Below are 56,225 nucleotides of genomic sequence, written 5' to 3'. Positions count from 1 at the left end.
CAGCACCACGCCGGACAGGCGCATGAACAGCCAGCCGTACATCTCGAAGTTGCCCCGGGTGGACTTCGGGGTCTTCTTGGTGCGCTGGCGCGGGGCCTCGATGAGAGGCGCGGGGTTGTCGACGTTGAAGAGGGACTCGCCCTCCACGGGGCCGACACCGGAGGCGGTGGATTCAGTGGTGGCCATCGGTGTCAGCTCCCGAACAGTTCACGAGCGGCGTGGCCCAGGACGGGGTAGATCGCCCCGAGCATCAGCACGACCCAGATGCCCACGACGGACCAGAGCATCTGCTTCTGGTAGCGCGGGCCCTTCGACCAGAAGTCGACGGCGATGACGCGCAGGCCGTTGAGCGCGTGGAAGAGGATGGCGGCGACGAGGCCGTACTCCAGGCACGCGACGAGCGGGGTCTTGTACGTGGACACGACCTTGTCGTAGTCCTCGGGGGAGACACGGACGAGAGCGGTGTCCAGCACGTGAACGAACAGGAAGAAGAAGATGAGGACGCCGGTGACTCGATGAGCCACCCAGGACCACATTCCTTCCCGGCCGCGGTACAGCGTTCCAGCCGGCACGGAAGTCCCTCCGGGAGCGGGGATTGGGGCCGCGCCGGCTTGTGCTGTCGGTCGGGCCCGGCCGGGTACGGTCCTCCGGCCCTCAGCATCGTATCCATGCGGTGGGGATCGCTTTACGGGGGGCCTACCGGTGTGATCAATGTGGCACGCGTATGGGTTAGCGTCGCGGCTTCTGAGGTGGGGTGTGCTGTTATGTGCCGGGTGCGGTTTGTTTGTGGCTGGTCGCGCAGTTCCCCGCGCCCCTGAGTAGGTCCACTAGCCGTCCCTTTGCCAGGCGGCGGATTTCCTCGGCCGCCACCACCCGTTCCTCTTCCGGATCGTTCGCCAAGCGTGACCGGATGCCTTCGAGAATGTGGTCGAGGCACTCGGTGGGCGAGGTTTCTCCCAGGTAGATGACAAACGCGTGGCCGAAGCGGGACTCGTACGCCGCGTGGGCCGCGCTCATCGCGGTGTGGGCGGCTGAGTAGGAGTCGTCCGGGAGGGTGGGGAGGGCTTCGTCGGCCAGGGCTTCGGATAGGTCCGCGTGGGTCAGGTCGTACGCGGCTTCATCGGACGCCGCCAGCAGGGAGTCGATGTTCGGGTACGGGCGGTGGGCTGCCACTCGTTCGGCCCAGCGGTGGCTGCGCAGGCAGGTCAGGAGGAGTTTGCGGGCGTCGGCGGCCGGGGCGCCGTTGAAGGCGTCCAGGACGGTGGGCAGTGCCGGTATGCCGACTCGGCCAGGAAGGTGTGTGGGCGTCACGTGAGTTTCGGCAGTTTCGGCAGAGGAAGCAGAGGAACCTGTGAGAACAGGAGAAGCATGGGAGAGATGTGTCGTCAACGTTATCGAGCGGGAGCGCGACGTGTCCGACGGATGCCCGAATTTCACCCGCACGGGAGAGTTTCGGAACGTGTGGTGGACACATCGTGCCCCCGAGGGGACTTAGGTTGGCGCTGTGAGCCAGCACAGGCGCCGGCCTCCGGCGCAGAAGGTCAAGCACAGGCGGGTCATCGTCGCGGGCGCGTTCGCCGGGACGGTGGCGCTCGGGGTGGGCCTCGGTTTCTGGGCCTCCGGTGACGAGAGCGGGCCCGTCGGGGCGGAGCGGACGCAGCAGCCCTCCGACGCCAGATCGGGCCTGACGCCCGGCGCGTCCCGGAAGCCGAGCCCCACTCCGACGCCGACCCGCTCGTACGCCCTCTCGCAGGCCCCGAAGACGATTCCCGCCGTCCGTTCGCACACCGCCGCCCGGGGTCCGGGCTGGCGTCCGGTGCGCGGTGAGCGCGTGGTCGTGGGCGATGCCGACCTGGCCGACGAGGGGCGCCTGATCGCCGGTGAGCTGGGGCTGACGTACGCCGGGGAAAAGGACGACGTGCGCGCCGGGGACGTACGGCTGGCGCTGAACGACGACGAGGGCGCCGATCCGGAGTCGTACGCCATGACCGTGCGCGGCGGTCGGGTGAACATCAGCGGGCCCGCGGACTCGGGCGTGTTCTACGGGACCCGGACGCTCAAGCAGGAGGTGCGCGGCGGCGGTACGGCGCCCGAGGGGGTCGTGCGGGACGAGCCGGCCAAGCAGGTGCGCGGGTTCATGCTCGACATCGCGCGCAAGCCCTTCACCGCGGCCTGGATCGAGGACCGGGTGCGGGAAATGGGGGACCTCAAGTTCAACGAGCTGGGGCTGCACTTCTCCGACGACCAGGGATTCCGGATCGCCTCCGACAGCCATCCCGAGATCGTGTCCAAGGACCATCTGACCAAGGCCGAGGTCACGAAGATCGTCGAGCTGGCCGAGAGTCGGCACATCACCGTCGTGCCCGAGATCGACTCGCCCGGACACCTCGGCGCGGTCATCAACGCGCACCCCGACCTCCAGCTGCGCAACACGCAGGGCGTCGCCTCGCGCGGGGCGGTCGACATCTCCAAGCCCGCCGCCGCCGAGATCGTCGACGACCTGCTGAACGAGTACGCCGACCTCTTCCCCGGCGGTCAGTGGAACCTCGGCGGCGACGAGTACCAGGCGCTCACGGTGTCCAGTCCCGCCGCCTCCTACCCGCAGCTCGCCACCGCCGCCAGGGAGGCCTACGGCTCCGGCGGGACCGTCGCCGACCTGACGACGGGCTGGCTCAACGACCGCGCCGACACGGTCCGCGCCCACGACCGCACGATGCGCGCGTGGAACGACGGCTTCTTCGCCGGTACGTCCGTGTCGGCCGCCAAGGACCTGCGGGTCGGGTACTGGACGGGCAAGGAGATCGGGGCGCGGCAGCCGGTGGAGTATCTGAGCGCCGGGCGGAAGGTCGTCAACTACAACGACGAGTTCCTCTACTACGTCCTCGGCGAGCCGAACACCTTCGTCTATCCGACCGGGCAGCGGATCTACGAGCAGTGGACCCCGCTCGTCGTGCGCGGCACGCAGGCGGTGTCCTCGAAGTACGACGGGCAGATCCTGGGCGGGTCCTTCGCCGTCTGGTGCGACCTCGCGAACTCCCAGACGCAGGCCCAGGTCGCGGCCGGTATCCGGCTGCCGCTGCGGGCCACGGTCCAGAAGCTGTGGGACCCGGGGCGGCCGGCCCAGTCCTGGACGCAGTTCAAGGCTCTTGCCGACAAGCTGGGGTGATCCCAGGATAGGGCTGTGAACTGACGTACGGCTGTGGTGTGTTCGGCGCGGGCCGAAGCCAAGGAACCGTGGGGGAGCGGGACATGGGCTACTGGGGGTACTACGTCGTGGGCCGCAGCGAGCGGCCGCTGGCGGAGCTGGACGCGCTGGCCGACGCCGAGGGCATGGTGCTGCGGGAGTCGGCGCCCGAGGGCTGGCAGGTGTGGGAGTACCCGAGCGGTGACGGCGAGGTCGGCAACATGAACGTCCTCGCCCGGGAGACCGGCGCCCCCGCCCTCTTCGGCTACGTCATGGACAGCACGGCCGTGGTCGTCGAGGCGGCGGGGCCCAAGAGCGGGTCGTGGACCACGTGTCTGGCGCGGGCCGCGATGGCCGGGTACCTCGGCGCCGGCAACGACGGGCTCACCGTGGAGGACTACTTCCTGGACCCCCGCGACGCCGCGGACCGGGCCGTCGCCTGGGCCGCCGAGGCCGGGCACGACGTGGCCGACGAGCCGCTCCTCGACGTACTCACCGCCGAGGCCGACCCGCTCGCCGAGAACCTCTTCTTCCGGCTGCTGGACCGGCTGGGCGTCGTGCCGCTGTGAGGCCGGCGGGACCGGCGAGGACGTCGGGCGCGGACGGCTCGGCAAAAACAGCGTAATAAGAGACGCGACCGTTCCCAAAGCTGGGGTGGCGGGAGCACGATGGCCGCATGGCCGACAACCGTCGTTGGTGGGCGCTGGTAGTCATCGCCCTAGCCCAGTTGATGGTCGTGCTCGACATGACCATCGTCAACATCGCCCTGCCGTCCGCCCAGGCCGACCTGAACATGTCGGACGGGAACCGGCAGTGGGTGATCACCGCGTACACCCTGGCCTTCGGGGGACTGCTGCTGCTCGGCGGCCGGGTCTCCGATCTCGCCGGGCGGCGCAACACGTTCATGATCGGACTGCTCGGCTTCGCCGCCGCGTCCGCGCTGGGCGGGGCCGCCGCCAACTCCGGGATGCTGTTCGGGGCGCGCGCCCTGCAGGGCGTCTTCGCCGCGCTGCTCGCGCCGTCGGCGCTGTCGCTGCTGGCGACGACGTTCACCGACCCCAAGGACCGCGGCAAGGCCTTCGGCATCTTCGGCGCCATCATCGGCGCGGGCGCCGCGGTCGGGCTGCTCGCCGGCGGTTTCCTCACCCAGTACCTGGACTGGCGCTGGTGCCTGTACGTCAACGTGCCCATCGCGCTGGTCGCGTTCGCGGGCGCCCTGAGGCTGCTCCAGCCCGGCGAACGCCACCCGGACGCCCATCTCGACGTGCCGGGCGCGCTGCTCGGCTCGACCGGGATGCTCTCGCTCGTCTACGGCTTCTCCGAGGCGGAGTCGAGGAGTTGGGGCGACGGACTGGTGATCGGGCTGCTGGCGGCCGGAGTTGCGCTGCTCGGCGCGTTCGGTTACTGGCAGACCCGGGCGCGGGTGCCGTTGCTGCCGATGTCGGTGGTCAAGGACCGGCAGCGGGTGGGCGCGTTCCTGACCGTGCTGCTGGTGACCATCGGCATGTTCGGCGTCTTCCTCTTCCTGACCTACTACATGCAGGGCGTCCTCGGATACTCGCCGGTGAAGACCGGTGTCGCCTATCTGCCCATCACCGTCGGCATGGTCGTCGGCTCGACCCAGATCGCCGCCCGGTTGCTGAACAGGGTGCCGCCGCGTGTGCTGATCGTGCCGGGCCTGCTGATCGCGGCCGGCGCGCTCGCGCTGATCGCCCAGGTGGGCGTGGAACCGGCGTACGCCTCGCACATCCTGCCCGGGATGCTGATGCTCGGCCTGGGCATGGGCACGGCGATGATGACGTCCGTGTCCCTGGCCACCGGCAGCGTCGCGCCACGGGACGCCGGTGCCGCCTCCGCCACCTTCAACACCGCCCAGCAGGTGGGCGGTTCGATCGGTACGGCGCTGCTGAACACGATCGCCGCGACCGTGACGGCGCGGTATCTGACGGCCCATGCCGGACCGGGCGTCGACCGCCGGGAGCTGGCGGCGAAGGCCTCCGTGCACGGCTTCAACGTCGCCACCTGGTGGGCGATGGGCGCGCTGCTGCTGGGTGCGCTGATCGCCGGAGTGGTCGTGAACGCGGATCGGGCGCCCACTCCCCCTGGTGCGGGGGAGCAGACGCCCAAGTCGCTGGAGGACGTGGCTACTTGATGTAGACCAGGCCGTCCGTCGTGATCGTCGGGCGGCCGCTGGTGCCCACCACGACGACCTTGACCGTGTGCTTGGCGCTGGTGGTCCAGCTCTTCGTCCAGATCGCCTGGCGGTAGCTGGTGGTGGCGGACTTCAGGTCCACCGTCGCCACCTTGGTGCCGTCGACGTAGACGTACGCCTGTCCCGAGGTCGACGCCCGCGAGACCACCCAGGACGCCGAGCGCCCGGTGAAGGTCCAGGTCAGGCTCGCGTTCTTCGCACTGCTGGAGTACGACTTCCCGCCGAGGTAGCTGGTGGACGAACGGCTGGTCCAGGTACCGGTCTTCTTCGCCGAGGTCTCCTGGAGGATCAGCGGCGTGAAGGACGGCGAGGACGTGCGGGTGTTGCCCGCGAAGTCGGTCGCCCGCATCGACCAGGTGGACGCGGAGCCGGACTTGGCGGTGCGGCTGGACGTCGTCGTGGTCGGGCCGAACGCGGCCGTCGTCGGCGTCAGCAGGTCCACCGCCTTCAGTGCCTGCGCGTCGGTGGCCTTCCAGCCGAGGGTGACCGGGACGGCGGTGGTGCTGACCGTGCCGGTGCGCAGGGTGAGCTTCGGGGCCGTGGTGAAGGTCGGCAGGGTCGTCTCCGCCACGAAGGCGAGCGCGGCCGTGGTCGTCGTCCTGCCCGACTGGTGCGTGGCCCGCACGGTCACCTTGTGGCTGCCCAGCGCGAGGGTGGTCTTGGCGGAGGCGGCCGTACCGGCGGTGGTGGCCACCACCTTGCCGTCGACCAGCAGCTCGAACTTCGATATCAGCGAAGTCGGCGTGCTCGTCGACCAGTTCACCGTGACGGCGCCCTTGGTGTAGTACGTCGAGCCCGACTTGCCCGCCCCGGTCACCGTGCCGGTCTTCAGGCCCTGCACCGGGCCGGCCGCCTGGGTGCGGATCGTCGGCAGCTGGGCGTAGAGGGCACCGCCCGGGCACTCGGTGAGGTAGCCGTCGCGGTGCGCGGAGATCCGGTCGAAGGTGTAGGCGGTGCCGGCCGTGAACTTCGTACCGGCGTAGTTGTCCTGTGTCGCGCCCGCCGTCAGCTGCACGGTGCCGGCCGGGTCGGCGCCGTACTGGCCGAGCTTCCAGGCCGCGATGCGGGCGACCGAGGTCAGGGCCGCGCTGCTCGCCCCGGCGGTGGTGTAGTTGCCGAGCACGGCGATGCCGGTGGACTCACGGTTCCAGCCGTAGGTGTGCGCGCCGAGGACCGGGAGGTCGACGCCGCCCTTGCGGCCCTCGAAGATCGTGCCGCACTTGTCGACCAGGAAGTTGTAGCCGATGTCGTTCCAGCCGTTGGTCTGCACGTGGTACGTGTAGATGCCCCGGACGATGGCCGCCGAGTCGGCGCACGAGTAGTCGTTGGAGCCGTCCGTGTGGTGCACGAACACGGCCTTCACGTCGGGGTTGTACTCCGACGGATCCTTGCTGATCGACTCGTCCGCGCCCCAGCCGGCCCGCGTGGTGATCGGCGGCTCGGGCACGGTGGACGGCGGCGCGGTGGGCGTCGACGTGGCGGTGGGCGTCGGAGACGCGGTGGCGGTCGCGGTGGCGGAGGGGCTCGCGTCCGCGACGAACGCCGCCGGCTCGGCCTTCTGCTCCGCGGACGTGACCACGCCCGGGTCGACCAGGTTGACCTCAAGTCCCTTGGGCAGTCCGGCACTCGTGGTGCCGTCCTCGTGGACGACCTGTACCTGCACGCCGTCCGAGGGGCCCACCCACAGCGGCTCCGAGGCGCCGCGCGCACCGGCCCGCTCCTCGGGGTCCTCCACCGGGTCGACGTTCGTCTCCAGGTCCTGCCAGGCGGTCCACGCGCCGGTGTCGGTGCTGCGGGTGCGGACCTGGGCCGCGCCGTCCAGCTCCTTGGTCGCCCCGGTCCAGGAGACGCCGAGCAGCGAGAACTGCTTGGTCTCCGTGCGCGCCAACTCGCGCTTGCCCGTCGCGGTGTTCTTCAGCGTCAGGTCGTAGACCTTGGCCGGCCGCTTGGGCTGTCCGTCCGCCGCACCGTCGGCCGACGGGCTGGCGATGGCGTACGACGCCAGGCCTCCGCCGCCCAGGACCACGGCGCCCAGCGTCAGCCAGGCCCGGCGTTTCATGCTCAGCGGTCTGTACGCATGGGACGTACGACGACTCACCACGTGTTCCCCACCCCGAAGAAGGCCCGAAGGCCACAGAAGTCAGAAGAAAGTCACAGAAAACGCACCCGTCACACGGGTGCTCCAGACCATTCAGCGAGCGCTTGCCGGTAAACGTCACGGGAGTTCGCCCGACAGTGACGCAGATCACCTGATGGCGGGGGCCGCTTGGGGCAGCCGACGGGCTGTGACACTTCTGTGAGACCTGGCGCTGATGACCGTGAAGGCGTGAACGACTCGACGGCGTATGCAACTTCTGCGAACGAGGGCAGTGTTGGGCCAGGGAGGGGAACCCCGCCGCGTGCAGGCGTACGACGGGGAACTGGGCGCGGCCGTCGCGGGCGCCCAGCGGGGCGACGAGGCCGCTTTCGCGGACGCCTACCGGCTGGTGCAGCCGGGGCTGCTCGGCTATCTCCGCGGCATCGTCGGCGACGAGGCCGAGGACGTGGCCTCCGACGCCTGGCTGGAGATCGCCCGGGACCTCGGCCGGTTCAAGGGCGACGGAGCGGGCTTCCGCGGCTGGACGGCGACCATCGCCCGGCACCGGGCCCTGGACCACCTGCGCCGACAGCGGGTACGGCCCCGGCCGGCGACGCTCGAACAGGACGTACTCGAACTGCCCGGGCCGCACTCCACCGACGACCAGGCACTGGAAGCGCTGTCCACCGAGCGCGCCCTGGCGCTGGTCCGCACGCTGCCGCCGGACCAGGCCGAGGCCGTACTGCTCCGGGTCGTCGTCGGACTCGACGGCCCCGCCGCCGCCCGTGTCCTCGGCAAGCGCCCCGGCGCGGTGCGCACGGCCGCGCACCGGGGACTGCGCGGGCTCGCGCGGGGGCTCGGCGCCGAAGGTGTGACGAATGACGACCCGCACACGCTGGGGGAGTCGACGTGAAGGGCGGCGGCGAGGGCCGGCCGTAGGACACGGATGGGGCGGGGACATGGGTGAACGGCACGAGGACGGCCACACCGACGGCCTGGTTCTGGAAGTGCTGTTCGCCGGTGCCATGCGGGACGGCGTGCTCGATCCCGAGGGGGAGCGGCGGGCGGTGGACGCGTTCCGGGCCGCCCGGGACGCGGGGACGCACCACGCCCGTACCCGGCGCCAGGACGACTGGCGGGCCGGGTGAACACGGCTGTACGCGGCGCTCGTCGAGAGCGAGGCGTCGGCTTCGGTGGCAGGCGGCGAACGTTTTCGGCCGTGGGCGGCGAGGCCGGGATTGGACCCCCGACGCGTCGGAGCGCTCCCACCGAAGCAACGGCCGGGGCCGCCACCCCCCACAGGAGAGGCCCCGGCCGTCGCGCGGCACGGGCCGCGCGGCGACCCGTACTTGCTACAGCGCCATGAGTGCGGTTTCTGTCACACCCCACGACATCACAAGCTGGTCCCAGCTTGTACGGACATGGACGAGCAGCGGTTTCAGGTCGTAACGTGCCTTTCGCGCCGGGCGCGGATGACGAACAATCGCCGCAACCATCGGCTGACCATCGATCGAGGATTACGGGTGCTGGGGGACGACGCGGAGCTGACCACCGCGGTGCTTGCGGCACAGGACGGGAACGAGACCGCGTTCCGGACTGTGTACCGAGCGGTGCACCCGCGGCTGCTCGGGTACGTCCGGACACTGGTCGGCGACCCGGACGCCGAGGACGTCGCGTCCGAGGCCTGGCTGCAGATCGCCCGTGACCTGGAGCGGTTCAGCGGCGACGCGGACCGCTTCCGCGGCTGGGCCGCCCGGATAGCGCGCAACCGCGCCCTGGACCACATACGCATGCGCGGTCGCCGCCCGGCCATAGGCGGCGACGAAACGGAACTGACCGGCAGGGCCGCCGAGTCCGACACCGCGGGCGAGGCCATCGAGGCGCTGGCCACCGACCGCACCCTCTCGCTGATCGCCCGCCTCCCGCAGGACCAGGCCGAGGCCGTCGTGCTGCGCGTGGTGGTGGGCCTCGACGCCAAGACCGCGGCCGAGACGCTCGGCAAGCGGCCGGGTGCCGTCCGCACGGCGGCGCACCGGGGTCTCAAACGCCTGGCAGAGTTGCTCGCCGACGATGCGGAATCCGCGGGCGCGCTCGACGCGGTGCCGCACCAGCGAGAACCCGAAGACCGTGCGGTGACGTCCGCGAGTGTGACGCATACGCGTCCGCGGACGCAGAAGGACATGTGATGGCCGACGAGCAGTACAGGTGGCTGGACCCCGAAACAGCGGAGACGCTGCTGCGCGGAGAGCCACTGGACGCTGTCGACACCGCCTCCCGGGATGAGGCCGAACGCCTCGCCAAAACGCTCGACGCGCTCTCCGCCGACGTCACCCGGCCCGGACCCGAGCTCCCGGGCGAGGCCGCCGCGTTGGCCGCCTTCCGCACCGCCCGCGCCGACCGGTCAGGACCGGCCGTGGTCGGCCCGCCCACCCGCGGCCGGTCCTCCGACGCCGGGCTCGTGCGCATCGGCGGCCCCGGCCCGGACGTCAGCAGGCCCCGCTGGGCGCGGCCCGTGCGCTTCGGGCTGACCGCCGTGCTGGCCGCCGGCATGGTCGGCGGGGTCGCGGTCGCGGCCACCTCCGGGATCCTGCCGTCGCCGTTCGGCGGCGACCCCGGCCCCGTCTCCTCCGTCTCGGCGGCCGCGTCGCCCGACCGCCCGCTCGTGTCGCCTTCGCCCAAGGGCCTGCTGCCCGGCCGGCCGACGCCCGACGGACCCACCGGCGGTCCCACCGCCTCGGACACCCAGGGCACCGGCTCGCGCGACGGCGCCACGGTCGCGCCCGGCGCCGACGACCGCGCCGACGGCAAGGACGACGGCGGGTGGAGCGGTGGCCCTGCGGCCTGCCGTGATCTGCGCGACGGCAAGAAGCTGAGCGCCGAGCGCAGACGGGCCCTGGTGCACGCGGCGGGCGGCGTCGGTGGCGGCCGGGTGTGGCGGTACTGCAAGAACGCGCTCGGCGACTCCGGGTCCACGGCCAAGGACAGCGACGGCAAGGGCGACGGCAAGGGCGACGGCAAGGGCGACGGCAAGGGCGACGGCAAGAACGACGTCGGTCCCGGCGGGCAGAACGGCCAGGGCGACGAGGGTGGCAAGGGCGAGGACCAGGGCGGTGCCGACGACGGCCATCACATAGCGCCCGGCGGTGGTGGACAGACCGGCGGGGCCGACGGTTCGGGCTCGGTCCGGCCCCTGGTGCCGACGCGGCTGACGACGCCCGCCGCACCCACTCCGGCGCCGAATCCGACGTACAGCGCGCTGTAAAGCTCTGACCTGCGATTTCTGATTATTCGGGCGCCGGGTGTGACGTTTTCGGCCGGGTTGGCGCAGTACTTAATGAGCCGACTGGTCATCGGCCGTCGCACAGAGCCGGGGTTCCCCCCGTACCTACGGCTCGTGCAACTCGGCGCGGGCGGGACACGTTCCCCCGGTCCCGTCCGCGCCCCGCACAGCTCATGCCCCGCGCCTCACCAGTACACGACGACCTTGTCGCCGTCGCGTACCTGCGCGTACAGGCTCGCGATCGCCGCCTCGTCCCGGACGTTGACGCACCCGTGCGAACCGCCCGCGTAGCCGCGGGCCGAGAAGTCGTACGAGTAGTGCACGGCCTGGCCGCCGCTGAAGAACATCGCGTACGGCATCGGGGAGTCGTACAGCGTCGAGTAGTGGTTGCGGGACTTCCAGTAGACGTGGAACACGCCGTCCCGGGTGGGCGTGCCCGTCGCGCCGAAGCGGACCGACATCGTCGACACCGTCCGGCCGTCGATCATCCAGCGCAGGGTCCGGCTGGTCTTGTCGATGCACAGGACCCGCCCGGTCAGACACCGCGGATCGGGCGCGCCGGCGGGCTGGCCGCCCATCAGGTACAGGTCCCACTTCCCCGGCTCGTGCGTCATCCTCACCAGCCGCTGCCAGGTGACGGTGTCCGTCTCGCCGGTCTTCGGCAGCCCGCGCTTGCCCTGGAAGCCCTTGACCGCCCGCTCCGTCAGATCGTCGTACGACCCCGTCGGGCCGTCGAACAGCCACTGCACCTGGTGCAACCGGGCCTGCAGCTCCCGCACATCACGCCCGCCGTCCCCACGGGACCACAGCACGGCGGGCGCGGGCCCGGTCTGCTCGGCGGACTTGGAGGGGGACGCGCTCGACTTGCCGTCACCCTCGCTGTCGCTGTCGTCCGACGTGCTCGTCGGTGCAGCGCTGCTGGGCAACTTGATGTGCACCGGCGAGTTGCCCTTGCCGTCCGCGCCCTGCACGGTGCAGCCGTACACGGCGGCCAGGGCCACGAGTGCCGCCGTAGTGACGATCGTTCTCCCCATGCCCCGTAGTCTGCCCCCGGGTGGGGGGTCGCGAACAGGGGGCTCTGACCTGCGGGATTCCTTCGTTCGGGATCGAAGGCGGAAGGTGCACGGTGGCGGCTACGCTCGTGGAGAGCGGCCCCCGAAATGGAGGACGCCGTGGCTGTGACCCCCCGCCTGACGGCTCGCATGCACTGTCGTTGTCGCCGAGATCACCTCGTCGAACTGGTCCGACTGCCTCGGCCCCAAGGGCGAGTGCTATGCCGAGGCCGGCATCCCCGTCCACATCGTGGCCGACCGCAAGCACGACGAGATTCTGCTCCACCGGGATCCGGTCAAGGGCAAGTACCCGGCCCCCGGGCGCTACAAGCGGGGCCAGAGCGTCCCGGTCCCCGAATCCGTCGGCGTCACCCTCGACCTCACCGTGGACACCCTCCTGGACGGCGACGACTGACTGTCGTACCCGCATGCCACACTCGTCGGCATGTTCGGTGTCATCGACCTTCCCACCTATCTGGCGGGCCTCGTCCTGATCGTCCTGCTGCCCGGTCCCAACTCGCTGTACGTCCTCTCGGTCGCCGCCCGCAAGGGTGTCCGGGCCGGGTACACCGCCGCTGCCGGCGTGTGGTGCGGGGACACCGTGCTGATGACGCTCTCGGCGGCCGGGGTCGCCTCGCTGTTGCAGGCGAACGCCATGCTGTTCGGGATCGTGAAGTACGCGGGGGCGGGCTATCTGACCTGGCTCGCCATCGGGATGCTGCGGACCGCGTGGGCGATGTGGCGGACCCGGCGGGAGCGGGCCGTCGAGGAGGCGCCCGTCGCCGCGGCCGACGAGCGGCCCTACCGGCGGGCCTTCGTCGTCAGCCTCTTCAACCCCAAGGCGATCCTGTTCTTCGTCGCCTTCTTCGTGCAGTTCGTCGACCCGGGGTACGCCTATCCGGCCGTCTCGTTCGTCGTCCTCGGCACCCTGGCCCAGATCGCGAGCTTCCTCTACCTCAGCGCGCTGATATTCAGCGGCACCAGGCTGGCCACCGCCTTCCGCCGCCGCAAGCGGCTCTCGGCGACGGCGACTTCGGCGGCGGGCGCGCTGTTCCTCGGGTTCGCGGTGAAGCTGTCGCTGGCCGGCGGCGTGTAGGCCTGCGGCGCGCAAGCCTGCGGCGCGTACGGGGTCATGGGCGCTCGCCGACGCCCGCGAGGTACTCCGGCAGTCCGGTGACCGACGTGCCCGCCCAGCCGACATAGCCGTCCGGCCGGACCAGGAACAGGCCCGTGCCGTACATCTCGTGGGCGGGCGCCCGGACCACCCGTACCGTCTGCGGGAGCGCCGGCGGCATCTCCGTACCGATGTCCGTGCCCAACGCCAGCAGCGTCCAGTGCGGGCCCTGGAAGGCGTCGAAGAGGCGTGCGCCCGCCGCCGTCACGTCCGGCGCCCGGTCGCCCGCGCGCACCCGCTCCGGGGCCGTCCGGGTCTCTTCGGCCGGTGTTCCCTCGCCCCGCGTCTCCCCACCCCGCGTATCCACCGTCAGCGACGACTCCCAGTACCCCAGCCCCAGTTGGCGCGTCGCCCTCCCGCGCTGCACCTCGCCCCGGTGGACGCTCGTCGACAGGCCCAGCACCTGGGCGGCGATGGGGCGCCGCTCCTCCTCGTAGGTGTCGAGGAGTTCCTCCGGGGCGCCCCCGCGCAGCACCGCGCCCAGCTTCCAGCCCAGGTTGTAGGCGTCCTGGACGCTGGTGTTGAGGCCCTGGCCGCCGGCCGGGGAGTGGACGTGCGCCGCGTCGCCGGCGAGGAAGACGCGTCCGGCGCGGAAGCGGTCGGCCAGGGCCGCGCGGGGCTGGAAGTTCGAGGACCAGCCCAGTTCCGTCACGTCCTCGGGGGCGAGGTGGGAGCGGGCGGCGACGACCTTGCGGACGCCGTCGAGCGAGGTGTCGACCGCCGTGCCCTCCGGGAACTGGGCGACGACCTGGAAGTCCTCCGTACCGGCGAGCGGGCAGATCGCGAGGAAGCCGTCGGTGTCGGCGCGCGGCGGGAAGACGTGCCAGTAGTCCCGGCCCAGGCCGGCGATCCGGACGTCCGCCACCAGCATCGGGTTCGGGTCCACCGTCTCCCCGGCCATGCCGATCCCGAGCGACCTGCGCACCGCCGAGCGGCCCCCGTCGGCCGCCACCACGTACCGCGCGCGGACCGGGTCGCCGGCGGCGAAGCGGACCGTCACGCCGTCGGCCCCCTGGTCGAAGGACTCGTCGAGCGAGACGACCTCCCGGCCGAAGTCCACCCGGCCGCCCAGCTCCGTCAGCCGCGCGAACAGGATCTCCTGCGTCCGCCACTGCGGGACCATCCACGGGCCGGTGAACCGTGTGTTCTCCTCGGCGTCCTCGGCCGGGTCCATCATCCGGTGCTCGCCGACCTGCTTCCCGTCCTGCCAGACCATCCCGACCGGGTACTCGCCCCCGGCCGCGAGGATCCCGTCCAGCACACCGAGGTCCTCGAAGACCTCCATCGTGCGCGGCTGGATGCCCTTGCCGCGCGAGCCGCGCGCCAGCCCCTCGCCGCGCTCCACGACCAGCGCGTCCACCCCGCGCCGGGCGAGGTCGATCCCGAGGGCCAGGCCGGTCGGGCCCGCGCCCACGATCAGTATGTCCACCGAGAGGCCGCTCACCGAGAGGCCGTTCACCGAGGGTCCGTCCACACTCATGATCCGTCTCCTTAACGCTGTTAAGTTCCGCTGTCCGCAAGGGTGCCCTTAACGCTGTTAAGCTGTCAAGCGTGAGTACGGAACGACGCGCGCCCCTCGACCGCAAGCGGGTCGCGGACACCGCCCTGAAGCTGCTGAACGAGGCCGGTCTGGAGGGCCTGACCCTCCGTGCCATCGCCAGGGAACTGGACGTCAAGGCGCCCGCCCTGTACTGGCACTTCAAGGACAAGCAGGCGCTGCTCGACGAGATGGCGACCGAGATGTACCGGCGGATGGTCGCGGGGACGGCTCTGGATCCCACCGACACCTGGCGGGAGCGGCTGCTCAAGGCCAACCGCGGACTGCGCGCGGCCCTGCTCGGCTACCGCGACGGCGCGAAGGTCTTCAGCGGCTCCCGCTTCACCGGCACCGACCACGGCCGCGAGATGGAGGACAACCTGCGCGTGTTCGAGGCCGCCGGCTTCACCCTCGCCGAGTCGGTCCGCGCGGCGGCCACCGCGTACGCGTTCACGATCGGCTTCGTCACCGAGGAACAGGGCGTCCAGCCGCTGCCCGACGAGCGGCGCGAGGGCTACGACGTCGAGGAACGGGCCCGGCTGCTGGCCGAGTTCCCGCTGTCGGCCGCGGCGGGCGCGGAGATCTTCGAGGACTACGACCGGCAGTTCGAGGAGGGCCTGGAACTGCTCCTCGCGGGGATCGAGGCGCGCTACCGCCCTTCGGGCTGAGCCGCGCCACCGGCCTTCACGCCGAGGCGCGCTGGGAGTGCCCGGGCTGGACCGCGCCACGGGCCTTCATGCCGAGGCGAGCCGTCGGCCAGCGGCCCTCACTCCCAGGCCGTCGGCCGTCGCGTAGAGGCCCGCTCCTGCCTCTCGGCCCGAGCCGGTCCACCGGCCGCCCTCAACCCCGCGTCACCGTCCCTCACGCTGACGTCAGCGTCCGCTTCAGCCGGGGTCCGAACGGCCGCTCCACGAACCGGTGGATGAGCCAGGCGAGGCCCAGCAGGCCCAGCACCGTGAAAGTGAGCGTCATTCGCGCGGGCAGGCCGAGGACGCCGTGCAGCATGCGGATGACCGGCCAGCCCAGGTGCTCGTGGACCAGGTAGAAGGGGTAGGTCAGAGCGCCCGCCGTGGTCAGCCAGGACCAGTTCACCCAGCTCAGCCGGCCGAGCGCGATCGCCGCGACGGCCGCGAAGCCCAGCGTCACCACCAGGACGATGCCGAACACGGTGCGATGGGCGAACGCGTCCGCGCTCGCCGGGCGCCACAGCGCCGCCACCGCCTCGTGCTGCCCGATCAGCCAGCCCACGGCCACCGCGGACCACGCGTAGACGTCCCTTCGGTCGCGGTGGACCAGGTAGAGGCCGACGCCGCCGACGAAGAACGGCGCGTACTCGGGCATCACGACGATGTCGAGCAGCGGCTCGTGCGCGCCCCGGGCGATCGCCGCCGCCACCATCCAGCCCGCGCAGAACAGCAGCACCCGGCGGCGGTTGGCCCCGGGCAGCACGACCAGCAGGGCGAACAGCGCGTAGAAGCGGACCTCCGCCCACAGCGTCCAGCACACCCCGAGCACCCGGTCCACGCCCAGCGGCTGCTGAAGCATCGTCAGGTTGACCAGCGCGTCGCTCGGCGAGACGGCCTCGTAGGCGACGACCGGGAGTGCGAACACAGCCGTCACGAGTACGATGGCCGCCCAATAGGCGGGCAGCAGTCGCGCGGCGCGGGACGCGAAGAACGATTTCAGCGGGCGTCCCCATCCGCTCATGCAGATCACGAACCCGCTGATCACGAAGAAGACCTGCACACCGAGACAGCCGTACGCGAAATACGAATGCAACGTGGGGAACTGGTCGCGTGGGGAACTTCCCCATGCCCGGGCGACCTCGCCGTCGCGGCCGCCGTAGTGATAGGCCGCCACCATCAGGGCGGCGAGTAGCCGCAGTCCGTCCAGCGACCGCAATCGGGGCTCCGGGGCTTTGACCACGGGTTCCTCGGGCGGCCGTTCCAACAAGGGCGCCCTATGGGAGAGTCGGCGCCAATAGTCCGAATCGTGGCGAAAGCTTGGTTGACGGCCCAACGATTCGTCCTCCGGCTTCCATCAGTTCACCTGAACGTCGCTTTTGCTTCCTAATTTTTCCAGCATCCCCCTACGCCGTGGTAAACCCGGCGAACGACTCAGTTGTCACAGCATTGGCTTGGCAAATACCCAGGAGCGCCATGACGAGGGTCCAGAACAGACGGGCACGTGTACGTGGAGGGGAGCTGGACGACTGCTTGCGCGCCTGTGCCGCGCACAGCGGGAAGCTCGTCGGCAGCATCGACCGCAAGCGCGTGGAACTCGCCGAGCAGCTGCGCAAGCTGCTCGTCGTGTGGGGCACCACCGCCACGGCGGCCCCCGCGCCCGCACCCGCCGGCGGCGCCACCGCGCTGCTCAAGCGCGCCGTGAAGGGCGCCGCGGCACCGACGGGCGGAATCCCCAACGAGGTGCTCGACGCCCTGCTCGCCGTCGCCAACAAGGCACTTGAGGCCGGCTACGACGACGAGCTCAACCTCGCCCTGGTCATCAGCGACACCGTCCTGGCCCAGCGCAAGAACTCCCGCGCCGGCTGGCGCCTGCGGGCCCGGCTCCTGGAGGCGATCGGCGACGAGGCCGAGGCCCTGGAGGCGTACGAGAAGTACCTCGCTCTCACCGACGACGACGGCTTCGGCGTCCGCAACCGGATCGCCGGTCTGCGCCTGGCCGGCCAGAAGGAGCGCGAACTGATCGCCCTCCTGAAGCGGCAGACCCCGCGCGCCGAGGAGTTCACCCGCCGCCCCGCCACCGACGTGTGGGCCGAGGGCCTGGCCGCACAGGCCGTCGGCGACTGGAGCGAGGCGGAGCCCCGTCTGGTGGGAGCGCTTCTGACGCTGACCGCCGAGGACGCCCCGGTCACCGACCGCCAGGAACTGCTCAGCCAGTACCTGGACCTGCGGCTGACCGCCCCCGGCGTCGACCTGCCCGCGCTCACCGAGGCCCTCGCCCTCTACGCCGAGCAGCGCCGCACCCGGATGCGCGGCCCGGTCGCCGACCCGACCATCGGCGGCGTCGAGTGGATCAGCCTCGGCGAGTTCCGCAACCGGATCGCCGGCAAGTCGATCGCCCTGATCGCCAACTCCGGCCGGGTGGGCGCCAGTTCGATGGGCGCCGAGATCGACGCGTACGACCTGGTGGTGCGCTTCAACTCGTACAGGATCGACCCGAAGAACACCGGCAGCAAGACGGACATCCACGCCACGATCCACAAGCACGGCTTCAACTGGGAGAAGCAGGTCACCACCCGGCTGGTCTTCGGCGGGATCTCCGGTGACTGGAAGTACTCGCTGCGCAACCGCCTGGTGCCCGGCGCGCAGACCTACCTCGGTGACGAGTCGCTGCGCTGGCCGGTGCGGAACATCGGCAGGCTGAGCACGGACGTGTGGTCGGGCATCCCGACCACCGGCTTCAACATGTTGTACCTGCTGGACTTCCTCGACGTCAGCCCGAAGCTCGACCTGATCGGCTTCGACTTCTACGAGAGCGGTGCCTACCGCGTCCAGGAAGCGATGAAGCTCGCCATCACCTCCGTGCACGAGTACACCAGCGAGAAGGCATGGGTCATGGAGCGGGCCCAGAGCGTGACCGACATGAGGATATCCCTGCGATGACCACGACCTCCCTGACCGGGACCTCCGCCGTCAAGGCCCCGTCGACCGACGCGGCCGCCCTGACCGGCAAGCGGCGCATCGCCTTCGCGAGCTTCGTCGACGAGAACTACCTGCCCGGCTTCCTCGTCCTGCTGCGCAGCCTGGCGCTGTCCAACCCGAGCGTGTGCGAGGACTTCGTCGTCCTCTACGACGATCTGAAGCCCGGCTCGATCGCCCAGATCCGCGCCCTGCACCCGCGCATCGTGATGCGGCGCGTCGACGCCGACCACTACGACTCGTACCAGAAGGGCGACCAGGACAACTACCTGGTCCGCAAGGCGTACTTCATCCTGGACGTCTTCAAGATCCGCGAGTACGACACGATCATCACGCTCGACACGGACATGGTCGTCCTCAGCAGCCTGAGCGAACTGCTGGAGCTGCGCGAGGGATTGGCGGCCGTGCCGCAGTTCTTCTACGGGCAGCACAAGCTCAACTCCGGTCTGCTGGTGATCCAGAAGGAGTACCTGAGCGACGAGTTCTGCGCGCGGCTCGACCGCTGCGGCCGCTCCGGCGACTACGAGCTCGACAAGCACGACCAGGGCATCCTCAACTCGGTCCTGAACGGCGACTTCGTCCGCCTCGACCCGCGCTACAACTTCGTCAAGCGGCGGCTGTCCGGCGACCTCCCGGTCCCCGAGGACACCGCGATCCTGCACTTCACCGGGCGCCACAAGCCCTGGCAGGGCGGCGAGGCCGGCTACAGCCAGGCGGAGGAGCGCTGGCGCGAGTTCGAGCTGAGCGACCCCGAGTTCCACGCCGCGTACATGGAGTCCTCCGGCGGCCTGCACCACGACCTGCTCGTGCACTACGGCACCCCGCACGTCGCCCGCACCGGCAATGTCGAGGTCGCCCGCAAGCTCGCCGCCGCGCACATAGGCAACGGCGACTACCAGGACGCCGTCGACGTCCTGTCCAGTGTCCACATCCCGCTGGACGAGGCCTGGCCGCACGAGGTCTTCGGCCACGCCCTGATGAGCGTCTCCCGGTACGAGGAGGCCAAGGCCCAGCTGCTGCTGGCCACCGCCGCTCCCAACCGGGCCGCGACCGCCTACGCGCGGCTCGCGCAGATGGCGTGGGTGCACGGCAACAACGCCGAGGCCCTGACGCACGCCACGGCCGGCATAGCCGTCGACCCGACCCACCGCTCCAGCCGCCTGTGGGCGCAGCGCGCGGCCTCAGTGCCGGCCCAGGAGCAGGGCGCGCCCGAGGACCAACTGGCGCACGTCGCCTTCTACATGGACCGCCAGGGCAACGCGGGCGACAAGTTGCTCCCGGAGAGCGTCCGTTCGGCCTTCGGCCCGGACACCACCTCCCGGCGCTGGCACTCCGTGCACGCCCACCGCCTGTTCGACAAGGCGGCCCTGGAGCGCGTCAACCGGCGCCGGGGTCTGGTCATCGGCGGCGGCGGCCTGTTCATCCCGGACACCATGCCCAACGGCAACAGCGCCTGGCAGTGGAACGTCCCGGACGAGCTGATGGCCGGCATCGACGTGCCGATCGCCGTCTTCGCCGTCGGCTTCAACGCCTTCGACGGGCAGTCCTACCGGGCCAACCGGTTCGGCGAGTCGCTGCGGCTGCTGGTCGAGAAGTCCAGCTTCTTCGGGTTGCGCAACCACGGCTCGATCGAGAAGGTCCGGGCGATGGTCCCGGCCCACCTGCACGACAAGATCCGCTTCCAGCCGTGTCCCACGACGGTCACCCGCCAGCTGGTGCCGGGCTGGCAGGATCCCGCCAAGCGCGACGACACCATCCTGATCAACGCGGCCTACGACCGCGCGGGCCTGCGCTTCGGCCACGACTACGCCTACTTCCTGGCCCAAATGGCCCAGGCCGTACGGGACTTGGGTGAGCTGGCCGAGGTCCAGTGCGTGGCCCACTCCCTCGACGACGAGAAGATCGTCTTCGACCTGCGCCGCGAGCACGGCATCTCGATGCCCGTCATCCCGATGTACGACTTCGAGAACAAGGAGATCCTCGATCTCTACGCCCGCACCAAGCTGGTGATCGGCATGCGCGGCCACGCGGGCATGATCCCGTTCGGCGTCGGCACGCCCATCATCAGCCTGATCTCGCACCCGAAGATGGCGTACTTCCTGCGGGACATCGAGCGCCCCGAGTGGGGCGTCTCGGTCCACGACCGCCACCTCGCCGCGCGTCTGGTGGAGTGCTCGAAGGACCTGCTGGCCGACCACAACAAGACGGTCGCCGACGTCCACGGCCGCCAGCAGGAACTGTGGAAGGCGACCGAGGCGAACGCCGCGGACCTGCGGGTCATTCTGGGCGGCTGAGCGTGGCGACCACCACCCTGCCGGACGACACCACCGTCGCCCGGCCGCGCACCGACGACCGCCGCTCACCCCTGTGGTGGGCGGCGGTCGCCCTGCCGTCCGCGGTGGCCGTGGTGGCCGTGGTGTACACCGTGGCCACCCGCCGGCTCACCGGCGACCTGCACTACGTCCTGGCCGCCCTGCGCACCGGGCGCGAGGCCGGCTACTCGCCGTCCGAGGTCTTCACCCACCGTCCGTACTTCTACCGGTGGTTCATCGCGATCCTCGACCGCCTCACCTCCTTCGGGGGCGGTACGCCGGTCCGCGAGGCACTGATGGGAGCGGTCGGCGTCCTGCTCGCCGCCGCTGCCGCCTACGCCCTTTACACAGCACTCCTGCGCCGGGTCACCGGCCGCGAGGCGGCCCTCACCGCGGGCGCCACCGGCCTCGCCCTGGCCCTCGCCCCGCGCAACGACTTCCTTCAGCCCGAGTGGGCCGCGGTCGTGCTGACCGTGCTGGGCGTCGCCGCCGCGATCGGCCCGGAGCGGCCCTGGCGGGCGGCCCTGCTCGCCGCCGTACCCCTCGGGCTCGCGGTGATGATGAAGTACTCCACCGCCGCCACCGCCGCGATCGGCATCCTCCTCGTCTACACCGTCGACCGGGGCCGCGCGGTACGGGTCGCCGTGGTCGCGATGGCCGCCGCCGCGGGCCTGTTCGGGCTGAGCGTGCTCGGCGGATCCCACGAGTGGCAGTGGACCGAGGACATGCCGCAGATCAACCAGTCGGCGATGAGCCGCACCGGAATCCACCCGCACTTCATCCTCGACCGCTCCGTCGACTTCCTGGCCGACCGGGCCGTGGCCACCCCGGTGCTGCTGCTCCTGCCGGGCGCGCTGCTCCTTGTCCTGACCCGGGTGCACGGCCGGTGGCGGCGGGCCGAACTGCTCCTGATCGCCGCGACGATCGGCGTCGCCGCCCAGGCCGTCGTGGTCGTGCAGGGCAACTGGTTCCTGTACCACGGGGCCCAGATGCCGGTGCTGGCCGCCGCGACCTGGGGCCTGGCCGTGGGCGGCGCCCGCCGCACGCCACCGTGGTGCTTCGCCGCCGTCTCCCTCGTGTACGGCGTGCTGCCCGTGCTCTACGCCGAGGCACCCAAGGGCCTGCAACGGCCGTGGGAGGTCTGGGCCGCCGGCCTGGTCGCCCTGCTCGCGGCGGGTGTGGACGCGGCCCGGAGCAGGACCACGACCGCCCGGCGCGGGGTCCCGTCGGCCGTGCTGGTCACGCTCTCCGGCGTCGTCTGCCTGACCGCGACCATCTGGCCCGGCTCCCCGCACCTGGTCTCCCACGGCAAGGTCACCGAGACCAGCGCCCAGTACCTGGACGAGATGCGGCTCGCGCAGTCGGACGCGGACCGGATCCGGGATCGACTGCCCGCGAACGCGCCGGTGTTGTACCTGGCCTTCGGCGACATCACGTACTACGTCGACCACCCGGCGCAGTGCCGCTACCCGGTCGCGACCTTCCTCCAGCGCAGCCGCTTCCTGCCGGACGTCGCCGACCTTCCGTCATTCAAGGAGAACGCCGACTGCGTCGACCACGACCCGGCCCCGTACGCGCTCCTGGAGCGGCCCTGGTTCCGGCCGGGCAGGGTGGACCCGGCGCTGTGGCAGCGCGTACAAGCCGTCTACGACTGCCCGCACGCCCGCGCCGGGACCCGGTTCGTGCTGTGCGTCAGGCGTTGAGCCCGAGGGACGCGGTGACCTTGCGGGCCAGGGCGATCGAGTAGCTCTGGCCCCGGTCCTGCGGGTAGATCTGCGCCATCGTGGCCAGCGTGACCCGGCTCATCGGCGTCTCGTGGGGCGGGATCAGCGCCCGGTACTCCGGCGTGACCACCGGCTGCGCGAACCCGGCCTTCGAGAAGTGCCAGTCCTTGATCCAGGAGGCGTCGAAGTCCGGGTTCACGCGCCGCAGATACGGCACGAACCGCTCAAGGAGTTCGGCCGGTTCGGTGGTGAAGCGCCAGTCCTCGCGCTCGACGTAGTTGCCGACGTAGAGGATGTGCCGGCCCCCGTAGACCGCTGGGTCGATCATCTTCGTGTGCTCGACGACCGCGAGGAAGGGGAAGCCGGGCTCGTTGATGTTGAGCCAGTAGTACGGGATCACGCTGCGGTCCAGCTCCAGCACGAAGCAGGTCGCGCCCAGGTACTGGTTCTTCCACACCGCGTTGTCGGCGGGCAGCCCGGCGGCCTTGGCGAAGGCGGGCTGCGGAGTGGTGACGATCAGCCGGTCGAACTCGTAGCGCGAACCGTCGGCGCAGCCCACCGCCACGGTGTCGCCGTCCTGCCGTATGGACTCGGCTGCCTTGCCGAACTCCACCTTGCCGCCGCGCTCCTCGATCCCGTCCCGCAGCGCCGCGTAGACCCGCTCGAACCCGCCGTCCACATAGCCGAGTTCGAAGGTACGGCAGTGGATACGGGCCCACAGCCAGGCCATCGACACCTGCTCGGCGCGGTCGCCGAACTTGCCGCGCAGCAGCGGCTCCCAGATCGCGGCGGTGGCCTTCCTGCCGGCCCAGCGGCGCAACCAGGCCAGCGCCGTCAGGTCGTTGAAGCGCTCGCCGTTGCGGACCGCCTTCAGCACGGCCGAGGAACCGGCGAAGCGCACGGCGTCGACCGGGTTGAACTCCGGGTAGCGCAGCATGTCGAAGGGCGTGGTGAAGTCGATCAGCCTGCCGCCGCGGTAGATGCCGGTGGTCGGCCGGTGGAAGCGCAGGGCGTCGCCGAGACCCAGCTCCTCCACGAGGGAGATCATCGCCTTGTCGCTGCGGAAGATGTGGTGGTAGTAGCGCTCCAGCGGAACGCCGCCCACCTCCAACGAGGCGGCCAGACCGCCGAGTTCGTCGGCCGCCTCCAGGACGGTGACCTGGTGGCCGGCGCGTACGGCGTCCCAGGCGGCGGTCAGGCCGGTGGCACCCGCGCCGATGATGCCGAGATTCATGCGAAGCTCCACTTTCGGTTGAGCACGAACTGAAGGGCCAGCACCAGCGGCAGCGAAGCGGCCTTGACGAGGTTGGCGTCGATGCCGAGGCCGTCGGTGAAGGCGAGGAAGAGCAGGTTCGTCAAGGCGATGCCGGTCAGTCCGACGGCGTAGAAACGCAGGAAGCGGACGACGAGCCGGTCCCGGCGCTCGAAGGTGAACAGGGCGTTCAGGACGAAGTTGTTGGCGATGCCGAGGGTGGTGCTCAGCGCGTTGGCGAGCTGCTCGTCCAGGCCGGCGAGGTTGTGCAGCAGCAGGAAGACGACGAAGTCGATGACGACGCCGCTGCCACCGATCAGGGCGTAGCGCACGAGTTGACGCACGGTCCGGGAGCGGGAGTTCTCGGCGCTGACCGCCGGAGTGGTGGCGGTGATCTCAGTCATCGGAGTCGGGTCCGCCGATCACTTCGCGCACCAGGTACAGCGGCCGGCCCTGGGCCTCGCTGTATATGCGGCCTATGTAGGTGCCTATGACCCCGAGCGAGAGCATCTGGGTGCCGCCGAGGAACAGCACCACGCACATCAGCATCGTCCAGCCGGAGACGGTGATCTCGGGCTTGAAGAACTTCATGGCGAGGGCGTAGAGGATGCCGACGAGGGACAGCGCGAGGACCGCGAAGCCGAGCCGGGTGATCATCTTCAGCGGGGCGGTGGAGAAGCTCGTCATGCCGTCGACCGCGAGGCGGGCCATCTTGCGCAGCGGGTACTTGGTCTCGCCGGCGAACCGCTCGTCCCGGTCGAAGGCCACCTCGGTCTGGGCATAGCCCATCGAGGCGACGATGCCGCGCACGAAGCGGCTGCGCTCGCGGTACTTGCGCAGCTCATCGGCGACCTTGCGGTCCAGGAGGCGGAAGTCGCCGGTGTCCAGCGGGATGTCGACCTCGGTGGAGGAGCGCAGCAGGCGGTAGTACAGGTGCGCGGTGGCCCGCTTGAACGCGGTGTCCTGCCGGGTGCGGCGGCGCGCGTGCACGATCTCGGCGCCCGCCTGCCAGGCGTCGACCAGCTCCAGGCTGACCTTCGGCGGATCCTGCAGGTCGGTGTCCATGACGATCACGGCGTCGCCCGCGGCCAGGTCGAGGCCCGCGGTGATGGCGATCTGGTGCCCGAAGTTACGGGCGAAGTCGACGACCTTGACCCGGGGGTCCTGCTCCGCGAGGCCCTTGAGCAGGGCGAGCGAGCCGTCGGCGGAGCCGTCGTTGACGTAGACCAGCTCGAAGTCGAGCTCCGGCCGGGAGCCGAGCGCGGCGATGAGCTCGGCGTGGAACGCGGTGATGCCGTCCTGCTCGTTGTAGACCGGCAGGACATACGAGATGAGCGACCGCCGGGCCGACTCCGGCTCCACCGCCGCGAGCGCGACGGGAGCCGGAGCGTGAGCGGGCGGCGAAGCTGTTTGCGCCATTGGTGGAAGCTATGGAGTGGTTGTTAACTCCCACCCAACACACGGCATCGGAACGCAATCTTCCGTGTATCTCTTCGTACCTATTTCTCTTACGTTCCTATTTACCTCTTACCGCCCCGGACCAGCAGCTGCTTGAACCGAGCCACCGGCGACCGCCGAGACTTCGCGGCCCGCTCCGTGTCGTAAGCCTTCTTCAACTGCTCGAAGTGATCCGCCCGCGTCCGGCTCAGGTACTCGTCCGAGGTGAGCGGCTTCGCGATCGACCACGCCCGCTTGTGCTGGCCGTCGTAGTGGGCGACGTACGCCTTGGCCAGTTCCAGGACGGACTTGAAGGGGATGCCGTCGGTGTGGTCGCGGTCGATTCGGTTCTGGACGGCGGTGATGAGGGCGAGTTTCTCGTCGACCGTGTAGTCGTCCTCCGAGATGCGCTTCAACACGTCCGCCGGGATCGGCTTCGTCACCTCGAAGGCGAGGGTGGAGCGGATCGGGGGGCCGGCGATCTCGATGTAGGGGAGGAGCGCGCCGGTGCTGTGGTGGAGCCACGGGAGGCGCGGGCCGGCGAAGTCCTGGTGGAGGACGATCGAGCCGGGCTCCAGGCGGGTCAGGAAGCGTTCCGAGACGCACCTGAAGACCCGGGCCGTCTTGGCGATGTCGATGTGCAGGAACTCGACCGGGGTCGGGTCGTCCGGGTCGGAGGTCTGCCAGAGGTCGCCGGCGTGGATCTCCAGGAAGGGGAGGAAGGGCTCCAGGCGGCCGCGGAAGTCGTTCAGGAACGAGTTGTCGTCCTCGGGCTTGTGGCCGGAGGTGAAGAACTTCTCCGAGGCGAACGTGCCCTTGCCGACCCGGAAGAAGTCGTACGCGTGCAGGCGTCCCGTCTTCTCGTCGAAGGCCGGGTTCTCCCGCAGGCCCATCGCGAGCGCGTACGTCGATCCGCCGCCGCCGGAGCCGAGTTCGACGATCCGGCCCCGGCCCGAGAGTTCATGGCGCCCCACGAGATACAGGAACTGCAGTTCCCAGGCGCTCACCTGGGTGTACGGGAGATCGTCCGGCAGTGTGACGCTGTCGAACTTCGAGTAGAGCCGGCCGAGCTTCGTCATTGAATGCCTCACGGAGGAGAATCGATGGGGGCGGCTCCCGAGATCCTATGGATCCGGGAGCCGCATCACCGTGAATTCACAGGAGTAAGGCAATCGCCGTCTTGCATTTCCTTGGGCTTGGCCTGAGGTTTACTCCTGGTTTGTCTAGCGCTTCACGACCTTCTTGAGCGCCCTCGCCCGCCGTACCACCCGGCGCGCGGTGGCGTTGCGCGGCAGGAACGCCAGCCGTTCCGGGATACCGCCCGGCAGGCCCAGCGAGGTGAGCCGCTTGCGCTTGAAGTAGCGCTGGGTGCGCGGGCCGAACTCCTTGGACAGGTACTTCTCCGCCGCCGGGCGCAGGGAGGGGTGGATCTGCGGCTGCATGGTGAAACCGACCGCGGTGACCAGGCCGTTGAGCGACTTCGCCGGGACGACCTCCTCGCCCTTGCGGCCCTCCAGGTCCGGGATCACCGCGTCCGCGAGGACGGCCGGGACCCGGTTGCTGTTCTGGTACGGCGTCAGGCGGTCGAGCAGCGGTTCGGTGCCTACGCGGGCAACCGGCAGACCGTAGAAAGCCGCCGCCGTGAACAGCGCCGTGGAGAAGCAGCCGACGACCAGCGCGGGCGGGGACTTCTCGAACAGCACCTCGGCGAGGACCGGCAGGTCCAGGACGGTGAGGTCGACGCCCAGCTTCTCGGCCTCCGCCTCCAGGATCCGGCTGTAGCGGGCCGGCGCGGTGGGATGCGGCTTGAAGACGATCGCCCGGTGACCGCGCTCGACCGCCCCGCGCATCATCCGCACGTGCAGGTCCTCCTCCTCCGTGGCGGAGAGGATGTTCAGCGCGGACAGGTACTGGCCAAGGAGCAGCGCCGAGTTGGCCGGCAGCACCGGCGCCTCGGGCACGGCGGCGGTGAGTTCGCCCATCACCTTGAGGAAGGCGGTGGTCGGTACGACCTGCGCCGGCACGTCGAACTCGGTCAGCAGCATCGGCGTGAGACCGGCCACCAGGTCGAGGTGGAGCAGCCGCCGCACCCGCGTGCCGACCAGCGGGTCGAGCTTGTTGCGGGTGGGGCCGTAGCTCATCAGGCCGTCGGCGTAGACCTCGACCGGGGCCTCGGTGAACAGCTGGGCCACGGTGAGGGCGGGGGCGACCTGGATGGACTCCAGGACCAGCTCCACCTTGTCGTCGCCCAGCTCCCACAGCAGCCGCAGATAGCGCTCGAAGAGCGGGATGTCGTCGGGCCGCGGCGCCCACGCGCCGGGGTGGAAGGGGCGGATGGCCTCGTTCCACGACAGCACGTCGTCGAAGTGGTCCCGCAGCGGCTCGAAGCCCGGCATCTGGTCGACGGCCGGAGTGGTCTCCGGCGTCGCGGAGTTGTTGAAGACCAGCAGCACCTGCCGGTCGCCGTCCGCCTCCGTGAACAGGTCGGACTCTATGGCGGCGGCGAGTGTGGCCGCGCCGTACAGCGTCGAGACGCAGAAGATCCGGGTGGTACGGGGCATCAGGCGGCCGCCTTCGCTGTGGTGATCCGGCGCCGCAGCCGCCGCAGCTTGGAGGAGCGGCGCAGGTCCATGGTGTCGAGCACGTCACCCAGCGCTTCCTGCGGCATGCGCTGTATGGCGGCCGCGCTCATCGACCGCAGCTGCTTGGCCACGGCCGGCTCCCACTTGGAGTCGTCCGCGAGGTGGTGGGCGATGATCGCGCAGTACGTCCGCACGGCCTTCGGCAGCAGCCGCTCGGCGTCCGGGTCAAGCGCGGTCTCCTCGACGACCTGATCGAAGGCGCGGATGAAGTCGAGTTGACGGACGTCACCGATCTGGGTGAGCGAGGAGGCGACCCCGCGCCGGTAGAAGACGCCGAGCAGGCTCACCACGGCGAACGACTCCGCCTCGCGGTGCAGCTTCCAGATCCACGGCCGGTCCTCTGCGGTGCGCAGCCCGTCCGTGAAGTGCAGCAGGCCCTTTTCGAGCAGGCGGCGGTGGTAGGCGCCGGCCCAGGCGTAGGCGTAGTCCACGGAGGTCGTACGGTCGGCGGGCAGGATCGCCTCGCGCGGGTTCATGACCTCCCAGCGGCGCCCGTGCGGCACCCGGTGCACCGAGCGGGAGCGGGCGGTCGCCTGCACGTGGTCGGTGCGGATGAAGTCGCAGTCCAGCTTCTCCATGGCGGCCACCAACTGCTCGTAGTAGCCGGGGGCCAGCCAGTCGTCCCCGTCGAGGAAGGTCAGGTACTCGCCGCTGGACGCGTCCAGGCCGGTGTTGCGGGCGGTGGCGAGGCCTCCGTTCTTCTCGTGGCGGACGTAGCGCACCTGGGCCACGTCGGACAGTTCCGCGGCGGCGCGTTCCAGGATGGCCGGAGTTTCATCCTTCGAATGATCGTCCACAAGAACGAACTCGAAATCTGGTCGCGCGTTGAGGCGAAGGCTTCTGAGGGTGTCCGGGGCGTATTGCTGCACGTTGTAGAACGGCACGATCACGGAGAGCTTTGGCACCCGCAAAAGCCTAGGAGGCGGCTCGGCTGCGGAACTTTCCGGTACCCGTACGGCGGGTGAACTCCATGTGTCGGAACGGTGCATCCCATGTACTTCCGAGGCTTTGGCGAGCCAGTTCGGCTCTCGGCGATGTGTTGTTAACTTTTTGGCCAGGTGCGGTTGGGCCGCACCTTGGATTTGCTTCCTAGCGTCTTCGTTGTGCCGCCTAGTACAACTAAGCCCATGAGAATCGCTGTTCTCGCGGACTCCGACACCCGCTGGAAATGGGGTGCGTTGACCGCGGCTCGTATCGTTCCGGGCCCGACCATGGAAGCCGCAGGGCGCGACGCCGCGCAAGTCGGCCCCGAGCTCAGTGGATTCCTGCTGCGCGGCCGGGCCACTCCCACGGCACGCCAACTGGCCGAAGTGGGCGTCCACGTCGACTCCCTGAAGGAGGTCACGGCCGTCGAGTTCCTGCGCACCATGGCCGAGGAGGAGTACGACCTCGTCGTGCTCGCCCTCGTCGGCGGCGGCGTCCAGGCCATGCTGCACGGGCTCAAGCGCGTGTGGGAGGGCCGCAAGCGGCGTCCCGTCGTCGTCACCGGCTATGTCGGCGTCGTCTACGAGAAGCTCGCCGACGGCCTCCTGCTGCGGCACGGCGCGGACCTCGTCCTCGCCAACTCCCGCCAGGACGCGGACCGTTTCAGAGGTGTGTACGAAGGGGTGGGCGCGGATGCCTCGTCGGTGACGGAGGTGGCACTCCCGTTCCTCGGCGGCGCTCCCTACGAAGGTGAACACGACCCGTACACCGTGGTGTTCGCCGCGCAGCCGTCCGTCCCGGACAGCCGCAAGGACCGTACGTACCTGCTGGAGCGGCTGATCCGGCACGCCCGCAAGCACCCCGAGCGCGAGGTGCTGCTCAAACTGCGCTCCCGGCCGGGTGAACACACCACGCACATCGAGGAACTGCCCTACCAGAAGCTGGCCCAGAAGCTCGACGCACCGGCCAACTTCAGCCTGGTGTACGGGAACATGGGCGAGGTACTCGACCGCACCGACCTGCTGGTCACCATCAGCTCGACGGCCGCGCTGGAGTCCCTGCACCGCCGTATCCCCACCGTCGTCCTCAGCGACCTGGGGGTGCGCGAGGTGCTCGGCAACCACCACTTCGTGGGCTCCGGCTGCCTGGCCTCCTGGGACCAGCTGGACGAGGGGCACCGGCCCGAGCCCGACGAGGAGTGGGTCGACCGCCAGGGCGTCGCCGCGGACGGCTCGTACGCCACCGCCTTCGACGCGGCGCGCGAGCGGATCACCAAGCTGCTCGGCCGGCCCGGCGGCCTCGCGCCCCTCACCCCGTACTACACACCGGCGACCGCCCCCGGCTACCTGCCCGGCATCCTCGCCCGCCACCACCTCGGCCCGGACGGCAGCCCGCTGCCCGGCGCACCCGCCGCCGACAAGGAACCCAGCGCGGTCAAGCAGATAGTGCGCCGCGCCGCACGCGGCGCCTACCGCCACGGCGTGCAGCGGGTCGCCCCGGTGATCCGGCGGATGGGGGACCTGTGAGTCCCCGTCCCGGCGAGCGGCCGCTGTCCCCGAACCCCTCCCAAGGAGGAGAACCCATGTCCAACCCCGAAGCGGGCCAAGGGGCTTCGGTGCGCCGGGTGCTCGCGGTGATTCCCGCGCGCGGCGGCTCCAAGGGCGTGCCCGCGAAGAACCTCGCCCCCGTGGGCGGCGTACCGCTGGTGGCCCGGGCCGTGCGCGAGTGCCGGGCCAGCCGGCTGGTGACGGACGTCGTGGTCTCCACCGACGACCAGGCCATCGCCGCCGCGGCCCGCTCGGCGGGCGCCGAGGTCGTGCTGCGGCCCGCCGCCATCGCCGGCGACACCGCCACCTCCGAGGCCGCCGTGCTGCACGCCATGGGCGCGCACGAGGCCCTGCACGGGGCGACGGTCGACGTGGTGCTGCTCGTGCAGTGCACCAGCCCGTTCATCATCCGCGAGGACGTGGACGGCGTCGTGGGTGCCGTCGTCGACAACGGCGCCGACTCCGCCCTGACCGTGGCGCCCTTCCACGGCTTCGTGTGGCGCGACGCCGACGACGAGGCCAAGGCCGGCACCGTCGCGGAGGCCGACGCGGCCACCGGCGGCGGCTACGGCGTCAACCACGACAAGTCCTTCCGCCCGCGCCGCCAGGACCGCCCCCAGGACTTCCTGGAGACCGGCGCGGTCTACGCGATGGACGCGGTGGGCTTCCGCGAGCACCAGCACCGCTTCTTCGGCCGCACCGAACTCGTGCGCACCGACCCGGCCCGCGTGCTGGAGATCGACGACCACCACGAGCTGGCCCGCGCCCGGGCGCTGGCACCCCTCTTCGACGCGGACCGCCCCGGTTCGCTGCCGACCGGCGCCGACATCGACGCGGTCGTACTGGACTTCGACGGCACCCAGACAGACGACCGGGTGCTGATCGACGCCGATGGAAAGGAGTTCGTCTCCGTGCACCGCGGCGACGGACTGGGCATCGCGGCGCTGCGCAAGAGCGGCCTGAAGATGCTGATCCTGTCCACGGAGCAGAACCCGGTCGTCGCCGCGCGGGCCCGGAAGCTGCAGATCCCGGTCCGGCACGGCATCGACCGGAAGGACCTCGCACTGAAGCAGTGGTGCGAGGAGCAGGGCATCGCGCCCGAGCGCGTGCTCTACGTCGGCAACGACGTCAACGACCTCCCGTGCTTCGCCCTCGTGGGCTGGCCCGTGGCGGTCGCGAGCGCCCACGACGTGGTACGCGGCGCCGCCCGTGCGGTCACCACCGTCCCTGGTGGCGACGGCGCGATCCGAGAGATCGCCAGCTGGATCCTCGGCCCCTCTCTCGACTCCCTCAACAAGTAAGGACTGTTTCCGCCATGAGCAACTTCCGTCTGCGTACCTTCGGTTCGAAGACCGCCGGCCCCGGTCACCCGGTCTACGTCGTCGGCGAGATCGGCATCAACCACAACGGTGAGCTGGAGAACGCGTTCAAGCTGATCGACGCCGCCGCCGAAGCCGGCTGCGACGCGGTCAAGTTCCAGAAGCGCACCCCGGAGATCTGCACCCCGCGCGACCAGTGGGACATCGAGCGCGACACCCCCTGGGGCCGGATGACCTACATCGACTACCGCCACCGTGTGGAGTTCGGCGAGGACGAGTACCGCCAGATCGACGAGTACGCCAAGAGCAAGAACATCGACTGGTTCGCCTCCCCGTGGGACACCGAGGCCGTCGCCTTCCTGGAGAAGTTCGACGTCCCGGCCCACAAGGTGGCCTCCGCCTCGCTGACCGACGACGAGCTGCTGCGCGCCCTGCGCGCCACCGGCCGCACGGTCATCCTCTCCACCGGCATGTCCACCCCGAAGCAGATCCGCCACGCGGTCGAGGTCCTCGGCTCGGACAACATCCTGATGTGCCACGCCACTTCGACCTACCCCGCGCAGGCCGAGGAGCTCAACCTCCGCGTCATCAACACCCTGCAGGCCGAGTACCCGAACGTCCCGATCGGCTACTCCGGTCACGAGACGGGCCTGCAGACCACCCTCGCCGCGGTCGCCCTCGGCGCCACCTTCGTCGAGCGTCACATCACCCTGGACCGCGCGATGTGGGGTTCGGACCAGGCCGCCTCGGTCGAACCGCAGGGCCTGCAGCGCCTCGTGCGTGACATCCGTACCATCGAGGCCTCGCTCGGTGACGGCGTCAAGAAGGTCTACGACTCGGAGCTCGGCCCGATGAAGAAGCTGCGCCGCGTTCCGGGTGTCGTCGCCGAGGCGGAGATCGCCGCCGCCGCGGGCGAGCCGGTTTCGGTCTGATCCACACAGGGACGGTCATACGTCGATGAGTCTCCGCGCCGGATCCGCCGGCCACCCCACTCTCGCGTTCGTCGAGAGCCCGGTACAGCTCCTGAACGTGCTGGAGTGGGCGCACGCCCATGCGCCCGGCGCGGAGCTCACCCTCGTCGTGTTGTCCCCGACCGACCCGATGACCCGCGGTCAGCTGCGCCGGATGGCCGAGCTGGCCCGCGAGGAGGGTCACCAGGTCCGCTGGGAGGAGGCCCGGGGCGGCCCGGCGGCACCCTTCCAGACGATCGGCGGCCTCAGCGGCCTGCTCCGGCGGGCACCCCGGGTCGTCCTGGGCGACCCCTTCTCCCGCTACGTACAACTGCTGCTGACCATCACCAAGGCCCGCGACCTCGTCGTCGTCGACGACGGCACCGCGACCATGGAGTTCGTCGCCCAACTGGCCCGCGGCGAGCGCCTGGTGCGCTGGCACCGCAAGGGGGGCCGCCCCGGCGCGCGGGACCTGCTCTTCGCCCCGGTGTCCTCCCGGGCCCGCCACCGCCTCACCCCGAGCGGGAAGAGACGGGTCGAGGTGTTCTCCTCCATGCCGATGGACGAGACGCCGGCCGGCGTGACGGTCACCGCCAACGACTTCTCCTGGACCCGCGCCCGCTTCGGTCCGCCCCGCATCACCAAGGGCGCCGACATGGTCGGCACCTCGCTGGTGGAGACCGGCGTGGTGGACGGCGACCGCTATCTGGAGGCCGTGCAGAACCTCGCCAAGGCCCACGGCGCCACCCGCTACTTCGCGCACCGCCGCGAGAGCACCGAGAAGCTCCACCGGCTGGCCGCCGAGACGGGCCTGGAGATCGTCCGCCCCGACCTCCCGCTGGAGCTGATCGCCCGCCGCGGCCCGATCGGCCGCACCATCCTCAGCTTCCCCTCGACGGTCGTCCACACCCTGCCGCTGGCCCTGGCCGGCACCGAGGTCCGTGTCGCCGTCTGCGACATCGACCCCGGCTGGCTCACGGACAAGGCCTCCCCGCGCGCCCAGGGCTTCCTGTCGGGCGTCACGGGGACGGCGAAGGACGTCACCCGGCTGTCGTCGGTGACGGTGGTGGCCTGACCCGGAGGCTCGGCTCAGCCGTCCTTGCGGGCCACCAGGAACGCGCGCGGCCGGGTCTCGGTGTCCTGCGGCTCCCGGACCACCCGGGCGACCGGGCGCAGGTCCGCCTTGACGAGCTGCTCGGTCACCGCGTCCGGGGTGCGCCAGTAGTAGTCGAGCGAGATCCCGTGTCCGAAGCGCTCGGCGAGGTGCAGCCGGCCGTCGTCGTCGCCGCTCTGGAAGCCGAGCAGGACATGACCGCCGGGCGCCAGCAGCCGGTGGAACTCGGTGAGGACCGTCGGCAGCCGGTCGTCGGGGACGTGGATGATTGAGTAGAGGGCGACGATCCCGCCCAGGGTCCCGGACGGCAGGTCCAGCGAGGTCATCGACCCCACGTGGAAGCGCACGTCGGGGTGGGCCCGGCGGGCCAGCTCCACCATGCGCGGCGAGAGGTCCACGCCGAAGACGGGGATGCCGAGCCGCTGCAGCCGGGCGGTGACATGGCCCGGTCCGCTGCCTATGTCGGCCACCGGCCCGCCGCCCGCCTCTCCCACCAGCTCCGCGAAGCCGGTGATCAGGGCTCTGTCCAGGGTGTGGATGCCCAGCCAGTCCGAGAACCGCTCGGTGTAGGCGTCGGCGATCGTGTCGTACGAGGTCCGGGTGGTGTGCAGGAAATCCGCAGTTTCGGGGCTCACGTGCCCGCACCCTAGTGCGGCCCGCACCCACCCGTCCGCCGGTTCATCCGGCCGGCGCTTCCCGTTCTCCCGGCGGAGCCTGTCGCCACGGTTGTGCGACAGTGCGGTCCCGACAGGTGAACAGAACCGCCGGGTGCGTGTCGAGCGTGGTATCCGTGGAGGGAGTGACTCTCCGTGGATCTCATGATCCGCCCGACCGAAAAGCGGGCGAGTTTACCCATCCGAACCGATACATACGCGTCGGGCGACCAGATTTTCTTCCCCTATCGGGTTGAACTTTTGTTGATCGAGGGTCAGTTGGTCCCTCCGGCGTCCTACCCTTCAGAGGGTGAAGCAACTTATGTCACTGGAGTCCGAGGCCGATCTGCCCGGGGAAGCCGTGCTTCCCGGCGCGCTGTCCGCCGCCCTGCGTGCCGAACTCGTGGCCTTCCGCCGCGACTTGCACATGCACCCCGAGCTGGGCAACCAGGAGTTCCGCACCACCGCGGCGATCAAGGCCCGGCTTGAGCAGGCCGGGCTGAAGCCGCGGGTGCTCGCCATCGGGACCGGGCTCATCTGTGACATCGGCGAGTGGGACGGCGAGCGGCCCATGCTCGCCCTGCGGGCCGACATCGATGCGCTGCCGATCCCGGACACGAAGAGTGAGTGCGCGTATCGCTCCACCGTGCCGGACCGGGCGCACGCCTGCGGTCACGACGTCCACACCACCGTGGTGCTCGGCGCCGGCCTCGTCCTCGCCGAGCTGCACGAGCAGGGCCTGCTGCCGCGGCCCGTGCGGCTGCTGTTCCAGCCCGCCGAGGAGGTACTGCCCGGCGGTGCCGCCGACGCCATCGAGTGCGGGGTTCTGGAGGGTGTGGGGCGGATCGTCGCCGTGCACTGCGACCCCCGGGTGGACGCCGGGCGGATCGGGCTGCGGCACGGGGCCATCACCTCCGCCTGCGACCGCCTGGAGGTCTCCCTCGACGGCCCCGGCGGGCACACCGCCCGCCCGCACCTGACCACCGACCTGGTCACCGCCGCCGCCCGGGTCGCCACCGACGTGCCCGCCCTGGTCGGCCGGCGCGTGGACAGCCGCAGCGGACTCGCGGTCACCTGGGGCCGGATCGAGACCGGGCACGCCCCGAACGTCATCCCGCAGCACGCCGAGCTCTCCGGCACCGTGCGCTGCCTGGACCTGGAGACCTGGCGGCAGGCGCCCGACATCGTGGTCGCCGCCATCGACGAGATCGCCAACCTGCACCGGGCCAAGTCGGAGATCACCTACGTCCGCGGTGTCCCGCCGGTCGTCAACGACCCGGTCGTCACCGATCTGCTGCGCGAGGCCATGACCGTCCGCCGGGGCGCCGAGGCCGTCGAGAGCACCGAGCAGAGCCTGGGCGGCGAGGACTTCTCCTGGTACCTGGAGCACGTGCCCGGCGCCATGGCCCGGCTCGGCGTCCGCACTCCCGGCGAGCGGACCGTACGCGATCTGCACCAGGGCGACTTCGACGCCGACGAGTCCGCGATCACCGTGGGCGTGGAGATGTTCACCGCCGCCGCACTGCTGGACGCGACGCAGCCGTGAGAAGGGCAACGGCCCCCGCGGGGGCCGTTGCGCCGTCCGGCGCAACACGGTTGTAAGCCAATCGTGCGCAGTTCGAAACCGGCGGGTGTGAGGCAGCAAGAGCCCGAGTTCAGACGCCGTTTGCCTCGAATCGATAACGGCTTTGGAAGAGGTCTTTTTCTGACATCTACGCGCGTTACGATGCCGCGAAGCCGACGCCGCCTGGGCGTGCAGGCCTGAGCACTGGCATGGTGCTCACATCCAGCGCCGATATGGCGCTCAGGTCAGGTGAAGGAGCCTTCCCGTGCGCCGGGTAGCCAAGCTTTCCGCTGCGGTCGCCGCTTCCGCAGCTCTCGCACTGACTGCCACAGCCTGTGGCAGTACGTCCTCCGACAGTGACACCTCGTCGTCCGCCTCCTCCGGCGGCGGCAAGGGCATCAAGATCGGCCTCGCTTATGACGTCGGCGGCCGTGGTGACCGTTCCTTCAACGACTCCGCCGCCCGCGGCGCCGACAAGGCCGAGAAGGAGTTCAGCGGTTCCATCAAGGAGCTGACCGCCAAGAGCTCCGACACGGAGGCCGACCGCGAGCAGCGCCTGACCGACCTGGCGGACGCCGGCTACAACCCGATCGTGGCCGTCGGCTTCTCCTACGCCACCTCGGTCGACAAGGTCGCCGCCAAGTACCCGAAGGTCAGCTTCGGCCTCATCGACTCGGTCGCGACGGCGAAGAACGTCGACAGCATCACCTTCACCGAGGAGCAGGGCTCCTACCTGGCCGGTGTCGCCGCGGCGCTGAAGACCAAGAAGGACCACGTCGGCTTCATCGGCGGTGTGGACACCCCGCTGATCAAGAAGTTCGCGGCGGGCTACGTCCAGGGCGTCAAGGACACCAACTCCAAGGTCAAGGTCGACGTCCAGTACCTGACCCACGGCTCCGACCTGTCCGGCTTCGCCAGCCCCGACAAGGGCAAGGAGGCCGCGTCCGGTCAGCTCGACAACGGCGCCGACGTGATCTACGCCGCGGCCGGCTCCTCCGGCAACGGCTCGATCGAGGCCGTCTCCGCCGTCAAGGGTGCCTGGGCCATCGGCGTGGACTCCGACCAGTACAACATCCCGGGTCTGTCGAAGTACAAGGGCTCGATCCTGACCTCGATGGTCAAGAACGTCGACGTCGGCGTGTACGACTTCGTCAAGTCCGTGCACGACGGCAAGCCGCTGACCGGCAACCAGATCTACTCCCTTGCCAAGGGCGGTGTCGGCCTGGCCACCAGCGGTGGCTTCATCGACGACATCAAGACCCAGCTGGACGCCGCGAAGGCGAAGATCGTCGACGGCTCCGTCAAGGTCAAGACCACCACCTGACCTGACGGTTCCCGCCGGACCACGGCTCGGTGAGGGGCGTACGCCAACCCCCTCGCCGAGCCATAACAATGTGTCAACTCTACGCGTGTAGCACGGAGTTGCCGCGCTAGCGTCGCCGACGCCTGCCCTCCCCTACGCAGCCCCTTTCCCTTCAGGAGAGTGCGCCATCAACGCGTCCAGCCCTCCCGCTGCCGTCGAACTGCGCGGCATCACCAAGCGATTCCCCGGTGTCGTGGCCAACAAGGACATCGACATCACCGTCCGCACAGGCACCGTGCACGCCCTGTGCGGCGAGAACGGTGCCGGCAAGTCCACCCTGATGAAGATCCTCTACGGCATGCAGCAGCCGGACGAGGGCACCATCACGGTGGGCGGCGAGACGGTCACCTTCAACAACCCGGCCGACGCCATCGCCCGCGGTATCGGCATGGTGCACCAGCACTTCATGCTCGCCGACAACCTCACCGTCCTGGAGAACGTGGTCCTGGGCGCGGAGAAGCTGTACGGCATCGGCGCCAAGGCCCGTACGAAGATCACGGAGATCTCCGACGCGTACGGCCTGAACGTGCGGCCCGACGTCCTGCTCGAAGAGCTCGGGGTCGCAGACCGCCAGCGCGTGGAGATCCTCAAGGTCCTCTACCGCGGCGCCAAGACCCTCATCCTCGACGAGCCCACCGCCGTCCTGGTGCCGCAGGAGGTCGAGGCCCTCTTCCACAACCTGCGCGAGCTCAAGGCCGAGGGCCTCACCGTCATCTTCATCTCCCACAAGCTGGGCGAAGTGCTGTCCGTGGCCGACGAGATCACCGTCATCCGCCGCGGCACCACCGTCGGCACGGTCGAGCCGGCCGGCACCACGCCCAAGCAGCTCGCCGAGCTGATGGTCGGCAGCGAACTGCCCACGCCGGAGACCGAGGAGTCGACGGTCACCGACGTCCCGCTGCTGACGGTCGACAAGCTCCACCTGAGCCAGACCGACCTCGACGGCGTCGAGCGCATCATCCTCGACGCGATCTCCTTCACCATCCACCAGGGCGAGGTCCTCGGCATCGCCGGCGTGGAGGGCAACGGCCAGTCCGAACTGGTCGAGGCGATCATGGGCATCCGCGACCCGGAGGCCGGTGTCATCACCCTCGGCGACACCGACATCTCGCACGCTCCCACCCGCCACCGCCGCGAGGCCGGCATCGGGTACATCCCCGAGGACCGCCACCGCCACGGCCTCCTCCTGGAAGCCCCGCTGTGGGAGAACCGCATCCTCGGCCACGTCACCGAACGGCCCAACTCCCACGGCCAGTTGCTCGACATCAAGGGCGCCCGCGCCGACACCGGACGCATCATCGAGGCGTACGATGTCCGCACCCCCGGCATCGACGTGACGGCCGCCTCGCTGTCCGGCGGCAACCAGCAGAAGCTGATCGTCGGCCGCGAGATGAGCCACTCGCCCAAGCTGCTCATCGCCGCCCACCCCACCCGCGGTGTGGACGTCGGCGCGCAGGCCGCGATCTGGGACCACATCCGCGAGGCCCGCCGCGAGGGCCTGGCCGTGCTGCTGATCTCGGCCGACCTGGACGAGCTCATCGGCCTCTCCGACACCCTGCGGGTGATGTACCGCGGCCGTCTGGTCGCCGACGCCGACCCCGCCACCATCACCCCCGAGGAGCTGGGCTCCGCCATGACGGGTGCGGCCACCGGTCACCTGGAGCACACAGCGGCCACCGGTCCTGAGCACACAGAGGACGACGCCCGATGAAGAAGCTGACCCAACGCATCGACAGGGAGCGGCTGCTCCTCGGTATCGCGGCGCCGCTGCTCGCGATCGTCGCCGCGCTCGTCGTCACCGCCCTGGTGATCCTCGCCACCGGCAAGAACCCGGGCGCCGCCTTCAGCGACATGGTGACCTACGGCTCCGCGAGCGACAGCCAGGTCTACATCCTCAACAAGGCGACGACGTACTACCTGGCGGGTGTCTCGGTGGCCATCGGCTTCCGGATGAACCTGTTCAACATCGGCGTCGACGGCCAGTACCGCATCGCCGCGTTCTTCGCCGCAGTCCTCGGCGGCGCGCTGACGACGCCCGGCTGGATCTCCATCCCGCTGATCATCCTGTGCGCCATGGGCACCGGCGCCGTGTGGGCGGCCATCGCGGGCGTCCTCAAGGTGACCCGCGGGGTCAGCGAGGTCATCTCGACGATCATGCTGAACTCGATCGCCACCGCGATCATCGCATTCCTCCTCCAGCCCGGAAAGCTCGCCGAGCTGCAGAGCGGCGGCACGGTCGTCTCCACCAAGCCGCTGCCGACCTCCTCGTACTTCTTCCAGATCGACACCGGCGCGGCGGGCGAGCTGTGGGGCTTCATCGTCATCGCCGTCCTGGTCGGCATCGCGTACTGGTTCGTGCTCGGCCGCACCCGGTTCGGCTTCGACCTGCGCACCGTCGGCCAGTCCGAGAGCGCGGCCGCCGCGAGCGGTGTCTCGGTCAAGAAGATGGTCGCCACCAGCATGGTGATCTCGGGCGCGGTGGCCGGTCTGATCGGCATGCCGACCCTGCTCAACGACAGCCACCAATTCAGCAACGACTTCCCGGTCGGCATCGGCTTCACCGGTATCGCCATCGCGCTGCTCGGCCGCAACCACCCGGTCGGCATCGCGCTGGGCGCGCTGCTGTGGGGCTTCCTGGAGCGCACCACCAACCACCTTGAGTTCGAGGGGTACGACAAGGAGATCCTCGGCGTGATCCAGGGCGTCATCGTCCTGTGCGTCGTCATCGCCTACGAGATCGTGCGCCGCTACGGCCTCAAGCGCCAGCAGCAGCGGGTCGGCGCGGAACTCGCCGCCCAGGCCGCCGCCCCGACCGAGAAGCAGGAGGTGGCGCGATGACTGCCACGATGACCGACACGCCGCCCCCCGCGGCGCCCAAGGCGGACACCGGACGCACCCGATCCGGCCGGTCGCTCGGCCAGATCCTCATGATCGTCGCGGGCGCGCTGCTGCTCGTCGCCGCGGTCCGCGTCATCACCGGCGCCGACCAGCTCACCTCCGAGGGACAGGTCAGCGCCGCGCTGGCGCTGGCCGTACCGATCGGCCTGGCCGGTCTCGCCGGTCTGTGGTCGGAGCGGGCCGGCGTGGTCAACATCGGCCTCGAAGGCATGATGATCCTCGGCACCTTCGGCGCCGGCTGGATCGGCTGGCAGACCAACCCCTGGCTCGGCCTGCTGTGCGGCATCGGCTTCGGTGTCCTCGGCGGTCTGGTGCACGGCGTCGCGACCGTCACCTTCGGCGTCGACCACATCGTCTCCGGTGTCGCGGTCAACCTGCTCGCGCTCGGCGCCACCCAGTACCTCGCCAAGATCTTCTTCTCGGAGGGCAAGGCGGCCGACGCGGGCGGCAACCCCAAGCAGTCCCCGCCCGTGGACTCGCTGCCCAACATCGACGTACCCGGCCTCTCGGACGCCCTGAGCTCCGTCGAGAAGCACCACTGGTTCCTGATCTCCGACCTCGCCGGCATCCTCGGCGGCCTGGTCAGCGACCTGTCCGTGGTGACGCTGCTGGCCGCGCTGCTGTTCGTCGGCAGCTGGTGGCTGCTGTGGCGTACCGCGTTCGGTCTGCGGCTGCGCTCCTGCGGCGAGAACCCGGTCGCCGCGGAGTCCCTCGGCGTCAACGTCTACCGCTACAAGTACGCGGCCGTCGCCGTCTCCGGCGGCCTGGCCGGTCTCGGCGGCGCCTTCCTCGCGCTGGTCACCTCGCACACGTACCTGGAGAACCAGACCGGCGGACGCGGTTACATCGGTCTCGCGGCGATGATCTTCGGCAACTGGCGGCCCGGTGGACTGGCCATGGGCGCGGGCCTGTTCGGTTACTCGGACGCCCTCCAGCTGCGCAACGGCGGCGAGACCGTCCACGCGCTGCTGCTGCTCCTGGTGGTGCTGCTCGCGGTGCTGGCCGGCTGGAAGCTGTACAAGAAGGCGCTGTGGCAGGGCGCGATCAGCGCTGTCGTGGCCGTCCTCGTCCTGGTCTGGTACCTGCTCACCGACGAGGTCCCGAGCGACTTCGTGGGCGCCACCCCGTACGTCGTCACCCTGCTGGTGCTGTCGCTGTCCGCGCAGCGCCTGCGGATGCCCAAGGCGGACGGCATGCGCTACCGCAAGGGTCAGGGCAAGTGACCTCGCGGTCGGACGTCGACTGGGACGGACTGCGGGAGGTGGCCCGCGAGGCCATGTCCCACGCGTACGCCCCCTACTCGGGCTTCCCGGTCGGCGTCGCCGCGCTGGTCGACGACGGTCGTACGGTCTCCGGCTGCAACGTCGAGAACGCCTCGTACGGCCTTGGCCTGTGCGCCGAGTGCGGTCTTGTCTCGGAGCTGCAGCGCACCGGCGGCGGCCGGCTGACGCACTTCACCTGCGTCGACGGGCGGGGCGAGATCCTCGTCCCGTGCGGCCGCTGCCGCCAGCTGCTGTACGAGTTCGGCGGCCCCGACCTGCTGCTGGAGACCCCGGCGGGGATCCTGCCGCTGTCGGGGATGCTGCCGCAGGCCTTCGGCCCGGACCATCTCACCAAGTAACACCCGTGCGGCCCCGCTGAGTTGTCGTATCGCTCAGGGGGGCCGCACGGCTGCTGGAACCCTCGGAAGGAACCAAGCCATGGCCATGGACGCCGTCTCCGTCATCCGCACCAAGCGGGACCGCGGTGAGCTCAGCGACGAACAGATCGACTGGGTCATCGACGCGTACACCCGCGGGGAGGTCGCCGACGAGCAGATGTCCGCGCTCGCGATGGCCATCCTGCTCAACGGCATGAACCGGCGCGAGATCGCCCGCTGGACCGCCGCGATGATCGCCTCCGGCGAGCGCATGGACTTCGCGGCGCTGTCCCGCCCGACGGCCGACAAGCACTCCACGGGCGGCGTCGGCGACAAGATCACCCTCCCGCTGGCCCCGCTGGTGGCGGCCTGCGGCGCGGCCGTCCCGCAGTTGTCGGGCCGGGGCCTCGGCCACACCGGCGGCACCCTGGACAAGCTGGAGTCGATCCCCGGCTGGCGCGCCCTGCTCTCCAACGAGGAGATGCTGCACGTCCTGGACACCACCGGCGCGGTGATCTGCGCGGCGGGCGACGGCCTGGCCCCCGCCGACAAGAAGCTGTACGCGCTGCGGGACGTCACCGGCACGGTGGAGGCGATCCCGCTGATCGCCTCCTCGATCATGTCGAAGAAGATCGCGGAGGGCACGGGCTCCCTGGTCCTGGACGTGAAGGTGGGCACGGGCGCCTTCATGAAGACGATCGAGGACGCGCGGGAACTGGCGTCGACGATGGTCGGCCTCGGCACCGACCACGGCGTGAAGACGGTCGCCCTCCTCACGGACATGGCCACCCCGCTCGGCCTCACCGCCGGCAACGCCCTTGAGGTCCGCGAGTCGGTCGAGGTCCTGGCCGGCGGCGGCCCCGCGGACGTCGTGGAGCTGACCCTCGCCCTCGCCCGCGAGATGCTCGACGCGGCCGGCGTGAAGGACGCGGACCCGGCCAAGGCCCTGGCCGACGGCTCGGCGATGGACGTCTGGCGCCGCATGATCGCGGCCCAGGGCGGCGACCCGGACGCGCCCCTGCCCACGTCGAAGGAACAGCACGTCATCAAGGCCCCGACCTCCGGTGTCCTGACCCGCCTGGACGCCTACGACATCGGCATCGCCGCCTGGCGCCTGGGCGCGGGGCGCGCCCGCAAGGAGGACCCGGTGCAGGCCGCCGCGGGCGTGGAGCTGCACGCCAAGCCGGGCGACGAGGTCACCGAGGGCCAGCCCCTGCTGACCCTCCACACGGACACCCCCGAGCGCTTCGAGTACGCGGTGGAGGCGGTGCTGGGCTCCTACGACATCGGGACGCCGGGCACGGCCTTCACGGCGTCGCCGGTGGTGCTGGAGCGGATCGCCTGACCTTCGGCCGGGAACATCAGGGGCCGGTCCTTCGGGGCCGGCCCCTTCGCTGATCTGTGGGACATACACCCACCCCTTCCGGGGAGGAGTGTGGTGGGTCCGGGTGACCGCGGTCGGTGGACACGCCCCGTGAGCGCGCGGCCCGCGATGAGTTCCGTCCGTCCGCCCGGTCTACCGCTCGTGGAAGCCATGACACCCGCCGTACTCGTACTGCCCGGCCCCGTCACCCGTGACGAGGTGGCGGAGCTGTGCGACGGCGTACGCGCGCGGCTGGAGGCCACCGGGGCGGGCGTCGTCGTGGTGGACGTCGCCGGGCTCGGGCCGCCGGGGCTCGGGGCGGTGGATCTGCTCGCACGCCTTGAGCTGGCCGCCCGGCGGACCGGGGGCCGGATCCGGCTGCGCGAGCCCGATCCGGCGCTACACGCCCTCCTCGGTCTGGTCGGGCTCCGCTTCGAGGTGGAGGGGCAGGTCGAAGAGCGGGAACCACCGCTTCGTGTCGAGGAAGAAGTGGAACCCGGTGAGCCGGCCGTCTGAGATCTCCAGCACCTGGACCGCCCACGGGCTGTAGCCGCCCGCCTCCGGGTCCGGCTTGTACTGGGCGAACCCCGGCAGCCCGTTGACCTGCACCGGAATCAGGCGCGAGCCCTCGCAGGCGGCGCCCAGCGTGGTCATGAAGCCGGTGATGTCGTCGTGTCCGGTCAGCCACAGGTCGAACGGCGGCATGGTCATGACCGCGTCCTCGTGCAGCAGCGCCGTCAGCGCCGTCATGTCGTACCCCTCGAACGCCTTCACATAGCGCTCCAGGAGCTTCTGCTGCTCCTCGTCCAGCGGGTCGGAGACGGCCGCGCCGGCCGCCTTGTCCTCCCGCTCCGCAAGGGTGGCCCGGGCCCGCTGCAGCGCGCTGTTGACCGACGCGACGGACGTGTCGAGCAGCTCGGCGACCTCGCTCGCCCGCCAGGCCAGCACCTCGCGCAGGATGAGCACCGCGCGCTGCTTGGCCGGCAGCTGCTGCAGGGCCGCCATGAACGCCAGCCGGACGGACTCCTTGGCCACCGCGGCCTCCGCCGGGTCCTCGGGCGTGGGCAGCACGCGCGCGTCGGGCATCGGCTCCAGCCAGGTGTTGTCCGGGCGGGGGGAGAGCGCGGCCTGGGCGAGCGGGGTGGATTCGCTCAGGTCCATCGGGCGGGCGCGCTTGTTGCCCGCCGTCAGCATGTCCAGGCAGACGTTCGTCGCGATGCGGTAGAGCCAGGAGCGCAGGCTGGAACGGCCCTCGAACCTCTCGTAGCTGCGCCAGGCGCGGACCATCGTGTCCTGCACCGCGTCCTCGGCCTCGAAGGAGGAGCCGAGCATGCGATAGCAGTACCCCGTCAGCTCCGTGCGGTGCTTCTCCAGCCTGACGTCGAGGTCCGTCGTCGTCGCCGTACCGTCCATCGTCCACCCACCCCTGTGGTGTTTCTGTCGCGCTTGTGTGCGCCCAGCACTTCGGAAGCTACCGCAGGACACTGACAATGGCCCCTGGAGTGAACAAAGGGGCAGGTCAGAGGTGGGGAGCGGGACCGGTGTCAGGCGGTCACGGGGCGTGTCGCCAGCCGGGCCGCCCGGGTCCCGAGGAGCGTGATGGTCACAACTCCGGCCACCGCGAGCAGTCCGACGCCGACCGTCCCGGCCCAGCCGCCGGAGTGGAAGGCGAGCGCGCCCACCGTGCTGCCCGCGCTGGAGCCGATGTAGTACGCCGACTGGTACAGCGCCGAGGCCTGGGCGCGGCCGGTCGTGGCCGTCTTGCTGACCGCCGAGGAGGCGCACGCGTGCCCCGCGAAGAAGCCGCCGGTGATCAGCACCAGGCCCAGCAGGACCAGCGGGAGGGACGGCGCCAGGGAGAGCAGCAGCCCGGAGGCCGTCGTACCGGCCGCCAGATAGAGCGCCCCGCGGCGGCCCAGCCGGCCCACCAGCCGTCCCGCCGTGGACGCCGACACCGTACCGACCAGGTACACCAGGAAGATCGAGCCGATGACGCCCTGCGGGAGCGAGAAGGGCGCCTCGGTCAGGCGGTACCCGATCACCGTGTAGACACCGCCGAAGACGGTCATGAACAGGGCGCCGATCGCGTACAGCCGGCGCAGCAGCGGATCGGCCAGGTGGTCGCGGACCGTGCGGGCCAGCACCCGGGGTCGCAGTGAGCCCGGCGTGAAGTGCGTCGGCGCCGGCAGCAGCAGCCGGAAGGCCACCGCACAGGCCACCGCGATCGCGCCGATGACACCGACGGCCACCCGCCAGCCCCACTCCTGCGCGACCCACCCGGTGATGACCCGGCCGCTCATCCCGCCGACACTGTTGCCCGCGACGAACAGCCCGATCGCCGTGACCAGCGCCTTGGGCCGGACCTCCTCGGCGAGATACGCCGTCGCGGAGGCGGGCAGCCCGGCCAGCGCGGCACCCTGGAGGAACCGCAGCGCCACCAGCACGCCCAGCGAGGGCGCGAACGGGACCAGGACCCCGATGCTCACCGCGACCACCAGCGAGGCGGTCATGACCGTACGACGTCCGAACCGCTCCGACAGCGCGCTCATCGGCAGCACGAACAGCGCCAGTCCACCGGTCGCCGCCGCCACCGTCCAACTCGCGTCGCTCGCCGCCACCCCGAACTCGCCGGAGATCAGCGGCAGCAGGGCCTGCGTGGAGTACAGCAGCGCGAAGGTCGCGACGCCCGCGAGGAAGAGGGCGAAGCTCATCCGGCGGTAGCCGGGTCCGCCCGGGGTCAGCCGGGAGTCGGAGGCCGCTGCGGAGGGGGAGACGGACGGGGTGGCGCCCACGACGGTGGACGCCCCGGTACTGGCGGGAGACATGCCTCGAACGTACGGACCCCTTCCTTCATCCGTCCAATGCATGGAATCGTCATAATCGTTCCTATGGCGCATCAGCAGAGGTCACGGCCTCACCTGTCACCGTCCGGTGACACAGAAGACAAGGACATCGTCGCGCTGCTCGCCCCGCGGCTGGCGCACTTCGCGGGGGTCGCCCGCACCGAGCACATCACGCGGGCCGCGCAGGACATGCGGGTCCCGCAGTCGACGCTGTCCCGGGCGATGGTCCGGCTCGAACAGGACCTGGGCGTGGACCTGTTCGCCCGCAGAGGCCGCACGGTCTCCCTCACCCCCGCCGGCCGCACCTTCCTCACCTCCGTCGAACGCGCCCTCGCCGAGATCGAGAAGGCCGCCGACGAGGTCCGCGCCGACGCCGACCCGGCCACCGGCAAGGTCGCCTTCGGCTTCCTGCACACCATGGGTTCCGAGACGGTCCCCGGCCTGATCCGAGCCTTCCGCGCCGACCACCCCCGGGTCCGCTTCGCCCTCGTCCAGACCTACGGCGAGGCGATGCTGGAAAAACTCCGAGCAGGCGAACTGGACCTCTGCCTGACCTCGCCGGTCCCGGACGCCCCCGACCTGATCGCCCGCCGCCTGGACGAACAAAAACTCCGCCTGGTCGTCCCCGCCGACCACCCCCTGGCCACCCGCCGCCGCATCCGCCTCACCGAAGCCGCCGAAGAAACCTTCGTCACCCTCGAACCCGGCTACGGCCTGCGCCGAATCACCGACGACCTCTGCAAGGAAGCAGGCTTCAAACCGAGGGTGGCCTTCGAGGGAGAGGAGGCGGAGACGCTACGGGGCCTGGTGGCGGCGGGCCTGGGCGTGGCTCTCCTGCCCCCACCGGCCTTCCCCCGCCCGGGAGTTGTGGAACTGACGGTCACATCCCCAAGGGCGGCAAGGGAAATCGGCGTGGCATGGCTGGACGGCCATCCGGACACGCCCCCAGTGGCCGCCTTCAAGAAGTTCCTCCTGTCGAGAAGGGGAAGCCTCCTGGCCTGACCGTCACTTCCGCAACGACTTGCCGAACCCCGCGGCCAACGGCATCCGCAACCCCAAAGGCGGCGGCGCCGCAAACGCATCCTCCAACGGCCGGGCGAACGCCGTCCCGAACAACGCCCCCCTCACGAAGTCCAAAGCCAGCGCGTGCACTTCCCCCCGGTACTGATGCAACCCGTGGCCGTCCGCATGCACTTCGAACCGGCACACATCCCGATTCGCCTTCTTCGCCCGAGAGGCGAGCCGGAACGACAGTTCGGGATCGGTCCGTTCGTCGTTCGTGCCGTGCACGATCAGCACCCGCCGCCCCACCAACTGCTTCACCGGTTCGGGTGAAGCAGCCACGTCGTCCTCCGGCAGCCAAGGCGCGATCGCCAGCACGGAGTTGACCGCGTCGTGCCCACCGGCCCGCAGCGCCGCGCGCCCGCCCATGTCGACGCCGAGCAGACAGACGGGCACGTCCCCGTAACGTCGTACGACCTCGTCCGCCGCCCACGACGCGTCGCCCGCGAGATGCGCCTCGTTGCCGTTCCAGCCGCGGTAGCGGTAGTGGACGACGTGCGCGGCCAGCCCGTCGTCACGGCCCGCACGGGCCAGTCGGCGACCGAGGGCGCGGACGGAGCCGGTGGCGAGCATGGGGGACGGTCTGCGGGCGGACTCCTCGTCGCCGCCGGGGAGCAGCAGCACCACACCGCTCACCGTCGTCGGCTCCGGGCCGAGTGCCCTCCCCAGCCGGGCCTGTCGAACCGGCGTCGCTTGGTGTGCCATGACAGAACAGTGTCAGAAGGGCCGGTGCACCCGAACCGTCCGCGCGGTCACCGTTACGTATCGACGGAGTTGTACAGCGGGCGATCTACGCGCGTAGGAAGTAGAGTGCGGCAATGACGAGCCAGAGCACCGCGAACATCCCGACGCCGGACCAGATCCGCCGGGCGCCGAAGGTTCTGCTGCACGACCACCTCGACGGCGGCCTGCGTCCGGGCACCATCGTCGACATCGCCCGGGAGACGGGCTACGACCGTCTCCCCGAGAGCGACCCCGACAAGCTCGGCCTCTGGTTCCGCGAGGCCGCCGACTCCGGTTCCCTGGAACGGTACTTGGAGACCTTCTCGCACACCGTCGCCGTGATGCAGACCCGGGACGCGCTGGTGCGGGTGGCCCGCGAGTGCGCCGAGGATCTCGCCGAGGACGGGGTCGTGTACGCCGAGGTGAGGTACGCGCCCGAGCAGCACCTGGAGGGCGGCCTGAGCCTCGAAGAGGTCGTCGAGGCGGTCAACGAGGGCTTCAGGGAAGGGGAGCAGCTGGCCCGGGAGAGCGGTCACCGCATCCGGGTGGGCGCCCTGCTCACCGCCATGCGGCACGCCGCCCGCGCCCTGGAGATCGCCGAACTCGCCAACCGCTACCGGGACCTCCCGGGCGGCGGTGTTGTCGGATTCGACATCGCGGGCGCCGAGGCCGGCTTCCCGCCCACCCGGCACCTCGACGCCTTCGAGTACCTCAAGCGCGAGAACAACCACTTCACCATCCATGCCGGCGAGGCCTTCGGGCTGCCGTCCATCTGGCAGGCCCTGCAGTGGTGCGGTGCCGACCGGCTCGGGCACGGGGTGCGCATCATCGACGACATCGAGGTCGCCGACGACGGCTCGGTGCGACTCGGGCGGCTCGCCGCGTACGTGCGGGACAAGCGGATCCCGCTGGAGCTGTGCCCCAGCTCCAATCTGCAGACCGGGGCCGCGGCCTCGTACGCCGAGCACCCGATCGGGCTGCTGCGCCGGCTGCACTTCCGGGCCACCGTGAACACCGACAACCGGCTGATGTCCGGCACCAGCATGAGCCGGGAATTCGAGCATCTTGTCGACGCGTTCGGTTATACGCTCGACGACATGCAGTGGTTCTCCGTCAATGCGATGAAATCAGCGTTCATTCCTTTCGATGAACGACTGGCCATGATCAATGACGTGGTGAAGCCCGGATATGCAGAGCTGAAGTCCGAATGGCTGTTCCAGTAGGCCGCTTTCACCTGGGGTTATGGTGTCGAGAAGGGGTGGCCGGTGGGTATCGGCGCTCCCGAAATGCGGACGGGTATTCACAATCCGTCCGCATTTCGATGTTTGCGGCGGGCGCCTTCGCATGTTTACGGTCATGGACCGCTCACATCCCCGTAACCCCATTTCGAGGACGCATTTCATGAAGCAGTCTGCTGCCAAGACCCTCGGTGTCGCCGCCCTCGGTGCCGCCTTCGCCGCCACCGGCGCGGGTGCCGCGAACGCCGCCCCGGCGGTGCCGGACGCCAGCGAGGCGCTGGGCACCGTCACCCAGACGCTGCCCGCGGAGAACGTCGCCAAGGCGCTGCCGGGTGCCGGTGAGGCCCTGAGCCAGGCGCAGCCCGCGCTCGCGTCGGGTCTGTCCGCCGTGCAGCCGGCCGCCCAGAAGGTGCTCGCCGACGGTCCGACCGCGCCGGTCGCCGGTCTCCTCGGCGGTCTCCCGGTGGGCCAGACCGGCCTGCCCACGCACGGCCTGCCGCTGAACGGGATCCCGCTCGGCTGAACCGCCCTCGGACGCACGGATGGGGCGCACCCCTTGAACACGGGGTGCGCCCCATCGGCGTACGCGGAAGGTGGTCACCAGGCGGTGCGGGCGGCCTTCTCCTCGGAGGGGAACAGGATCCACAGCGCGATGTAGAGCAGGAACTGCGGGCCCGGCAGCAGGCAGGAGAGCACGAAGATCACCCGCATCGTGGTCGCGGAGGTGCCGAAGCGCCGCGCCAGCGCTGCGCACACTCCGCCGATCATGCGGCCGTTGGTGGGGCGGGCAATGGCGGACATGTGGGCTCCTTCGTGAGCGTCGGTCGGGCGGCCGTTCGTGGCTGCCTCATCTGCCTTCAACACTACGGAGAACCCGCGGATCGGGCGTCGCTCTACGGTGCGATGCCGACCCTGGGAATCGTCGGGGTCCGACCCTGAGCGGCTTCCTCCTGGAGGACGGCCGCGGGAGGCCTGCGCTCACCCCTGCGGCGGAGCCGGGCGCGTCCGGCCGGGACCACCGCGAGATGCGCGAGGGCCACGCCGACCGTGTTGAGGAGCAGCGTGTCGACGTCCGCGACGCGGCCGGGCACCCCGGTCTGCAGCAGCGTGATGCCGAGCGAGATGAGAGCCCCCGCGGTGACCGTGCGGACCAGGGAGGAGAGGGGCGCGGCGTTCAGCCGACCGTGCACCAGCGGGATCAGTACGCCCAGCGGGGCGAGCAGCCCGAGCCCCTCGCCGATGCGGCGGGCCGCCTCGGTCCCGCCCAGCGCCAGATCGGCGCGGATCCCGGCGAACGGGCGCAGGTTGGCGGGCTGTACCCAGGGGACGTCCAGCGGGCGCAGCGTGAGCCAGGCGACGAACACGAGATGTGCGACGAGGAGAACACCTCCTGCCACACGGACACGGATCTCGGCGCTGCTGCCGACGAAGCCTTGACGCTGCACGTCCCACAAGACGCGGCCCCCGGCGGGATCGGTTCCGGGTGACCCCCAGGTACCTGGATGAGGCTTCCGCCACACCCGTACGTCAGCCGCTCGTCACCTCTGCGGAGGGCGGCTTCTCCGAGCCCGGGCGGGAGCGGACCTCGTCATTGCACTCGTAGCGGCGCAGCGGGTCGCGGCCCGGGCCGCCGAGGATGACCGAGCCGTCGCCCTCCGCCGCGGCGGAGTCGGAGAAGGTGCACACGATCTGGGCCAGCGCGAAGGAGGTGAGGTCGGCCGGCGTGTTGCTCAGTCGCAGCGTGTCCTCCGGGTCGCCGGCGCGCGGGCCGCCCACGGCGATGGCGCCGCGCACGTCCGTCGTGTATCCGGCCTCCCGCTCCGGTGACGAAGGTGTCGCGGCCAGCTCGTCCAGCAGCCCCTGCGCCACCAGCACCCGCCGCTGCGAGTCCGCGGTGCCGTCCGGTACCCGTACCGTCCGGTCCACCGCGACCAGCGACGAGCCGCACAGCAGGAACACCTGTACCGGCAGCCCGCGCGTGGTCTGCGTCGAGACGTCCGGCTCGGCCAGCGAGCACTGCACCCGGGAGGGCGCCGCACCGAAGTCCGTGGGGACTTCCGTCGAGCGGATCCCGCACCCCGTCAGCAGCGCGGCCAGCACGGGCAGCGCCAGCAGCCCGCGCACCCCGAACGGGCGTGCCGTGGTGGGTCGTACGGTCATGAGGGCTCCCCCTGCTTCCCCTCGGCCTGCTCGGGGTCCTCCGTCAGCGCCGACACGTCCTGCGGCAGCCGCAGCGTGAACACGGCACCCCCGTCGGGGGAGTTGGCGGCGGTGATCTCGCCGCCGTGGATGTGGGCGTTCTCCAGGGCGATGGACAGGCCCAGGCCGCTGCCCTCGGAACGGGGGCGGGAGGCGCTCGCCTTGTAGAAGCGGTCGAAGACGTGCGGCAGGACGTCCTCGGGGATGCCGGGACCGTGGTCGCGCACCGCGATGACGACCTCGGCACCCGCGCCGTCCTCGGTGGCCTTGGCCCCCGACTCCCGCACCGCGACCCGCACCGGGGAGCCGCCGTGCTTGAGCGCGTTGCCCACGAGGTTGGCCATGATGACGTCCAGGCGGCGCGGGTCGAGCCGCGCGTGGATGCCGCGCTCGGCGTCCAGGTCGACCGCGTCCAGCCAGGCGCGCGCGTCCAGGCACGCGGTGATCTGGTCGGCGACCTCGACGTCGTCCAGGACCAGCCGGGCGGTGCCCGCGTCGAAGCGGGTGACCTCCATGAGGTTCTCGACCAGTTCGTTGAGCCGCCGCGTCTCACTGACGACGAGCCGTACGGCGGGCTCGATCATCGGGTCCATCGACCCGGACTCCGCCTCCAGCTCCTCCTCCAGGATCTCGGTGACGGCGGTGATCGCGGTGAGGGGCGTACGCAGTTCATGGCTCATGTCCGCGACGAACCGGCGGGACGCCTCGTCCCGCGCGGCCATGTCGTCGACCCGTTTCTCCAGCGCCTCGGCGGCGTGGTTGAACGTCCGTGACAGATCGGCGAGTTCATCGGTCCCCGACACCCGCAGCCGGGTGTCGAGCCGGCCCTCGCCGAGCCGCCGGGCGGCCACGCCCAGCCGCTGCACCGGCTTGAGCACGGTCGTCGCGGCGGCCTGCGCGAGCAGCGCGGAGCCGATCAGCGCGAGCCCGGTGGCGATACCCAGCGACCAGGCCAGCGAGTTGAGGTCCTTGGCCTCCGGCTCAAGCGACTTGAGCATGTAGCCGGTCGCGCCGCCGCCGATCACCTTGGTGCCGGCCACCAGATACGGCGTGCCGTTCTGCACGACCCGCTGCCAGTAGAGGTGGTACGGGTACTTGTTGCCGGAGTCGACCTTCTGCCTCTTGTTCACCGCGGCGCGCAGCGAGGTCGGCACGTCCCGCAGCGCGAAGCTGTCCAGGGCGCCCGAAGTGCCGTACAGGGCCTTGCCGTCGGAGCCCTCCGCGACCAGCAGCACGCTGAAGCGCTGGCTGCTGCCCGACATCTGCCCGGCGGTGTGCTGGAGTTCGTCCTGGGAGGGGTCCGGCGGCAGCGAGCCCGCGCGGTTCTGCATCTCCTGCTGGAAGTCGCGCAGCACCGCGTCCTGGGTACGGGTGAGCACGGCCTCGCGGTTGAGCCAGTAGGCGATGCCGGACGCGGAGACGGCGGCGGTCAGCGCCACCAGGCCGAACACGACGACCAGGCGCAGCCGCAGACTGGTGAACCGCAGCCGTGACCACACTCCCCTGCGATCCGCGGCCCAGCCGCGGATCCCCCCGTGCGCTTCGGTCACTGAGGCGAGTCCAGCCGGTAGCCGACACCACGGACCGTACGGATCAGGGTCGGGGACGACGGCACGTCCTCGACCTTGGCGCGCAGTCGCTGCACACAGGCGTCGACCAGCCGCGAGTCACCGAGGTAGTCGTGCTCCCACACCAGGCGCAGCAACTGCTGCCGGGACAGCGCCTGTCCGGGCCGCCGGCTCAGTTCGAGCAGCAGCCGCAGCTCGGTCGGGGTGAGCTGGAGATCCTCGCCGTTCTTCGTCACGGTCATCGCCGCGCGGTCGATGACGAGGCTGCCGAAGGTCGCCGCGTCGTTCGACTCCCGCTCACCGCGCCGCAGTACGGCGCGGATCCGGGCGTCGAGGACCCGCCCCTGCACGGGTTTGACGACATAGTCGTCGGCACCGGACTCCAGACCGACGACGATGTCGATGTCGTCGGAGCGCGCGGTCAGCAGAATGATCGGCAGCTGGTCCGTGCGCCGGATGCGCCGGCACACCTCGAACCCGTCGATGCCGGGCAGCATCACGTCCAGCACGATCAGGTCCGGACGCTGCTCGCGCAACAGCTTCAGGCCGTCCTCGCCGGTGGCAGCTGTGGCCACGCGGTGACCCTGGCGCGTCAGTGAGAGCTCCAGGGCCGTTCGGATGGCGTCGTCGTCCTCGATCAGCAACAGGGAAGGCACGGGCCTCATTCTGGCCCATGCACGGCCGGGGTTTCGACACCTGTACAGGTACGGCCCCTTAGTACCGCTCTCTGTGACCACGCTGTGCGATTCCGTAGCCGGACCCCTGTGACAGGTCTGTGACAGTCGGCGGACACGTCCATGAAGTGGCCCGGGCAAGCTTCTCGGCACAGGCAAGGAAACGCCGCAAGGCAGTACCACCTGAGCAGGCCGAACACCGGAAGTCCACGACGGGGGGCGCGAGATGAACACGCTGCACAGCACCAGCACCAGCGCAGTGGTCACGCGACTGCACGACGTGACCCGGAGTTCCGACAAGTCCGGTGCCGTGAGCGGGCGGGGGTGCGCTCGCGGCACCGGGCGTCAGCACACCGGGTACATGACGGTGGTTGACAGTGTCTCGGGGGAGGCACACGGGGGAAGCGCGTACAGGGAGGACACGGGGGAGCGCCGCTCGCTGTCGGAGGCGGAGTTCACCGCCTACGTCCAGGAGCGCCGCGCCTCCCTGTACGCAACCGCCTACCACCTGACCGGCGACCGCTTCGAGGCCGAGGACCTGCTGCAGAGCGCACTGTTCTCGACCTACCGGGCGTGGGACCGGATCAGCGACAAGGCCGCGGTCGGGGGCTATCTCCGCCGCACCATGACCAACCTGCACATCAGCGCGTGGCGCCGCCGCAAGCTGAACGAATACCCGACCGAGGAACTGCCGGAGACGCCCGGCGACACGGACGCGATGCGCGGCACCGAACTGCGCGCGGTCCTGTGGCAGGCGCTCGCCCGGCTCCCCGAACTCCAGCGCACGATGCTGGTCCTTCGTTACTACGAGGGCCGCACCGACCCGGAGATCGCGGAGATCCTCGACATCAGTGTCGGCACGGTGAAGTCCAGCATCTGGCGGTCACTCCGCCGGCTGCGCGAGGACGAGGTCCTCAGCTTCGGCCGTGACGAGGAAGACGCCTTCGGCGAGCTCGTGGCCTGAGGGTTGGGGGAAGCAAGGGGAAACCGGGGGGACCGGGGAAAACACGGGGGAAGCAAGTAGGGGGAGCGGTAACCGAGGGGGCACCACTGGGGGGTGGTGATCGGTTACCGGGGATCCAACGGGGGTCACGGGGGACCAACGGGGCCAACGGGGGAAGCACCACGGGGGAACGGGGAAGCGGGACTGGAGGGCCGGGGGGTCCGTCCAGTCCCGCTTTTTCGTGTGCGCCGGGTCGTCGGTGCCTTGGTGTTCGGGGTCAGATCGTCGGTGACGCCGCGGGACGCCGGCCGACCGCCACCGCGGCGAGGCGGGTCAGGGCCTCGTCCTTGTCGCAGGGGTGGGCGCCCAGGGCGGTCTGGCGGGTGACGATCGAGCGTTCCTGGCGCATCAGGCGCCAGCCGCGGCGGAGCAGGAACGGGACCGACTTGCGGCCCTCGCGCAGATCGCGCAGGAAGCGGCGGCGGAAGGTGCGCATCGGGCCGCGGCTGAGGCACAGCGCGTCGGCCAGCAGACCGAGTTCACGGCAACGGCCCACGATCTCGGCGGCGAAGATGCCCTCCGCGACGAAGAGCGGGGTACGCCCGACGTCGACGGCCTCCTCGCCGGTGCGGGCACTGAGCGAGAGGTCGTACACGGGGACGTTCGTACGGCCCGTGCGGCACAGCTCGGCTATCGCGGCGACCGCGATGTCCGCGTCCCAGGACTCCGGGTCGTCCCAGTCGATGTCGGAACTCCCCGCCACCTGCGGCAGCGTCGGGTCGTCGCCCTCTTTGTAGAAGTCGTCGAGGCGCAGCACCGGCAGACCGGAACGGGCGGCGACGAGGGACTTGCCCGAGCCCGAGGGGCCACAGAGCAGCACGACACGGGCGGAGGGTGGGACATGGGTGCTCACGGGACACCAGTTTGACGTATTCCGTACGCCCTGCCGACCCCGCGGGTCGTCTTTGGAGTGCGCATCACACCTCAACTACCCTTCGTGTCGACACGATTACCCTGCGCACCAGAAGGTGGCACCAGCGATGGCACGACGCACGTCCTCCCCGAATCCGACCGCCCAGCGGGCCCTGGTCGCCCTCGCGACGGCAGGCGTGGCGCTCGGCGCCGGTGCCGCGAGCGCCGCCGCGGACACCGAGCCGGTGCTGGACGTGGTGCGCACCCGCCCCACGTCCCTCGGCAACATCGACCCGCAGGCCGGCGCGCAGGCCCTCACCGGCATGGTCGGCTACGTCACGGGACCGGTCGCTGACCTCAAGCCCAACCCCCTCGCGGGCACCGGCGTGGACCCCCTCGACAACGGCCTCGGCACCCAGCTCGCCGACTTCAAGCCCCTGGCCACGCAGGCCCTGACCGGCCCGGTGGCCCAGGCGCAGTCGATCGGCAGCATCCCGGTGGTGGGGGAGGCCACGGGGCTGCTGCGCTGACGTACGCGCGAAGAGAGAGCCGCGCCGCCCCCGGATGGTGGGGCGGCGCGGCTCGTCCGTGGGGGGTGGCTGGTGGCTCAGTACGACGAGCCCGATGCGCCCAGGGCGCCCGTCGGGTGCCAGACCGTCTTCGTCTCCAGGAACGCCGTCATGCGGTCGAGGCCCGGAGTTGTCGACCAGTCGACTTCGCCCACAGGCTGTGGACGAAGGACACGCTTGAGGTTGTCGGCCGCCGCGATCTCCAGTTCCTTCGCCAGTACGTCGTCGGCGCCGGCCAGGTCGATCGCGTTGACGTCCTGGTGTGCGGCCAGGGGCGTCGCGATCTCCGCCGTCCTCCCGGAGAGGACGTTGACGACACCGCCCGGTACGTCGGACGTGGCCAGCACCTCGCCCAACGACAGTGCCGGGAGCGGGGACTTCTCGCTGGCGATCACGACGGCCGTGTTGCCGGTGGCGATCACCGGGGCGAGTACCGAGACCAGGCCCAGGAACGAGGACTCCTGCGGGGCGAGGACGGTGACCACACCCGTCGGCTCCGGGGAGGACAGGTTGAAGAACGGGCCCGCGACCGGGTTGCCGCCGCCGACCACCTGGGCGATCTTGTCGGTCCAGCCCGCGTACCAGACCCAGCGGTCGATCGTCGCGTCCACCAGC

General features: G+C 70.6%; 53 protein-coding genes and 1 pseudogene (2 of these 54 running past the window's edge). 30 read left to right on the top strand and 24 right to left on the bottom strand.

Annotated features, from left to right (window positions below; all coding sequences use genetic code 11):
• The 3 genes from M2283_RS23400 to M2283_RS23390 all read right to left on the bottom strand — a co-directional run.
• Positions 1 to 186 carry the beginning of a succinate dehydrogenase hydrophobic membrane anchor subunit gene (locus M2283_RS23400; protein ID WP_123998166.1) on the bottom strand. Its footprint begins 297 nt before the window's first position, so 186 of the gene's 483 nt are visible here — the first part of the coding sequence; it begins with the start codon at positions 184 to 186; the stop codon falls past the left edge of the window.
• A gap of 5 nt (positions 187 to 191) precedes the next feature.
• Complete coding sequence (gene sdhC / locus M2283_RS23395; protein ID WP_280878305.1) at positions 192 to 572, bottom strand: succinate dehydrogenase, cytochrome b556 subunit; 381 nt, start codon at positions 570 to 572, stop codon at positions 192 to 194.
• Between the two features lie 190 nt (positions 573 to 762).
• Positions 763 to 1,311 carry a 2-oxo-4-hydroxy-4-carboxy-5-ureidoimidazoline decarboxylase gene (locus tag M2283_RS23390; protein ID WP_280878304.1) on the bottom strand — a complete coding sequence of 183 codons (549 nt, stop codon included), beginning with the start codon at positions 1,309 to 1,311 and terminating at the stop codon, positions 763 to 765.
• 193 nt (positions 1,312 to 1,504) lie between these two features.
• Between M2283_RS23390 and M2283_RS23385 the strand changes: the two genes are divergently transcribed.
• From M2283_RS23385 to M2283_RS23375, 3 genes are all read left to right on the top strand, one after another.
• Entirely contained in the window at positions 1,505 to 3,166 is a 1,662-nt protein-coding gene (locus M2283_RS23385; RefSeq protein ID WP_280878303.1) for a beta-N-acetylhexosaminidase, read from the top strand.
• Between the two features lie 83 nt (positions 3,167 to 3,249).
• Positions 3,250 to 3,753, top strand: coding sequence for a hypothetical protein (locus M2283_RS23380; protein ID WP_280878719.1), 504 nt, complete (start codon positions 3,250 to 3,252; stop codon positions 3,751 to 3,753).
• 107 nt (positions 3,754 to 3,860) lie between these two features.
• Complete coding sequence (locus M2283_RS23375; RefSeq protein ID WP_280878302.1) at positions 3,861 to 5,336, top strand: MFS transporter; 1,476 nt, start codon at positions 3,861 to 3,863, stop codon at positions 5,334 to 5,336.
• Here M2283_RS23375 and M2283_RS23370 read toward each other — a convergent pair.
• A complete protein-coding gene (locus M2283_RS23370; RefSeq protein WP_280878301.1) occupies positions 5,329 to 7,455 on the bottom strand; it encodes a peptidoglycan recognition protein family protein in 2,127 nt (708 codons plus the stop codon). The genes M2283_RS23375 and M2283_RS23370 overlap by 8 nt on opposite strands.
• Before the next feature lie 313 nt (positions 7,456 to 7,768).
• On the opposite strand from M2283_RS23370, the gene M2283_RS23365 reads away from it, so the two are divergent.
• The 4 genes from M2283_RS23365 to M2283_RS23350 all read left to right on the top strand — a co-directional run bounded on the left by M2283_RS23365 (position 7,769) and on the right by M2283_RS23350 (position 10,735).
• Entirely contained in the window at positions 7,769 to 8,386 is a 618-nt protein-coding gene (locus M2283_RS23365; RefSeq protein ID WP_280878300.1) for an RNA polymerase sigma factor, read from the top strand.
• A 46-nt stretch (positions 8,387 to 8,432) separates the two neighbouring features.
• The gene (locus M2283_RS23360; RefSeq protein ID WP_280878299.1) at positions 8,433 to 8,621 is read left to right on the top strand and encodes a hypothetical protein; all 189 of its coding nucleotides are present in this window, start codon (positions 8,433 to 8,435) and stop codon (positions 8,619 to 8,621) included.
• 375 nt (positions 8,622 to 8,996) lie between these two features.
• Positions 8,997 to 9,659, top strand: coding sequence for an RNA polymerase sigma factor (locus tag M2283_RS23355; protein ID WP_280878298.1), 663 nt, complete (start codon positions 8,997 to 8,999; stop codon positions 9,657 to 9,659).
• On the top strand, positions 9,659 to 10,735 hold the full coding sequence (locus M2283_RS23350) for a hypothetical protein (protein WP_280878297.1): 1,077 nt from the start codon (positions 9,659 to 9,661) through the stop codon (positions 10,733 to 10,735). The genes M2283_RS23355 and M2283_RS23350 overlap by 1 nt, the downstream gene beginning before the upstream one ends.
• 203 nt (positions 10,736 to 10,938) lie before the next feature.
• Here M2283_RS23350 and M2283_RS23345 read toward each other — a convergent pair whose 3' ends face one another.
• Positions 10,939 to 11,787, bottom strand: a complete 849-nt coding sequence (locus tag M2283_RS23345) for a L,D-transpeptidase family protein (protein ID WP_280878296.1) — start codon at positions 11,785 to 11,787, stop codon at positions 10,939 to 10,941.
• A 187-nt stretch (positions 11,788 to 11,974) separates the two neighbouring features.
• On the opposite strand from M2283_RS23345, the pseudogene M2283_RS23340 reads away from it, so the two are divergent.
• Together M2283_RS23340 and leuE are read left to right on the top strand one after the other, a co-directional pair.
• Positions 11,975 to 12,220, top strand: a pseudogene (locus tag M2283_RS23340) (Uma2 family endonuclease); the annotation flags it as partial.
• Between the two features lie 30 nt (positions 12,221 to 12,250).
• On the top strand, positions 12,251 to 12,901 hold the full coding sequence (gene leuE, locus M2283_RS23335; RefSeq protein WP_280878295.1) for a leucine efflux protein LeuE: 651 nt from the start codon (positions 12,251 to 12,253) through the stop codon (positions 12,899 to 12,901).
• 34 nt (positions 12,902 to 12,935) lie between these two features.
• On the opposite strand, the gene M2283_RS23330 is transcribed toward leuE, so the two are convergent.
• Complete coding sequence (locus M2283_RS23330) at positions 12,936 to 14,459, bottom strand: FAD-dependent monooxygenase (protein ID WP_280878294.1); 1,524 nt, start codon at positions 14,457 to 14,459, stop codon at positions 12,936 to 12,938.
• A 71-nt stretch (positions 14,460 to 14,530) separates the two neighbouring features.
• Between M2283_RS23330 and M2283_RS23325 the strand changes: the two genes are divergently transcribed.
• Positions 14,531 to 15,184: a TetR/AcrR family transcriptional regulator C-terminal domain-containing protein gene (locus M2283_RS23325; RefSeq protein WP_280878293.1), complete on the top strand. Its 654-nt coding sequence runs from the start codon at positions 14,531 to 14,533 to the stop codon at positions 15,182 to 15,184.
• Positions 15,185 to 15,377: 193 nt separating this feature from the next.
• Here the strand turns inward: M2283_RS23325 and M2283_RS23320 are convergent, their stop codons facing one another.
• The gene (locus M2283_RS23320; protein WP_432423114.1) at positions 15,378 to 16,469 is read right to left on the bottom strand and encodes an acyltransferase family protein; all 1,092 of its coding nucleotides are present in this window, start codon (positions 16,467 to 16,469) and stop codon (positions 15,378 to 15,380) included.
• 206 nt (positions 16,470 to 16,675) lie between these two features.
• Between M2283_RS23320 and M2283_RS23315 the strand changes: the two genes are divergently transcribed.
• The 3 genes from M2283_RS23315 to M2283_RS23305 are packed head-to-tail and all read left to right on the top strand — an operon-like array spanning position 16,676 to position 22,193.
• Positions 16,676 to 18,142 carry a glycosyltransferase family 29 protein gene (locus M2283_RS23315; protein WP_280878291.1) on the top strand — a complete coding sequence of 489 codons (1,467 nt, stop codon included), beginning with the start codon at positions 16,676 to 16,678 and terminating at the stop codon, positions 18,140 to 18,142.
• A complete protein-coding gene (locus M2283_RS23310; RefSeq protein ID WP_280878290.1) occupies positions 18,139 to 20,472 on the top strand; it encodes a glycosyltransferase in 2,334 nt (777 codons plus the stop codon). Before M2283_RS23315 ends, M2283_RS23310 begins: the two co-directional genes overlap by 4 nt.
• Positions 20,473 to 20,474: 2 nt before the next feature.
• Complete coding sequence (locus M2283_RS23305) at positions 20,475 to 22,193, top strand: hypothetical protein (RefSeq protein WP_280878289.1); 1,719 nt, start codon at positions 20,475 to 20,477, stop codon at positions 22,191 to 22,193.
• Here the strand turns inward: M2283_RS23305 and M2283_RS23300 are convergent.
• The 6 genes from M2283_RS23300 to M2283_RS23275 all read right to left on the bottom strand — a co-directional run bounded on the left by M2283_RS23300 (position 22,183) and on the right by M2283_RS23275 (position 28,450).
• Positions 22,183 to 23,448, bottom strand: coding sequence for an NAD(P)/FAD-dependent oxidoreductase (locus M2283_RS23300; RefSeq protein WP_280878288.1), 1,266 nt, complete (start codon positions 23,446 to 23,448; stop codon positions 22,183 to 22,185). The genes M2283_RS23305 and M2283_RS23300 overlap by 11 nt on opposite strands.
• Positions 23,445 to 23,870: a GtrA family protein gene (locus M2283_RS23295; RefSeq protein WP_280878287.1), complete on the bottom strand. Its 426-nt coding sequence runs from the start codon at positions 23,868 to 23,870 to the stop codon at positions 23,445 to 23,447. Before M2283_RS23295 ends, M2283_RS23300 begins: the two co-directional genes overlap by 4 nt.
• The gene (locus M2283_RS23290; protein WP_280878286.1) at positions 23,863 to 24,885 is read right to left on the bottom strand and encodes a glycosyltransferase family 2 protein; all 1,023 of its coding nucleotides are present in this window, start codon (positions 24,883 to 24,885) and stop codon (positions 23,863 to 23,865) included. The genes M2283_RS23295 and M2283_RS23290 overlap by 8 nt, the downstream gene beginning before the upstream one ends.
• 101 nt (positions 24,886 to 24,986) lie before the next feature.
• A complete protein-coding gene (locus M2283_RS23285; RefSeq protein ID WP_280878285.1) occupies positions 24,987 to 25,982 on the bottom strand; it encodes a class I SAM-dependent methyltransferase in 996 nt (331 codons plus the stop codon).
• Between the two features lie 144 nt (positions 25,983 to 26,126).
• Positions 26,127 to 27,464 carry an alpha-2,8-polysialyltransferase family protein gene (locus M2283_RS23280; protein ID WP_280878284.1) on the bottom strand — a complete coding sequence of 446 codons (1,338 nt, stop codon included), beginning with the start codon at positions 27,462 to 27,464 and terminating at the stop codon, positions 26,127 to 26,129.
• Positions 27,464 to 28,450: a glycosyltransferase family 2 protein gene (locus M2283_RS23275; RefSeq protein ID WP_280878283.1), complete on the bottom strand. Its 987-nt coding sequence runs from the start codon at positions 28,448 to 28,450 to the stop codon at positions 27,464 to 27,466. Before M2283_RS23275 ends, M2283_RS23280 begins: the two co-directional genes overlap by 1 nt.
• 198 nt (positions 28,451 to 28,648) lie before the next feature.
• On the opposite strand from M2283_RS23275, the gene M2283_RS23270 reads away from it, so the two are divergent.
• From M2283_RS23270 to M2283_RS23255, 4 genes are read left to right on the top strand one after another with little or no spacing between them, the layout of a single operon-like run.
• A complete protein-coding gene (locus M2283_RS23270; RefSeq protein ID WP_280878282.1) occupies positions 28,649 to 29,995 on the top strand; it encodes a DUF6716 putative glycosyltransferase in 1,347 nt (448 codons plus the stop codon).
• 56 nt (positions 29,996 to 30,051) lie between these two features.
• Positions 30,052 to 31,317, top strand: a complete 1,266-nt coding sequence (locus tag M2283_RS23265; protein WP_280878281.1) for an N-acylneuraminate cytidylyltransferase — start codon at positions 30,052 to 30,054, stop codon at positions 31,315 to 31,317.
• A 14-nt stretch (positions 31,318 to 31,331) separates the two neighbouring features.
• A complete protein-coding gene (locus M2283_RS23260; RefSeq protein ID WP_280878280.1) occupies positions 31,332 to 32,267 on the top strand; it encodes an N-acetylneuraminate synthase family protein in 936 nt (311 codons plus the stop codon).
• A gap of 25 nt (positions 32,268 to 32,292) precedes the next feature.
• A complete protein-coding gene (locus M2283_RS23255) occupies positions 32,293 to 33,360 on the top strand; it encodes a hypothetical protein (RefSeq protein ID WP_280878279.1) in 1,068 nt (355 codons plus the stop codon).
• Between the two features lie 14 nt (positions 33,361 to 33,374).
• On the opposite strand, the gene M2283_RS23250 is transcribed toward M2283_RS23255, so the two are convergent.
• Positions 33,375 to 34,034: a class I SAM-dependent DNA methyltransferase gene (locus M2283_RS23250; protein ID WP_280878278.1), complete on the bottom strand. Its 660-nt coding sequence runs from the start codon at positions 34,032 to 34,034 to the stop codon at positions 33,375 to 33,377.
• Between the two features lie 340 nt (positions 34,035 to 34,374).
• Here M2283_RS23250 and M2283_RS23245 point away from each other — a divergent pair, with 340 nt between their 5' ends.
• The 8 genes from M2283_RS23245 to M2283_RS23210 all read left to right on the top strand — a co-directional run bounded on the left by M2283_RS23245 (position 34,375) and on the right by M2283_RS23210 (position 43,395).
• Positions 34,375 to 35,598: an amidohydrolase gene (locus tag M2283_RS23245; RefSeq protein ID WP_280878718.1), complete on the top strand. Its 1,224-nt coding sequence runs from the start codon at positions 34,375 to 34,377 to the stop codon at positions 35,596 to 35,598.
• Between the two features lie 283 nt (positions 35,599 to 35,881).
• Positions 35,882 to 36,940 (top strand): BMP family lipoprotein, encoded by a 1,059-nt coding sequence (locus M2283_RS23240; RefSeq protein WP_280878277.1) that lies wholly within the window; start codon positions 35,882 to 35,884, stop codon positions 36,938 to 36,940.
• Between the two features lie 232 nt (positions 36,941 to 37,172).
• The gene (locus M2283_RS23235; RefSeq protein ID WP_280878276.1) at positions 37,173 to 38,690 is read left to right on the top strand and encodes an ABC transporter ATP-binding protein; all 1,518 of its coding nucleotides are present in this window, start codon (positions 37,173 to 37,175) and stop codon (positions 38,688 to 38,690) included.
• Positions 38,687 to 39,817 carry an ABC transporter permease gene (locus tag M2283_RS23230; protein ID WP_280878275.1) on the top strand — a complete coding sequence of 377 codons (1,131 nt, stop codon included), beginning with the start codon at positions 38,687 to 38,689 and terminating at the stop codon, positions 39,815 to 39,817. Before M2283_RS23235 ends, M2283_RS23230 begins: the two co-directional genes overlap by 4 nt.
• Positions 39,814 to 41,100 carry an ABC transporter permease gene (locus M2283_RS23225; RefSeq protein WP_280878274.1) on the top strand — a complete coding sequence of 429 codons (1,287 nt, stop codon included), beginning with the start codon at positions 39,814 to 39,816 and terminating at the stop codon, positions 41,098 to 41,100. Before M2283_RS23230 ends, M2283_RS23225 begins: the two co-directional genes overlap by 4 nt.
• Entirely contained in the window at positions 41,097 to 41,498 is a 402-nt protein-coding gene (locus M2283_RS23220) for a cytidine deaminase (protein ID WP_280878273.1), read from the top strand. Before M2283_RS23225 ends, M2283_RS23220 begins: the two co-directional genes overlap by 4 nt.
• Before the next feature lie 85 nt (positions 41,499 to 41,583).
• On the top strand, positions 41,584 to 42,861 hold the full coding sequence (locus M2283_RS23215) for a thymidine phosphorylase (protein ID WP_280878717.1): 1,278 nt from the start codon (positions 41,584 to 41,586) through the stop codon (positions 42,859 to 42,861).
• A 147-nt stretch (positions 42,862 to 43,008) separates the two neighbouring features.
• A complete protein-coding gene (locus tag M2283_RS23210) occupies positions 43,009 to 43,395 on the top strand; it encodes an STAS domain-containing protein (RefSeq protein ID WP_280878716.1) in 387 nt (128 codons plus the stop codon).
• Here the strand turns inward: M2283_RS23210 and M2283_RS23205 are convergent.
• The gene (locus M2283_RS23205; protein ID WP_280878272.1) at positions 43,279 to 44,292 is read right to left on the bottom strand and encodes a sigma-70 family RNA polymerase sigma factor; all 1,014 of its coding nucleotides are present in this window, start codon (positions 44,290 to 44,292) and stop codon (positions 43,279 to 43,281) included. The two genes, M2283_RS23210 and M2283_RS23205, sit on opposite strands and share 117 nt — an antisense overlap.
• Before the next feature lie 131 nt (positions 44,293 to 44,423).
• Positions 44,424 to 45,704, bottom strand: coding sequence for an MFS transporter (locus M2283_RS23200; RefSeq protein ID WP_280878271.1), 1,281 nt, complete (start codon positions 45,702 to 45,704; stop codon positions 44,424 to 44,426).
• A 63-nt stretch (positions 45,705 to 45,767) separates the two neighbouring features.
• Between M2283_RS23200 and M2283_RS23195 the strand changes: the two genes are divergently transcribed.
• Positions 45,768 to 46,724 (top strand): LysR family transcriptional regulator, encoded by a 957-nt coding sequence (locus M2283_RS23195; RefSeq protein WP_280878270.1) that lies wholly within the window; start codon positions 45,768 to 45,770, stop codon positions 46,722 to 46,724.
• Positions 46,725 to 46,727: 3 nt separating this feature from the next.
• Here M2283_RS23195 and M2283_RS23190 read toward each other — a convergent pair whose 3' ends face one another.
• Complete coding sequence (locus M2283_RS23190; protein ID WP_280878269.1) at positions 46,728 to 47,489, bottom strand: alpha/beta hydrolase; 762 nt, start codon at positions 47,487 to 47,489, stop codon at positions 46,728 to 46,730.
• Positions 47,490 to 47,602: 113 nt separating this feature from the next.
• Here M2283_RS23190 and M2283_RS23185 point away from each other — a divergent pair, with 113 nt between their 5' ends.
• Positions 47,603 to 48,730, top strand: a complete 1,128-nt coding sequence (locus M2283_RS23185; RefSeq protein WP_280878268.1) for an adenosine deaminase — start codon at positions 47,603 to 47,605, stop codon at positions 48,728 to 48,730.
• 178 nt (positions 48,731 to 48,908) lie between these two features.
• Entirely contained in the window at positions 48,909 to 49,268 is a 360-nt protein-coding gene (locus tag M2283_RS23180; RefSeq protein WP_280878267.1) for an ATP-binding protein, read from the top strand.
• Between the two features lie 74 nt (positions 49,269 to 49,342).
• On the opposite strand, the gene M2283_RS23175 is transcribed toward M2283_RS23180, so the two are convergent.
• The 5 genes from M2283_RS23175 to afsQ1 form a co-directional block, all read right to left on the bottom strand.
• A complete protein-coding gene (locus M2283_RS23175; protein WP_280878266.1) occupies positions 49,343 to 49,546 on the bottom strand; it encodes a PspC domain-containing protein in 204 nt (67 codons plus the stop codon).
• Between the two features lie 92 nt (positions 49,547 to 49,638).
• Positions 49,639 to 50,190, bottom strand: coding sequence for a VanZ family protein (locus tag M2283_RS23170; protein ID WP_280878265.1), 552 nt, complete (start codon positions 50,188 to 50,190; stop codon positions 49,639 to 49,641).
• An 82-nt stretch (positions 50,191 to 50,272) separates the two neighbouring features.
• On the bottom strand, positions 50,273 to 50,905 hold the full coding sequence (locus tag M2283_RS23165; protein WP_280878264.1) for a hypothetical protein: 633 nt from the start codon (positions 50,903 to 50,905) through the stop codon (positions 50,273 to 50,275).
• Positions 50,902 to 52,494 carry a HAMP domain-containing sensor histidine kinase gene (locus M2283_RS23160; protein ID WP_280878263.1) on the bottom strand — a complete coding sequence of 531 codons (1,593 nt, stop codon included), beginning with the start codon at positions 52,492 to 52,494 and terminating at the stop codon, positions 50,902 to 50,904. The genes M2283_RS23165 and M2283_RS23160 overlap by 4 nt, the downstream gene beginning before the upstream one ends.
• Positions 52,491 to 53,168 carry a two-component system response regulator AfsQ1 gene (gene afsQ1, locus M2283_RS23155; RefSeq protein WP_280878262.1) on the bottom strand — a complete coding sequence of 226 codons (678 nt, stop codon included), beginning with the start codon at positions 53,166 to 53,168 and terminating at the stop codon, positions 52,491 to 52,493. Before afsQ1 ends, M2283_RS23160 begins: the two co-directional genes overlap by 4 nt.
• 244 nt (positions 53,169 to 53,412) lie before the next feature.
• On the opposite strand from afsQ1, the gene M2283_RS23150 reads away from it, so the two are divergent.
• Positions 53,413 to 54,150 (top strand): SigE family RNA polymerase sigma factor, encoded by a 738-nt coding sequence (locus tag M2283_RS23150; RefSeq protein ID WP_280878261.1) that lies wholly within the window; start codon positions 53,413 to 53,415, stop codon positions 54,148 to 54,150.
• Between the two features lie 256 nt (positions 54,151 to 54,406).
• On the opposite strand, the gene M2283_RS23145 is transcribed toward M2283_RS23150, so the two are convergent.
• Complete coding sequence (locus M2283_RS23145) at positions 54,407 to 55,042, bottom strand: uridine kinase (RefSeq protein ID WP_280878260.1); 636 nt, start codon at positions 55,040 to 55,042, stop codon at positions 54,407 to 54,409.
• A 127-nt stretch (positions 55,043 to 55,169) separates the two neighbouring features.
• Between M2283_RS23145 and M2283_RS23140 the strand changes: the two genes are divergently transcribed.
• Entirely contained in the window at positions 55,170 to 55,571 is a 402-nt protein-coding gene (locus M2283_RS23140; RefSeq protein WP_280878259.1) for a hypothetical protein, read from the top strand.
• Between the two features lie 77 nt (positions 55,572 to 55,648).
• Here the strand turns inward: M2283_RS23140 and M2283_RS23135 are convergent, their stop codons facing one another.
• Positions 55,649 to 56,225: the 3' portion of an aldehyde dehydrogenase family protein gene (locus tag M2283_RS23135; protein WP_280878258.1), read on the bottom strand. 341 nt of this gene lie beyond the right edge of the window; only the last 577 of its 918 coding nucleotides appear in the window; its start codon lies beyond the right edge, outside the window; it ends in the stop codon at positions 55,649 to 55,651.

Origin of the sequence: Streptomyces pseudovenezuelae, from assembly GCF_029892565.1 — a bacterium.
In the GTDB taxonomy this organism is placed as follows: Bacteria; Actinomycetota; Actinomycetes; order Streptomycetales; family Streptomycetaceae; genus Streptomyces; species Streptomyces pseudovenezuelae_A.
Note: the sequence above shows the minus strand (reverse complement) of the source record. Positions and strands in the feature narration are given on the sequence as shown.

What these genes read in the sequence shown, in the direction of transcription:
- M2283_RS23380 (WP_280878719.1), top strand. Translation starts at nt 3,250, where the DNA reads ATGGGCTACTGGGGGTACTACGTCGTGGGCCGCAGCGAGCGGCCGCTG.
- M2283_RS23375 (WP_280878302.1), top strand. Translation starts at nt 3,861, where the DNA reads ATGGCCGACAACCGTCGTTGGTGGGCGCTGGTAGTCATCGCCCTAGCC.
- M2283_RS23370 (WP_280878301.1), bottom strand. Translation starts at nt 7,455, where the DNA reads ATGAAACGCCGGGCCTGGCTGACGCTGGGCGCCGTGGTCCTGGGCGGC.
- M2283_RS23360 (WP_280878299.1), top strand. Translation starts at nt 8,433, where the DNA reads ATGGGTGAACGGCACGAGGACGGCCACACCGACGGCCTGGTTCTGGAA.
- M2283_RS23350 (WP_280878297.1), top strand. Translation starts at nt 9,659, where the DNA reads ATGGCCGACGAGCAGTACAGGTGGCTGGACCCCGAAACAGCGGAGACG.
- M2283_RS23345 (WP_280878296.1), bottom strand. Translation starts at nt 11,787, where the DNA reads ATGGGGAGAACGATCGTCACTACGGCGGCACTCGTGGCCCTGGCCGCC.
- leuE (WP_280878295.1), top strand. Translation starts at nt 12,251, where the DNA reads ATGTTCGGTGTCATCGACCTTCCCACCTATCTGGCGGGCCTCGTCCTG.
- M2283_RS23330 (WP_280878294.1), bottom strand. Translation starts at nt 14,459, where the DNA reads ATGAGTGTGGACGGACCCTCGGTGAACGGCCTCTCGGTGAGCGGCCTC.
- M2283_RS23315 (WP_280878291.1), top strand. Translation starts at nt 16,676, where the DNA reads ATGACGAGGGTCCAGAACAGACGGGCACGTGTACGTGGAGGGGAGCTG.
- M2283_RS23310 (WP_280878290.1), top strand. Translation starts at nt 18,139, where the DNA reads ATGACCACGACCTCCCTGACCGGGACCTCCGCCGTCAAGGCCCCGTCG.
- M2283_RS23300 (WP_280878288.1), bottom strand. Translation starts at nt 23,448, where the DNA reads ATGAATCTCGGCATCATCGGCGCGGGTGCCACCGGCCTGACCGCCGCC.
- M2283_RS23295 (WP_280878287.1), bottom strand. Translation starts at nt 23,870, where the DNA reads ATGACTGAGATCACCGCCACCACTCCGGCGGTCAGCGCCGAGAACTCC.
- M2283_RS23290 (WP_280878286.1), bottom strand. Translation starts at nt 24,885, where the DNA reads ATGGCGCAAACAGCTTCGCCGCCCGCTCACGCTCCGGCTCCCGTCGCG.
- M2283_RS23285 (WP_280878285.1), bottom strand. Translation starts at nt 25,982, where the DNA reads ATGACGAAGCTCGGCCGGCTCTACTCGAAGTTCGACAGCGTCACACTG.
- M2283_RS23280 (WP_280878284.1), bottom strand. Translation starts at nt 27,464, where the DNA reads ATGCCCCGTACCACCCGGATCTTCTGCGTCTCGACGCTGTACGGCGCG.
- M2283_RS23265 (WP_280878281.1), top strand. Translation starts at nt 30,052, where the DNA reads ATGTCCAACCCCGAAGCGGGCCAAGGGGCTTCGGTGCGCCGGGTGCTC.
- M2283_RS23260 (WP_280878280.1), top strand. Translation starts at nt 31,332, where the DNA reads ATGAGCAACTTCCGTCTGCGTACCTTCGGTTCGAAGACCGCCGGCCCC.
- M2283_RS23255 (WP_280878279.1), top strand. Translation starts at nt 32,293, where the DNA reads ATGAGTCTCCGCGCCGGATCCGCCGGCCACCCCACTCTCGCGTTCGTC.
- M2283_RS23245 (WP_280878718.1), top strand. Translation starts at nt 34,375, where the DNA reads ATGTCACTGGAGTCCGAGGCCGATCTGCCCGGGGAAGCCGTGCTTCCC.
- M2283_RS23230 (WP_280878275.1), top strand. Translation starts at nt 38,687, where the DNA reads ATGAAGAAGCTGACCCAACGCATCGACAGGGAGCGGCTGCTCCTCGGT.
- M2283_RS23225 (WP_280878274.1), top strand. Translation starts at nt 39,814, where the DNA reads ATGACTGCCACGATGACCGACACGCCGCCCCCCGCGGCGCCCAAGGCG.
- M2283_RS23215 (WP_280878717.1), top strand. Translation starts at nt 41,584, where the DNA reads ATGGACGCCGTCTCCGTCATCCGCACCAAGCGGGACCGCGGTGAGCTC.
- M2283_RS23210 (WP_280878716.1), top strand. Translation starts at nt 43,009, where the DNA reads ATGAGTTCCGTCCGTCCGCCCGGTCTACCGCTCGTGGAAGCCATGACA.
- M2283_RS23205 (WP_280878272.1), bottom strand. Translation starts at nt 44,292, where the DNA reads ATGGACGGTACGGCGACGACGACGGACCTCGACGTCAGGCTGGAGAAG.
- M2283_RS23200 (WP_280878271.1), bottom strand. Translation starts at nt 45,704, where the DNA reads ATGTCTCCCGCCAGTACCGGGGCGTCCACCGTCGTGGGCGCCACCCCG.
- M2283_RS23195 (WP_280878270.1), top strand. Translation starts at nt 45,768, where the DNA reads ATGGCGCATCAGCAGAGGTCACGGCCTCACCTGTCACCGTCCGGTGAC.
- M2283_RS23190 (WP_280878269.1), bottom strand. Translation starts at nt 47,489, where the DNA reads ATGGCACACCAAGCGACGCCGGTTCGACAGGCCCGGCTGGGGAGGGCA.
- M2283_RS23185 (WP_280878268.1), top strand. Translation starts at nt 47,603, where the DNA reads ATGACGAGCCAGAGCACCGCGAACATCCCGACGCCGGACCAGATCCGC.
- M2283_RS23180 (WP_280878267.1), top strand. Translation starts at nt 48,909, where the DNA reads ATGAAGCAGTCTGCTGCCAAGACCCTCGGTGTCGCCGCCCTCGGTGCC.
- M2283_RS23175 (WP_280878266.1), bottom strand. Translation starts at nt 49,546, where the DNA reads ATGTCCGCCATTGCCCGCCCCACCAACGGCCGCATGATCGGCGGAGTG.
- M2283_RS23165 (WP_280878264.1), bottom strand. Translation starts at nt 50,905, where the DNA reads ATGACCGTACGACCCACCACGGCACGCCCGTTCGGGGTGCGCGGGCTG.
- M2283_RS23150 (WP_280878261.1), top strand. Translation starts at nt 53,413, where the DNA reads ATGAACACGCTGCACAGCACCAGCACCAGCGCAGTGGTCACGCGACTG.
- M2283_RS23140 (WP_280878259.1), top strand. Translation starts at nt 55,170, where the DNA reads ATGGCACGACGCACGTCCTCCCCGAATCCGACCGCCCAGCGGGCCCTG.